This is a genomic window from Agrobacterium sp. a22-2 (genome assembly GCF_012276985.1).
Taxonomy (GTDB): domain Bacteria; phylum Pseudomonadota; class Alphaproteobacteria; order Rhizobiales; family Rhizobiaceae; genus Allorhizobium.
In genome coordinates this window covers 56372-114042 of sequence record NZ_JAAXMM010000018.1, presented here as the reverse complement: position 1 = coordinate 114042, position 57671 = coordinate 56372, and the positions used below count along the sequence as shown (strand labels likewise).

Below are 57671 nucleotides of genomic sequence, written 5' to 3'. Positions count from 1 at the left end.
CTTTTCCGGTTACCTGGACGCGATGGGCTGGCTCAGCGAGATGCGCGACGAAGGCAAGGTGCGCAATGTCGGGACGACCAATTTCGACACGCCGCATGTCGCCGAGATCCTTGGTGCCGGCATCCCGCTGGTCAGCCAGCAGCTCCAGTATTCGGTGCTGGACCAGCGTGCCACCTATAAGCTGGCCACTCTTGCCGCCGAGAACGGCGTCTCGTTCCTTTGCTACGGTTCGGTTGCCGGCGGGTTTCTCAGCGATCGCTGGCTTGGGCAGCCGGAGCCGGACATGCCGCTCGAAAACCGATCTCTGGTGAAATACAAGCTGATCATCGACGACTTCGGCGGCTGGTCGCTGTTTCAGACCTTGCTGCGGACGTTGCGAACCGTGGCGGATCGGCATGGTTGCGATATCGCCACGATCGCCAGCGCCTGGGTTCTCAATCAGCCTCAGGTGGCAGCCGTCATCATCGGCGCGCGCAACCAGGCGCATGCGCTGGCCAATGCGGCGATCATGGATATCGTGCTGAGTGATGATGATCGTCAGCAGATCGAGGCGGTCATTGCCCAAAGCTCCGGTCCGCTGGGCGATGTCTACACGCTGGAGCGCGACCGTACCGGGCGCCATGGCTCGATCATGCACTACAACCTGAACGCCGGAAAGATCTGACCATGACCTTGTTCGAGCGCGCCAGCGCCGAGATTCTCGATTTTCATCGCTTCTTCGTTTCCTGGTACGACGCGGCGACGGCCGACCGTACGGATTTCGGCCGCTGCGAGCAGGTGTTCGGGCAGGGGTTCCACATGATCCCGCCGACCGGCCGGGTGTTCGACAGGACACAAACGATCGAACTGATCCGCTCCAACCGTGCGACGTTCAACGGCAATTTCACGATCGACATCGAGACGGTCCGTTCGGGCTGGGAGAGTGCCGATACGATCGTGATGACTTACATTGAGGCGCAGGTGCGGGCCGGAAAATCCAGCCGCCGCCAGGCCAGCGCGCTTTTCACAACCAGTTCATCGGCGCCGCACGGCGTCGAATGGCGGCATCTGCACGAAACCTGGGTGCAGATGCCGGACGACTGACAGGCCAAAGCAAGCAAGAGATCATCGGTTTTAAGCCAAGGGGAACGAGCATGAAAAAAACGCTACTTCAGATGACGACGGCGCTGGCACTGGTTGCCGCGGCCGATGCGGCCAATGCTGCAGACTGCAAGATCACCGTCGGCATGGTGATGGAATTGACGGGACCGGCCGGCGAATACGGCCAGGCCGGCGCAAAATCCGTCGAGATGGCCTTTCGCGATCTCAACGCCGCCGGGGGTGCGCTCGGCTGCGACCTGGTGACTGATACCCGCGACAGCCAGAGCCAGGGCAATGTCGCGGTCGATGCGGCAACACAGCTGGTGCAGGTGAAGAAGGTGCCGGTGATCATCGGCGGCATCATCTCGTCCGTGTCGATCCCGATCCTGACGTCGGTCACGGCGCCGGCGAAGATCGTCCAGGTTTCGCCGGCCTCGTCCTCGCCGACGCTGACGGCGCTTGGCCGCGACGGAAAGACCAATGGCATGTTCTTCCGCACGATCACGTCGGATGCCCTGCAGGGTGTGGCGGCTGCCAAATATGCCATCGACAAGGGCTTCAAGAAGCTGGCCATCATCCATGTGAACAACGATTTCGGTGTCAACATGGTGCAGGAATTCGCCCGTGCCTATAAGGCGCTCGGCGGCGAAATCGTCTCGCAGACGCCTTACAACGAAAAGCAGTCGAGCTATCAGTCGGAAGTCACCGCCGCCATGGGCGGCGAGCCCGACGGACTTTATCTCATCAGCTATCCGGTCGATGGCGCAACGATTGCCCGCACCTGGATTTCCCAGGGCGGCGTCCAGAAATTCCTGCTGAACGACGGCATGAACAGCCCTGATTTCATCGAGGCGGTCGGTGCCGAGTATCTGAAGGAAGCCTATGGCACGTCGTCTGGCACCAGCCCGACGGCATCGACGGAATATTTCAATGTCAATTACAAGGATTTCTCCGGTATCGATCCGTCGGCACCGGCCGCCGACCGGTCCTATGACGCCGGCGCCATTGTTGGTCTCGCCATTGCCGCTGCCGGCTCGCAGGATCCGGCTGCCATCAAGGATGCGATCTTCAAGGTCGTCGACCCGAAGGGCACGCCGATCTATGCCGGAAAGGACGAGTTCACCAAGGCGCTCGGCCTGATCAAGGACGGCAAGACCATCCGTTACGAAGGCGTCATCGGCCCGGTGCTGTTCGACCAGTATGGCGACATCACCGGCCCATTCCGCCTGTGGAAGATTGTCGATGGCGTCGTTGCCACGGAAGGCGAAATGACCACCGACGACGTGGCGAAGCTCAAGGCCGAAATCAAGTAAGCCGGCATTGACCAAACCGATCGGTTCCGATCGATCGACCCGGGGCGCCGCCTGAAACGGCGCCCCGCTTGCAGGAAAGGGGGGCCGTTTCTGTGAGCGGCTTTCAAAGCCAGTACGGCATCACCAAATCGAATGATCGTGTCACAGAAATTTAGTTGAGCTTTAAAATATCTTGTGATCAAGTGATCCCGAGGAGAGAGCGGTGGGTCGATCTCGTTCGGGCTCAATACCCGTCGTTCGTTCGATCCCTCGGCTTCGATCGGTCTTGCCAGGATCCTTTTGGGAACGGCTCGCGACGCTCTCCGGCTCGATGCTGCAAGAAAGAGAAGGTTAGTCGCGATGTCCATTCAGCCTCATCAGATCGCCAACGAACCGTTGAGTGCCCGTTGGTCGTTCGAGGGCATCAGGCCGCAGATCCGCGATCTCCACACGGAAAATATCGCCGAACTTGCGACACGGGCGCGTGAACTCGGGGACGTCATTCCGCTCTGGTATGGCGAGGGCGATGTGGTGACGCCGGCCTTCATCCGCGACGCGGCCAAGGCAGCTTTCGATGAAGGGCTGACATTCTACATTCCCAACATGCGCGGCCTCGATCCGCTGAACGAAGCGCTATCGACCTATCAGTCGGAGTTGCATGGCCGGCCGATTTCGGTGCGTCGCACGACGGTGACCCCCGGTGGCATGCAGGCGCTCTACCTGGCGCTCGAGATGCTGGTCGATCTCGGCACCAATGTCGTCTATGTCGCGCCGCAATGGCCGAATATCCACAACGCCATTCACCTGATCGGCGGAGAGCCGCGGCCGGTGGCGCTGGACTTCGATACAGACTGGCGGCTGGATCTCGACAAGCTGTTTGAGCGCTGCGATGCCCGGACAAGGGCGATCTTCCTGTCGACGCCGTCCAATCCGACGGGTTGGACGGCGAGCCGCGAGGAGATGCAGGCGCTTTTGGATTTCAGCCGGCGGACCGGCATCTGGATCATTTCGGATGAGGTCTATGGGCGCCTTTACTTCGAGGGAAGGGTAGCGCCATCGATCCTGCAGCTTGCCGAGGACGAGGACCGCGTCATCTCCATCAATAGTTTTTCCAAAGCCTGGGCGATGACCGGCTGGCGCATCGGCTGGTTGAGCCATCCGACCGGCGTGGCCGATCAGGTTGCGGCGATGACCCAGTATATCAACAGCGGAACCGCCGGCATGATCCAGGCAGGGGCCGTGGCGGCGCTGCGGGATGGCGAGCCGCTGGTGGCGGACATCCGGCAGAGGATCAAGTCGGGGCTTGATCTCGCCTACGACCGCCTGTCGGCCATTCCCGGCATCATCCTGCCGGAAAAGCCGCGTGGCGGCATGTATGCCTTCTTTGCGCTGGAGGGCGAAACCGACGCACGGGCCGTCTGCGCGCGCATTCTGGAAACGGCACGGGTTGGTCTGGCGCCCGGTTACCTCTTCGGCGATTCGTCCCGGGCTTTTCTGCGCATGTGCATCTTCCGCGACCGCCAGCAGATCGAGACATCCCTCGATCGCATGGTCGGGGCAATGAAGTAACGGCGTCCAACGGGGCGCTGCCGACCTGCATGCGGGAGGCGCGTGCGGGTCATACACAGAGGGAGAACAACAATGATCATTTTACGCCGCCAGATCCTGGCATTTGCCGCAGCGATCAGCATGACCGGCATGGGCTTTGCGGCCCATGCCGCCGATGCCCTCAACATCGGCTCCTATCCCAGCAATCCGCCCTTCGAATACAAGAATGCCAGCGGAACCTTCGAAGGCTTCGAAGTGGATATCGCCACCGAAGCGGCCAAGCGCATCGGCATGGTGCCGGAGTTTGCCGATTACGGTTTCCAGGCGCTGTTTGCCGGCACCAGTTCGAAGCGTATCGACGTGGCGATCTCGTCGATCACCATCACGGCGGAGCGCCTGCAATCGCAGTCCTTCACGCAGCCCTATTACGATGCCGACATGGGTGTGGCGGCCATGGCGGCCAGCGAGGTCAAGGGCCTGGCCGACCTGAAGGGCAAGATCATCGGCGTTCTCTCCGGTTCGACCGGCGAAAAATGGTCGAAGGACAACCAGGCGACCTACGGATTCGCCGACGTCAAGGGCTATAACAGCCAGCAGGACGTGATGCTTGATCTTGGCGCCGGTCGCGTCGATGCGGTGATCAGCGACGTGCCGGGCATGGAGTATCTGTTCCTGAAGATGAAGGGCTATGCCGTGAAGGAGCGCATCAAGACCGGCGAGCAGTATGGCCTGATGATGACCAAGGACCATCCGTTGCTCGACAAGCTGAACGCCGCGGTGAGCGAGATGAAGAAGGACGGCACGATGGCTGCGATCCACAAGAAGTGGTTTGGAAGCGACGCCCCGGCCGGCTCCGCCACGATCACCGAAATGCCGATCCCGAAGGGCTGATCGGATTGGCGCATAGCGGGCGCGGGCTGGCCACTCTGCCACTCGCGCCTTTTTTGTCTGGCTCGGATCTCTGCACGGGAACTTCAAGATGTCGCTCGTCGAAACCTTCTTCAACTCGGACGTCCTGTGGTCCAGCCTGCCGGCCCTGTTGCGCGGCTTGTGGAATACGCTGATCCTCGGCGTGCTCAGCATCATCGCCGGCGTGTCCTTCGGCCTGGTGATCGGACTTGTCCGGCTTTATGGCCCCAAGCCGCTTCGATACATCACGGTTGGCTATATCGACATATTCCGTGCCGCGCCGGTGCTGGTCGTGCTGATCCTGATCTACTATGCGCTGCCTTTCGTCGGCATCCGCCTGTCGTCCTGGTCATCGGCGGTCATCGCCTTTTCGATGGTGATGGCCGCCTATTCGGCGGAAGTGTTCCGGTCCGGCATCGAGAGCGTGCCGCGGGGCCAGTTCGAGGCCGCCGCGGCCCTTGGCCTGCCCTTCATGGTGACGCTTCGAAAGGTCGTGCTGCCGCAGGCCATGCGTATCGTCATACCGCCGACGACCAGCAATTGCGTGTCGATGTTCAAGGATACATCGCTCGCTTCCGCTGTCGCTCTGCCGGAACTGCTCAAGGAAGCGACCGATGCGCAGGCGCTGCATGCCAATCCGACGCCGCTGATCGGCGCCGCCCTTGTCTACATCATCTGCCTCTGGCCGATGGTGCGCCTGGTCGGCATGCTCGAAAAGCGGTTCAAGGCCGAGAAGACGCGATAGGCGAAGAACGAAACCGCGGGCGCCGGACTCAGCGTTTGGACGGCCCAGCTTTACGCTTCAGGCAAGGGCCGCGGCCTGCCGGTTTCGTCCAGCGCCACCATGACGAAGCTCGCATCGGTGACTTTCTCGCGCCGCTCGGAATATTGCCCGACGAACCCAGCACTCCACGTAAAGCGTCATCGATGTGCGGCCGGTATGGCTGACGGTGGTGTAGATGCACAGGGTATCGCCCACTTTCACCGGCAGCTTGAAGGTGATTTCCTTGACCGCGACGGTGGCGATACGGCCCTTGGCGCGCTCGGCGGAGCGGATGCCGGCGGCAAGGTCCATCTGAGCCATAACCCAGCCGCCGAAAATATCGCCGGCCGGATTGGCATCGCCCGGCATGGCAAGGGTTCTAAGCGTCAACTCACCTTGAGGTTCAGCGGGGTCAGTCATCTCTCTGTTCCTTCGGTGGTTATCTTGAGGCGGCAAACATCGGTCCGCCCTTGCGGGCCGGGAAGCCGTAGCCGTTGACCAGCACGATATCGATGTCGCCGGGGCGGGCCGCAATGCCCTCGGCGAGCAGTGCGTCGCCTTCGCGCGCCATCGCGGCCAGCAGACGTTGGATGATCTCCGCGTCGTCGATGAGGCGCGCTGTCAGCCCTTTTTCGAGGCGATAGGCCTCGATCATGGCGGTCACATCAGGGTCGACGGATCTCTTGCCGTCTGGGTAGACATACCAGCCGCGGCCGCTTTTGGCACCGAACCGGCCGGCTTCGCAGAGGCGGTCGGGGATTTCGAAATAGGGAGCAAGAGGATCGCGGGTGGCGGCTTGGCGCTTGCGCCGCGCCCAGGCGATCTCAAGGCCTGCCATGTCGTAGACGGCAAACAGGCCCATCGGGAAACCGTAGTCTTCCATCGCCCGGTCGATATCCTGCGGCAGGGCGCCTTCCTCGATCAGCCGTTCGGCCTCCGAGCGGTAGGCCGAGAAGATGCGGTTGCCGATGAATCCCTCGCAGACGCCGGTGACGACCGGCAGCTTCCTGATCTTTCGGGCAAAGGCAAGTGCGGTTGCCAGCGCCGTATCGGTGGATTTGGCGCAGCGCACCACTTCGACCAGCCGCATGATATGGGCCGGCGAGAAGAAGTGCAGGCCAACCACGCGGGTCGGAAAGGCGGTCGCGGCCGCGATGGTATCCGGATCGAGATAGCTGGTATTGGTCGCCAGAATGGCATCCGGCCGCAGCACGTCATCCAGCCGGCGGAACAGGTCGATCTTCCCGTCGAGATCGTCGAACACGGCTTCGATTACCAGATCTGCCGGTGCCATGTCGGTGATTGTGGCTGTCACGGTGAGGCGGGACAGCTGTGCGTCGGCATCGGCCTGCGCGAGGCGGCCCGACTTGACCGATTGGGCGAGAAGGCCCGCAATGCGGTCTCGGCCCTTTTCGGCCGCCTCCACGGTCTGGTCGAGGGCTATGACGTCGTAGCCGGCGGCAAGGGTTGCAACCGCGATGCCGCATCCCATCAGTCCGGTTCCGGCAATGCCGATGGTCGCAAGCGTCAAGGGGGTGGCCTCCAGCCCGTCGACCTTGCCGGCCGAGCGTTCGGCAAAGAAGACATGGCGAAGGGCTGCGGCTTCCTCGCTGTCGCGCAGACGAAGGAAGGTGGCGCGCTCCTCCGCCAGACCTTCGGCGAACGGGACTTCCATGGCCAGGCGGACCAGCCGCACGACCTCTGCCGGAGCCCGCTCACCGCGCGCCTTCTTCAGGATCTTTTGAACCTCCGTCTCATAGGTCGCGGTATCGAACGCGGGCAGCGCCAGTTGCGACGTACGACGGGGGGAAATGCTATTGGGACATAGTGCCATGTCGATGGCGTCGCCAATCAGCTCGCTGCCGGAGACATCGTCGACGAGGCCGATGGTCAGCGCTTCGGCGGACGGGACCGGCTTGCCGCTGGCGATCATGCCGAGCGCCGGAATGGCGCAGACCAGGCGCGGCAGCATCTGCGTGCCGCCGGCGCCAGGCACGATGCCGAGCTTGACTTCGGGCAGGCCGAGCGATGCAGTGCGGACAGCAATCCGCCGATGGCAGGCCATCGCCACCTCCAGGCCGCCGCCGAGTGCGGCACCGTTCAGAGCCGCAATGACAGGCTTGTCGGAGGCTTCCAGCGCTGCAATCACCGTCGGCAGGATCGGGTCGACCGGCGGTTTGCCGAATTCGCGGATATCGGCGCCACCAATGAAGGTCCGGCCGGCACCGGTCAGAACCATGGCCGTGGCATCAGGCGTTTGGGCGAGATGGGCCAATGCGGCCATCAATCCGCTGCGAACCTCGGCGGAGATCGCGTTGACCGGCGGATTGTCGATGGTGACGACCAAAACGCGGTTCTGCATCTGTCCGGATACGGTGGACGAAAAATCCGTACGCGGCTCGCTGTCGGCTTGGTGCTCCGCCATGTCTATGCTCCGCTCAGTCCGGGATGACGGCTGTTGCCTGGATTTCGATCTTGGCACGGTCTTCGACCAGCGACACAACCTGGACGGCGGCCATGGCCGGGTAATGTCGGCCGATCACCTCGCGATAGGCTTCGCCCAGACCGCGCAGGTTGGCGAGGTATTCCGCCTTGTCGGTGAAATACCAGTTCATCGACGTGATATGCTGCGGACCGGCGCCGGCTTCGGCGAGAATGGCGACTATGTTCACCAGGGTCTGGCGGACCTGGCCGACGAAATCGTCGGTTTCGAACTGTCCCTGCCCATTCCAGCCGATCTGTCCGCCGACGAAAACGGTGCGGCCGCGTGCCTCGATGCCGTTGGAATAGCCGATCGGCTTCGCCCAACCCTCGGGTTGCAGTATTTTATGCATTCTTGGTCTCCAGATGGGTCATCAGTGCGGCGCGGATATCGTCCGGCCACGGACAGGCCTTGTGGGTTTCGAGCGAGGTGGCGACGAGCCTGTGGCTTGCCTTCCAGAGCACCTCGCCCTTCGAGAGAACCTCATGCTCGAGGTCCATCGAGGAATTGCCGATGCGGATCAGCCGCATGGTGAAATCCAGCCTGTCTCCATGCAGGCCGGGTTTCAGGAAGGTGAGGTCCAGCTTCAGCGTCGGCGTGCCGATGCGCCGCTCGCCGATCATGGTGGTCCAGGGCGAGCCGATGCTTTCGAAGAAGTCCTCGACCGCTCCGACCAGCAGGTTCAGATAGGTCGGGAAATAGGCAATGCCGGAAGGATCGCAATCTCCAAAACTCAGGCGGCGCGTGGTGGTGAACACGGGTGGCGCTCCTCAGTTTGCGAAGGCGGCGATGCCGGTAATCGCCCGACCGAGGATCAGCGCGTGGATGTCGTGGGTGCCCTCATAGGTGTTGACCACTTCCAGATTGACCAGATGGCGGGCGATCGGGAATTCGTCGGAAATGCCGTTGCCGCCCAGCATGTCGCGCGCCTCGCGGGCGATCGCCAGCGCCTTGCCGCAGGAATTGCGCTTCAGGATCGAGGTGAGCTCCACTGGCGGATGGCCGTCTTCCTTCATCCGGCCAAGCCGCAGGCAACCCTGCAGGCCGAGGGAGATGTCGGTCAGCATGTCGGCGAGCTTCTTCTGGACCAATTGGTTGGCGGCCAGCGGCCGGCCGAACTGCTGGCGGTCGAGCACATATTGCCGGGCCGTGGCAAAGCAGGATTCGGCGGCCCCTAAGGCACCCCAGGCAATGCCGAAGCGGGCTGAGTTCAGGCAGGTGAACGGGCCTTTCAGGCCCTTGACGTGCGGCAGCAGGTTTTCCTCCGGGACGAAGACGTCTTCCATGACGATCTCGCCGGTGATCGAGGCCTTGAGACCGACCTTGCCGTGGATGGCGGGGGCCGAAAGACCCTTCCAGCCTTTTTCGAGGATGAAGCCGCGGATCACGCCGTCTTCGGTCTTGGCCCAGACGACGAAGACGTCGGCGATCGGCGAATTGGTGATCCAGGTCTTGGCACCCCTCAGGCTGTAGCCGCCCTTGACGGCCGTGGCGCGGGTGATCATCGAGCCGGGGTCGGAGCCGTGGTTGGGTTCGGTCAGGCCGAAACAGCCGATCCATTCGCCGCTGCTGAGCTTGGGCAGGTATTTCTGCTTCTGCTCTTTGGAGCCAAAGGCTTCGATCGGCACCATGACCAGCGAGGATTGCACGCTCATCATCGAGCGGTAGCCGCTGTCGATGCGCTCGACCTCGCGAGCGATCAGGCCATAGGCGACACAGCCAAGGCCGGCGCCACCGTATTCCGGGGCGATGGTCGCGCCCAGCAGGCCAAGCTCACCCATTTCGCGGAAGATTGCCGGATCGGTGCTCTCGTTGCGGAAGGCGTGTTGAACGCGGGGTGCCAGACAATCCTGCGCGTAATCATGCGCGGTCTTCATCACCATGCGTTCTTCGTCGGTCAATTGCTCTTCCAGGCGAAACGGGTCGGCCCAATCGAAGAATTCTTTCTGTGCGGTCATCTCTGGTCCTGCCCTTATCGTGTCTTCAGGAGTTCGCGGGCGACGATGAGCTTCTGCACTTCGGTCGCACCTTCGTAAATCCGCAGGGCGCGGATCTCGCGGTAGAGTCTTTCGGTGATCTGGCCGCTCTGGACGCCGCGGCCGCCGAACATCTGCACGGCGCGGTCGATCACCTTCTGGGCGTTCTCGGTCGCCGTCATCTTGGCCATGGCCGCTTCGCTGGTGGTCGGCAGCTTCTGCACGTCGCGACGCCAGGCGGCGCGGTAGGTGAGCAGCGCTCCGGCGTCGATATCCGTCGCCATGTCGCCAAGGGCTGCCTGGGTCAGTTGCAGGTCGGCAAGCGTTGCGCCGAACATCGGCCGCTCGCGGCTATAGGCAAGCGCCTCGTCAAAGGCGCGCCGGGCAAAGCCGAGCGATGCGGCCGCGACCGAGGCGCGAAAGATATCGAGCGTGCGCATGGCGATCTTGAAGCCTTCGCCAGGCGCCCCGAGGCGACGGGATGCCGGAATGCGGCAATTCTTGAAACGGATGGTGGCGAGCGGATGCGGCGCGATGACGTCGATGCGCTCGGCAATCGAGAAGCCGGGGTCATCGGCGAAAACCACGAAAGCCGAAATGCCCCGGGTGCCCGGTGCTTCGCCGGTGCGGGCGAAGACGGTGTAGACATCGGCAATGCCGCCGTTGGAGATCCAGGTCTTTTCGCCATCCAGCACATAGCCGTCGCCATCGGCGCGGGCAGCGCAGGCCATGGCGGCGACATCCGAACCGGCCAGTTTCTCAGACAGGGCAAAGGCGGCGATCCACGCGCCGGAGCGCACCTTGGGCAGGACAGCGTCGCGCAGGGCGGCATCTCCCGACAGCGCGATGGCGCCGGTACCAAGGCCCTGCATGGCAAAGGCGAAATCGGCAAGGCCATCGTGCCAAGCCAGCGTTTCGCGCGCCAGGCACACCTTGCGGCTGTCGATCGAGCCTGCTCCCTCGCCGGAGCTGACTGCCGCGTCGAGCAGTCCCACTTGGCCGAGCGCCTGCACCAGCTTGCGACAGGCCTTGTCGACATCGCCATGGTCGATCTCGGCCATGGCCGCGGAAGTGGCAAATTGGTCGAGCTTTGCGGCGAACTCGGCATGGCCGGCATCGAAAAACGGCCAGGCCAGATGGTCGCGCGTCGGACCGCAGAGAGAGGATGGAGTGCTCATCGCCTCAGTTTCCCTCGAAGACCGGCTTGCGCTTGGCGGCGAAGGCCTCGAAGGCGCGGGTAAAATCCTGGGTCGCCATGCAGATCGCCTGGGCCTGCGCCTCGGATTCGATCAGCTCGTCGATGCCCATCGCCCATTCCTGGTTCAGCATGGTCTTGGTCATGCCGTGGGCAAACCACGGACCGTCGGCGATCTGCCGGGCAAGGGACAGGGCCGCATCGTCGAGCGCTGGCTGATCGTGCAGGGCGTTGTAGAAGCCCCAGGTCTGGCCTTCCGCGGCGCTCATGAAACGGCCGGTATAGAGCAGTTCGGCGGCGCGCGCCTGGCCGATGATGCGCGGAAGAATGCCGCAGGCTCCCATGTCGGCGCCGGCAAGGCCGACGCGGGTGAACAGAAATGCAGTCTTCGCCTCAGGCGTCGCCAGGCGCAGATCCGAGGCCATGGCGAGGATGGCACCGGCACCGGCGCAGATGCCGTCAACCGCCGCCACGATCTGCTGCGGGCATTTGCGCATGGCTTTCACCAGATCGCCGGTCATGCGGGTGAAGGCCAGAAGGTCGGGCATGGCCATTTTGGTCAGCGGCTCGATGATCTCGAAGACGTCGCCGCCCGACGAGAAATTGCCACCGGCACCCTTCAGCACGATGGTACGCACATCGCCGGCATAGGCCAGATCGCGGAACAGGTCACGCAACTCGGCATAGCTCTCGAATGTCAGTGGATTCTTACGTTCCGGGCGGTTGAGCGTCAGCGTCGCGACGCGGCCGTCCTCGCTCACCTCCCAGAGAAAATGGCGGGCCTGGTAGTCCCTGAAGGGTTTCAGATGGCTTGCCATCGATATCTGTTGATCGTTCATCCTGCCATGACCTCCCCACCGGCGACCACGATGGCCTGCCCATTGATTGACTGCGCCCCAGGCGACGCCAGCCACAGAACACTGTCTGCAACCTCCTCCGGCTTCACCAGGCGTCCCTGCGGATTGGATTTCACGAACTCGGCCATCGCCTCTTCGGGCGAACGGCCGGTCTTGGCGACGATTTCGGCAATCGATCGCTCGATGATCGGTGTATCGGTAAAGCCGGGGCAGACCGCGTTGACGGTGACGCCCTTGCGCGCCAGTTCCAGAGCGAGCGCCCGCGTCAGACCGATGACGCCGTGCTTTGCCGCACAATAGGCCGAGACATAGGCATAGCCCGTCAGTCCTGCCGTCGAGGCGACATTGATGATGCGGGCGCCATGGCCATGCGCTTTCAGATCCGGTAACACGGCCTGGGTGACGTTGAAGACACCCGTCAGGTCGACATTGAGGATATGGGACCAGAGGTCCAGGCTGGTTTTTTCAAAAGGCGCGCTCGGTGCGTCGCCGGCATTGTTGATCAGGATATCGACCGGCCCGAACAAAGCGCGCGCGGCGGCAAGGCCGGAAGCGATTGCTGCGGGATCGGTAACGTCGAAGCCGCCGGCAATGAAGGTTTCCGTCATGCCCAGTTCCAGGGCCAGTTTTTCCAGCGGCTCGCGGCGGCGGCCGGCAAGCGTGACGCGGGCTCCGGCCTTGACCAGCGCGCGGGCAATGGCAGCGCCGATGCCGCTGCCGGCGCCGGTTACCAGTGCATGTCTGCCGTTGAGGGTTTGGCCGGGCGTCATGTCGGATCCTTACTTTGCCGCGGCGGGTGTCGTTGCCCGGGCGAGGTTTGCTTCATACTGATACTTGCCCGATTGATACTGTTTCGGCCAGGCGATCGAGCTGATGCCGATCTTGGCGGCCTCGTGCAGCGTCCAGGCAGGATCGGCCAGATGCGGGCGCGCCACGGCGCAGAGATCGGCGCGGCCGGCAGAGATGATCGAGTTGGCATGGTCCGCTTCCGAAATGGCACCGACGGCGATGGTCGCCATGCCGACTTCGTTGCGGATCTTGTCGGAGAACGGCGTCTGGAACAGACGACCATAGACCGGCTTTTCTTCCTTCCAGACCTGACCCGACGAGCAGTCTATCAGATCCGCACCGGACGCCTTGAACATTTGCGCGAAGATGGCCGCATCATCCGGTGTGTTGCCGCCTTCAAACCAGTCGGTGCAGGACAGGCGAACGGAGATCGGCTTGTCCTGCGGCCAGACGGCGCGCACAGCCTCGAAGATTTCGAGCGGATAGCGGGCACGATTTTCGTGGGCGCCGCCATATTCGTCGGTGCGGCGGTTGGTGAGCGGCGACAGGAAGCTCGACAGCAGATAGCCGTGGGCGCAATGCAGTTCCAGCCAGTTGGCGCCGGTCTGCGCTGCACGCCTGGTGGCGGCGACGAAATCGGCCTTGACGCGGTCCATGTCGGCGCGATCCATGGCCTTCGGCACCTGGCTGTCCTTCAGATAGGGCAAAGCCGAGGCGGAGTAGAGCGGCCATCCGCCGTCGTCCAGCGGCTTGTCGATGCCGTCCCAGGCGAGCTTGGTCGCGCCCTTGCGACCGGCATGGCCGATCTGGATGCCGACCTTGGCAGGGCTGCTGGCATGCACGAAATCGACGACGCGTTTCCAGGCGGCCGTCTGCTCGTCATTCCACAGGCCGAGGCAGCCGGGGGTGATGCGGGCGTCGGGCGAGACGCAGGTCATTTCGGCAAAGACAAGTCCGGCGCCACCCATGGCGCGCGAGCCCAGATGCACCATATGAAAATCGTTGATCAGGCCGTCCGTTGCCGAATACATGGCCATTGGTGAAACGACGATGCGGTTCGGCAAGGTGACGCCGCGCACCGTGTAGGGCGTGAACATCGGCGGCAGGCAACGCTCGCCGTCCTTGACGTTGAGGCCCGCTTGTCTTGCGAACCAGCGCTCATAGCCCTCCAGCCAGGTCTTGTCGCGCAGGCGCAGGTTCTCATGGCTGATGCGCTGCGAACGCGTCAGCATGGAATACATGAACTGTTCCGGCTCCATGCTGTCGGCGTAACGCTCGCCGACCACTTCGAACCATTCCATGGCGTTGCGGGCGGCATTCTGGATGCGGGCCACATCGACGCGGCGGATCTCCTCATAGGCCGATAGCACGGCCGGGATCTTGTCCTTGTCGTGGCCAAGTTTCTGGAACTGGTTGGTCAGTTCGATCGCATCGTCGATGGCAAGCTTGGTGCCGGAGCCGATAGCGAAATGAGCGGTGTGGGCGGCGTCGCCCATCAGCACGACGTGGGAATTGCCATTGAAATGACTCCACTTGCCGCAGATCAGCCGATTGAAATTGAGCCAGGCCGAGCCGCGCAGATGCCGGGCATTGGTCATCAGGGAGCCGCCGTCCAGCACTTCGGTGAAGAGCTTTTCGCAGAAGTCGATCGAGCCCTGCTGGTCGAGTTCGCCCAGGCGATGGGCCTGATAGGCCTCTTCCGTCGTTTCGATGATGAAGGTCGAGGTGCGCTCGTCGAACTTGTAGATATGGGCCTGGAACCAGCCGTGATCGGTCTTGCGGAAATCGAAGGTGAAGGCGTCGTAGAGCTTGTTGGTGCCGAGCCAGATATAGCGGTTCGGGCGCACGACCATGTCGGGTTCGAAAATCTCGGTATATTTCTGACGGATCTTCGAGTTCAGTCCATCGGAAGCGATGATCAGGTCGGCATCCGGAAAGTCGAGATCACTGTCGACATCGGTCTCGAACTGCAGTTCGACGCCGAGTTCCTCGCAGCGCTCCTGCAGGATGTTGAGCAGGCGCTTGCGGCCGATGCCGACGAAGCCGTGGCCGCTGGTGCGCTGCCGTGTCCCCTTGAACAGGACTTCGATATCGTCCCAATGGTTGAAGGCGTCCTGGATCTTGGCCGCACTCTGCGGATCCCAGATCTTCATGCTGTCCATGGTGGCGTCGGAGAACACCACGCCCCACCCGAACGTGTCATACGGCTTGTTGCGCTCGACCACGGTGATCGTGTGCTCGGGATGGAACTTCTTCATCAGGAGGCCGAAATAAAGACCGGCCGGGCCGCCGCCAATGCACACGATACGCATGTCCGTTCCTTCTCGCTCGATCCTCCGCGAGGATCGTTTCGGCCTGTTATTTTAAGTTTAAAATATAAATGGAAGCGGCGGTGCGTCAAGGGGAATAATGCCGGGAAGGTCGCTTTTCCCTGATCCCGGGGTCTGACGCGGGATCGCATGGCATTCTGCAGGCTATTGATTTGACGAAAGAAAAATTTCGTTCTGCCTGACCGCTCGCGCGTTTGTCCACAATTTGCAGATGGGACGGCCTCGGGGAAAATCCGATATAGTTGAAGCATGAAATAAATTGATCCCGCCGTAACTTTTGCCTAGCATGCCTGCATCGACGTCAGCCGGCCTGGCCTATTCAGCAGAGGACAATGCAGAGATGACCCTCCAGACAGAGACCGTTGGAACCACTGTCCTGCAAGATGCGGCGGCGCAAAGTCCGTATGAACTGCTGAAAATGCAGAGCCTGAGGTTTGCCGAACACGATCTTCTGGTGCTGCCGGATGATGTCCGGCACATGTGGGGCTTGAACCGCAGCAGCTGGACCTACCGGGATGTTCTGGAGGAGGCGGATGCCCTGGCGGATCGATATCGTGGGGCGGGCTATGGGGCCGGCCATCGCGTTGCCGTCCTTCTGGAGAACCGGCCGACGCATTTCATCCACTGGCTGGCCCTGAACAGTCTCGGCATCAGCCTTGTCCCGGTCAATCCGGACTATACCGCGGATGAGCTGTCCTATCTTCTCGACCACAGCGAAAGCCTGCTGGTGGTCACGCTGGCCAGCCGTGTGGCCCAGGTCGCGGCGAGCGCTGAGGCGCTGCAGATTCCGGTCTGGGTTGCTGGGGAAGGGGACATTCCGGCGGCGAAACAGCCCCCGCAGCCGGTTGCCGGTGCCGTGGGCGAGTGTGAATGCGCCCTTATCTACACATCCGGCACAACAGGTCGGCCGAAGGGTTGCCTGCTGTCCAACGATTATTTCCTGGCCTGGGGCCATTGGTATGTTGCGCAAGGCGGCCAGGTTTGCCTGCGCGAGGGCCAGGAGCGGTTGATCACGCCGCTGCCGACCTTTCATGTCAACGCCATGGGCAATTCCTTCATGGGCATGCTGGCCAGCGGCGGTGCGCAGATCATCGTCGATCGCTTCCATCCGCGCAGCTGGTGGGACATGGCCGAGGAGACGAAGGCCACCTGCTTCCACTATCTCGGCGTGATGCCGGCGATCCTGCTGGCCATTCCGCCATCGGACAAGGACCGTCGCCACCAGTTGCGCTTTGGCGTCGGCGGTGGCGTGCATCCCGACCATCATGCGGCTTTCGAGCAGCGGTTTGGCGCACCGCTGCTGGAGGGCTGGGCGATGACCGAATCCGGCGGCGCCTGTATTCTGTGCGCCAGCGACGCGCCGCGGCATGTCGGCGAGCGGTGCCTGGGACGCGCGACGCGTCCGGGTCCGCGCATGGAGGTGCGCATCGTCGATGACGAGGGACGGGATGTCCCGACCGGAACGCCGGGCGAGCTGCTGGTCCGTGCGGGGGCGGGCACGCCGGCCAAGGGTCTGTTCTCCGGCTATTTGAAAAACCCGCAGGCGACGGCCGAGATCTGGCAGGGGGGCTGGCTGCATACCGGCGATATCATGCGCATGGACGAGCAGGGCAGCCTCTACTTTGTCGATCGCAAGAAGAACATCATCCGCCGCTCCGGTGAGAATATTGCGGCCATCGAAGTCGAAGGTGCCATCGCCACCCATCCGGCCGTGGCGCAGATCGCCATCGTGGCGGTGCTCGATCCGTTGCGCGGCGAAGAGGTTCTGGCTGTCGTGGTCGCCAGGGAAGGGTTTGAGCGCGACGAGGCGCTGGCGCTCGATATCCTGCGGCACAGTGCCGGCCAGCTCGCCTATTACAAGGTGCCGGGCTATGTGGTGTTCGTCGACAGCATGCCCACCACCTCGACCCAGAAGATCCGCAAGGCCGATCTTGGTGCGGTCGCCGAAGATCCCGGTTCTGCCGAGCATGGCTTCGATCTGCGCGAGCGCAAGCAGGCGCTGCGCGTCAAGCATTGAAGAGGAAGCGTCAGGCGGCGTCGCCGAGCGCCGGGCCGTTCAGCCAGTCCGGGTTGATTTCGGGTAGGGGAATGGCGTCCAGCAGGGCGCGCGTATAGTCCGATTGCGGATTGGAAAAGACCGTGTCGCACGGGCCATGTTCGACGATCTTGCCGTAGCGCAGCACGTAGACGCGGTCGCAGATGGCGCGGATGACCGAGAGGTCATGGCTGATAAAGGCCATAGACAGGCCCATGTCGCGCGACAGTTCCTTCAGCAGATTGAGTGCCTGGGCCTGGGTCGAGACGTCGAGGCCGGAGACGATCTCGTCGGCCAGCACGAAATCCGGTCTCAGCAAGGCGGCGCGGGCGATGCCGATGCGCTGCCGCTGGCCGCCCGACAGCTCGTGCGGATTGCGATCCAGCACTACGGCGGACAGTTTCACCCGGTCCAGCATCTGGCGGACAAGGGCCTCCGCCGCAGACCTGTCATGCGCCATGCCATGCAGAAACAGCGGTTCGGTCAGGATGCGGCGGATCGAGTGGCGCGGGTTGAGCGAGGCCATGGGATCCTGGAAGATCATCTGCATGCGCCGGCGCAGCGGCCGCATCCTGGCATCCGGCAGATGAGTGATGTCCTGGCCGTCAAAGGTGATCTTGCCCGAGGAGGTCTCGATCAGCCGCAGCAACGCCCGCCCGAGCGTCGTCTTGCCGGATCCGCTTTCGCCGACGATGCCGACGGTTTCGCCGCGGTTGATGGTGATGTCTATGCCGTGCAGCACCTTGACGCCCGGCAATGGGCCGAACAGGCTGGCGCCGCCGCCATAGGTCACCTCAAGCCCGGTCGCGGTCAAAAGCTCAGCCATGGGTCGGGCCTCCTTGCGGGGCAGCGCCGATCTCCTGGCGCAACTGGTCAAAGACGGTTTCCGGCACGGGCTTCAGGCCGGCATCCGGACGGTCGTAGCGCGGGCCGGCGGCGATCAGCGCCTTGGTATAAATGTGGGTCGGCTTCTGCAGGACGTCGGCGGTCGTGCCGGCTTCGATGACCTTGCCGGAATAGAGCAGCGTGACGCTGTCGCAGATCTGGGCGACGACGCCGAGATCGTGGGTGACGAAAATCACCGCCGTGCCGTGGGCCTCCTGCATGCGACGGATCAGACGCAGGATCTGTTTCTGCACGGTAACGTCAAGCGCCGTGGTCGGCTCGTCGGCGACCACCAGCTTGGGTTCCAGCGCAAAGGCTGCGGCGATCAGGATGCGTTGCCGCATGCCGCCGGAGAGTTCGTGCGGATAGGCTTTCAGCACCCGCTGCGGATCGCGGATCTGCACCTCGTCTAGCAGAGTCAGCGCCCGTTGATGGGCCTCGGCCTTGCTCAGTCCACGCTTCAGCCGCAGGCCATCGGTCAGCTGCGCCTCGATGCGGCGGCCGGGATTGAGGGCCGTCTGCGGGTCCTGCGGGATCAGTGATATCTCGTTGCCCATGATGTCGCGTAGTTGCGGGGCGGGCATGGTCAGCAGATCGCGATCGTCGAAATAGATCCAGCCGCCGGTGACCTTGACCGTTTGCGGCAGGATGCTCAGAAGTGCCTTGGCGATCGTCGACTTGCCGGCGCCGCTCTCTCCGACCAGACCGCGGACTTCTCCGCGCTCAAGCGTGATACTGACGTCGCGCAGGATCGGCGCGTTGCCGTCGCGGCTGGAGACGGCGCTCAGCGCCTCGATGGAAACAAGCGGGCGGGTCATCGGCGCATCACCGGATCGAGGGCACGGCGCAGGCCGTTGCCCAACTGGTTGAAGGCGAGCACGGTGGCAAACAGCATGGCAAGCGGCGCGGCCAGCACCCACCAGCTGTGATGGATGGTCTGGCGCCCCTGTGCGATCATGCCGCCCCAGGTCGGCGTGTCGGAGGACAGCGACAGGCCGACAAAGGACAGGATCGCCTCGACGATCACGGCGATGCCCATTTCCAGGCTGATCAGAGCGACCAGGACAGGCGCGACATTGGGGAAGATTTCGTTCTTCAGAATCTGGATTTTCGAGAAGCCGATGGTCTTGGCGGCGGTTACGTAATCCATGCTGGCCTGCGCGATCGTCTCGGAGCGCACGACGCGACAGAACCGGGTCCAGTCGATGATCACGATGGCCGCAATCACCGAATGCAGGCCCGATCCGAACACCGCGACCAGCAGAACCGACAGCAGGACCGGCGGAAAGGCCATCCAGATGTCGACAAGGCGCGAAATCACCTTGTCCGCCCAGCCGCCATACCAGCCGGCGATCAGGCCGAGGACCGTGCCGATGATCGCGGCCAGGCTGGCGGCGACAAAGGCAACGATCAGGGCGATCCGCGTTCCATAGATCATGCGCGACAGCACGTCGCGGCCGAGATCGTCGGTGCCGAAATAAAAGCCCGGCTCGGTGCCCGCGGTCCCGATCGGTGGCAGGGTGGAGAGCATCAGGTCCTGTTCCAGCGGGTCCTTCGGCGCGATCCACGGCGCGAAGATTGCAAGCAGGATGAGGACGATGATGAAGCCTCCGCCCCAGACGACGCGTGGCTCCGCCAGCAGCGCCTTGATGCTTCTCGAACGGTTGCGCGGGGCTGCGCCGGCCGTGCCGTGAGTGATGTCAGCCATGGGCGATCCTCGGGTTGAAGACGGCGGCCAGCATGTCGACCAGGATGTTGATGACAATGAACAGCAGGCCGAACATCAGCACCAGCCCCTGGATCAGCGGCAGGTCGCGGTTGATGACCGCATCGATCGCCATGTTGCCGATGCCCGGATAGGAAAAGATGCGCTCGACGATGACCGTGCCGCCGATCATGAAGGTGAATTGCACGCCGGTCAGCGTCAGGGTCGGCCCGATGGCATTGCGCAGGGCTTCCTGCAGCACGAGCCGCAGGTTCGACATGCCTTTCAGCCGCGCCAGCAGCACATAATCCTGCACCATGGCTTCCAGCAGCGCCTCTTTCAGGGTGCGGACGATGACGGCCGAGAGCGGCAGGCCGAGCGCCAGCATCGGCATGATCATATGAGAGAGGACATCGCCGAACACCGCAAAGCGCAGCGTCACGAGGCTTTCGACAAGATAGAAAGAGGTGGCGAACTCGGTCGAGAGCGAGGGATCTAGCCGGCCGGAGAGCGGGAAGATCGGCAGGAACACGCCAAACAGCAGCACAAGCACCAGGGCCCAGACAAAATCCGGCACGGCCAGGAACAAGCCATTCAGAAAATCAATGACCGGCTCGGCCGGCGTGCGGCGAAGAAGCGTGCCGATCACGGCAATGATGCCGCCTGTGACGACGCCGAGCGACAGGGCGGCAAACGCCAGCTCCAGCGTCGCCGGCAGGCGCTCCATCAACAGGTCCAACACGTCACGGCGCAGCGAGATCGATGTGCCGAAGTCACCAGCCAGGACATTTTTCAGCCACAGGCCGAACTGTACCGACAGGCTGGCATCCAGCCCGTAATGGGCGCGCAGGGCGGCGATGTCGGCAGGGCTGGCGCCGGGCGAGATCATCATGGCGATCGGGTCGCCGGGCACGATGCGTAGTAGAACGAAGACAATCAGCCCGACGCCGAACAAGGTGATCGCGGCCATCAGCAGTCGGTTGAGGATAGAGACGGCAGTCATGAATGATGCGTTCCCGGCCGCGGTTCCGGCGGCAAGCGTAGCGAAGGGAAAGAGGCGTCGCAAGGCATCGCCGGACCCGGAGAAAGCCTCTCATCCGCCCTTCGGGCACCTTCTCCCCGCAAGCGGGGCGAAGGAATCTGCGGCCGGCGTTTGCGCCTCATCGAAAGGTCGTACCGCCTGCGTTCCCTCGCCCCGCTTGCGGGGAGAGGGTCAGGGTGAGGGGCAATCGGGCGGCAGCCGGATGCACAGCCCCCGACAATCAGGCCTTGCGGACCAAGGTCGGCTGCAGGGCGCCGGAGACGTTCGGGGTGACCTTCAGCGCGTCCTTGTAGACGACCGGTTGGGCATATTGCAGCAGCGGGATCACGTAGCCCTCTTCGGCAATATACTTGCTCACGGCCTTCCAGCCGGCAATGCGCTTGGCTTCATCCGTTTCGCCCCAGAGAGGGCCGATCATGGCATCGAGATCGTCGGTGTTCCAGACCGAGTGCGGCGAGGGGCCGAACATCGCGAAGCCCGTCGAAGTGGTCGGATCGCCAATCGCATTGCCCCAGTTGTAGAAGGCGGCGGGCGCCAACTGGTCGGCGGCGCGCAGTTCGTAGTGCTTGGCGATTTCGTAGACTTCGATTTCCGCCTCGATGCCAACCTTGCGCCACATGCCGATGATCGCCTGGATCATCTCGTAATCCTTCGGCTTGAAGCCGCGGGTCGTCTGGATCTTGAATTTCACCGGTTTGTCGGTGGAGAAACCGGAGGCGGCCAGAAGGGCCTTGGCCTTTTCCGCGTCGTAGCCGACGGTGATCGAGGCGTCATAGGCGTCATATTCCGGGGCTTCGAGTGTATCGAGCGGCACGCCGTAACCCCGCAGCAGGCGCGTGACAATCGCCTTCTTGTCGATGGCATGATGGGCGGCCAGTCGAACGTTCTTGTCCAGCATGGCATCAATATTGTTGAGAAAGATCATGCCGATGTCGGAGATCGGCGTGGCGACGCCGGCAAGGCCCGCCTTGTCCTTCAGTCGGTCGAATTCCTCGTAAGGGATTTCCAACGTGACGTCGGAGGAGCCGGATTCGATTTCGGCGACGCGGCTGGTGCCGTCCGGAACGAACTTGAAGATCACGGTCTCGAAAGCCGGCTTGCCGCCGAAATAGGCGGGGTTGGCCTTCAGTCGCAGGAAGGCGTTGCCTTCATAGGCGTCGACCATGTAGGGGCCGGTGCCGATCGGCTTCTTCTCGAAGCCTTCCGCGCCGACCTTTTCATAATAGGCCTTGGGCAGGATATACCCGGTCAGGAAGGCCATCCACTTGAAGAAGGTCGGCTCGAAGCGCAGCACTTCGCCGCTGATCTTGTTGCCGTCGATCTTGTAATTGCCGGCGGTCGACCAGACGAACTGGATCGGGTTGCCGGTTTCGGCCTTCGCGGCTCGCTCCAGCGACCACACCACGTCTTCCGGCGTGAATGGCGAACCGTCGTGCCAGGTAACGCCCTCGCGGACCTCCATCCAGATCTGCTTCTTGTCGTCGCTCCAGCCCCAGGCGGTCAGAAGACCGGGCTGGAAGGCCAGATCGGGGCCCTGGGCCACGAACTGGTCGAACACCGAGCGATAGATCGCCTGGATGGTCGGGTTGACGGCGGAGGGGCCGACCGTCGGATCGAAGGACGGCAGGTTGACGTTGAACGCGATGGTGAGCGTCGAGGCATCCTGCGCTGCGACCGGCAGACGGCCGGCAAGGATGCCCGTGATCAATGTTGCTGCGCCCAGCTTGAGGGTCTGGCGCCTGGAAATTGTCGGCATGTTGTTCACTCCGTTGTTCCCCTGATCTCCGGAGGTTCTCGCGAGCCGCCGGGCCGTTTATTTTCGGAATGCTTTAACCCTAAAATACCTCCGGGATTTCGACAAGAGCAAATTCCGACCTCGACAAAAAATAGCTTGGCTGGTTCCGGCGCTGATGGCGGGAGAGGTTGATCTGATGCCGATCCGTTATTTAATATGCGTTTGCATATAAAATATTCAATGAAGCTTATACGGTTGGAGATGAAAGCCCGCAATTTGCTGGGCTTTGCAAATTTCCGGGAAAAATTGTTGACATGTTGGATCCGACAAAAATATGCTTTTGCATGTTAATCAAGAAAAGCCGGAAATCGGCGAGGGGAATGACAGATGGCGGAGCGCTCATTTGCTCGCGAGGTCGAGGACCTGAAACTCGGCGAGGGCGAAATTTTCAGAGGTGAGGGTATCCTCGCCATCACCAAGGCCCTTTTGCAGGCCGGGGTGTCTTATGTCGGCGGATATCAGGGATCGCCGATCTCCCACCTGATGGACGTCCTGGCCGATGCCAAGGATGTCATGGATGAGCTTGGCGTGCATTTCGAGACCTCGGCTTCGGAGGCCGCGGCGGCGGCCATGCTGTCGGCTTCGGTGATGTATCCGGTGCGCGGCGCCGTCACCTGGAAATCAACGGCCGGCACCAATGTCGCCTCGGATGCTCTGTCCAACCTGTCGTCCGGCGGGGTGACCGGCGGCGCGCTGATCATTCTGGGCGAGGATTTCGGCGAGGGCTCCTCCATCATGCAGGAGCGCAGCCACGCCTTTGCGATGAAGTCGCAGATGTGGCTGCTGGATCCGCGCCCGAACCTGCCGTCGATCGTGCAATCGGTGGAGGACGGTTTCGAACTGTCGGAAGCCTCGAACACACCGGTCATGCTGCAGGTACGCATCCGGGCCTGTCACGTGCATGGCCAGTTCGTGGCCAAGGACAACAAGCGCCCGGCCTTTACCCTTCGCCAGGCCTTGGAAAATCCGATGCGCGACGTCAACCGCATCGTGCTGCCGCCGGCCAATTTTGCCCATGAGAAGGATAAGCTCGAGCGCCGCTGGCCGGCGGCCGTCGAGTTCATCAAGTCGCGCAAACTCAACGAGACCTTTGGTCCGGCCGAGGGCGAGATCGGCATCATCATGCTGGGTGGCATGTACAATTCCGTCATGCGATCGCTGCAGCAGCTCGGCCTTGCCGATGTCTACGGCAATTCCGCGGTGCCGCTCTACATCATGAATGTCGCCTATCCGGTCATCGACGACGAGATCGCCGAGTTCTGCGCGGACAAGAAGGCCGTGCTGATGGTCGAGGAAGGCGCGCCGGAATATATCGAGCAGATGCTCAACACCATCCTTAGGCGCCGTGACATCCAGACCCGGATATCGGGCAAGGATGTGCTGTCGATGGGCGGCGAATATACCGCGCCGGTTCTGGTCAAGGGCATTCGATCCTTCATCGAGACCAATGCCCTGCATATGCTGGGCAACCAGCCGCCGATCCCCGATCCGACCTCTGTTCTCAACGATCCGAAGATCAAGGCTTTGGCCGAGGTGGTGCCGGCGCGGCCGGCCGGCTTCTGCACGGGCTGTCCCGAGCGCCCGATCTTTGCGGCCATGAAACTGGTCGAGAAGGAACTGGGCGAACATCACGTCGCGGCCGATATCGGCTGTCACCTGTTCTCCATCCTGCCGCCGTTCAACATCGGCGGAACGACCATGGGTTACGGCTTGGGCCCGGCGTCCGCCTCGGCCTTCAATGTCGAATCCGACAAGCGGTCGATCTCGGTGATGGGCGATGGCGGCTTCTGGCACAATGGCCTGGCGACCTCGGTCGGCAATGCGGTGTTCAATAAGCAGGATGGCGTCATCCTGGTGGTCGACAATTTCTACTCGGCGGCAACGGGCGGACAGGACATTCTCTCGTCGCGCGCCCTCAACCCGCGTCGCAAGACCAACAATTCGATCGTCAACGCGGTCAAGGGCATCGGCGCGACATGGGTCAGGCAGATCGACCGCACCTATGATGTCGCCAAGATGCGCGACACGCTGAAAGAGGCGCTGACCAGTACGGAGAAGGGACCGAAGATCATCGTCGCCTCCTCGGAGTGCATGCTGAACAAGCAACGCCGGGTAAAGCCGCAATTCGCCAAGGCGGTGAAGGACGGCAAGCGCATGGTCAAGGAGCGCTTCGGCGTCGACGAGGACGTCTGCACCGGCGATCACGCCTGCATTCGGTTGTCAGGCTGTCCTTCGCTGTCGGTCAAGCACACCGATGATCCGCTGAAGGACGATCCGGTCGCCGCGATCGACAATTCCTGCGTCGGCTGTGGCAATTGCGGCGAAGTGTCGGAGGCGGCGGTCTTGTGTCCGTCCTTCTACCGGGCCGACATCATCCACAATCCGACCGGCTGGGACCGTTTTCTGCACAGGGCCCGCAGTGCGGTAATCGGCTGGCTGCAGGCGCGTCGCCAGTCCGGCCGCGTCCTGTTTGCGGATTGAGGAGAGAGACCATGGACACCTTGACCAAATCCGTTTCACCCCGCCTTTCCACCGACAAGCCGCTCTGCCTTGCCATCATGGCGATGGGCGGGCAGGGCGGCGGCGTACTGGCCGACTGGATCGTCGCCCTTGCCGAAGCGCAGGGCTGGATGGCGCAATCGACATCGGTGCCGGGCGTTGCCCAGCGTACTGGCGCGACGATCTACTATATCGAAATGCTGCCGGCACGCGACGGCGTGGCACCGATCCTGTCGCTGATGCCGAGCCCCGGCGATGTCGATGTGGTGATTGCCGCCGAACTGATGGAAGCCGGGCGCTCGATGATGCGCGGCCTGGTGACCCCCGACAGGACCCTGCTGATCGCCTCGACCCATCGTTCCTTCGCTGTCGGCGAAAAGGAAAAGCCGGGCGACGGTATCGGCAATCCGGTCGTTGTGGTCGATGCCTCGGCCTTTGCGGCGCGCAAGACGGTGGCCTTCGACATGGACACACTGGCGATCAAGAACGGCAGCGTCATCTCCTCGGCGCTATTCGGGGCGCTTGCCGCAACCCAGGTTCTGCCATTCCCGAAGGAGGCTTTCGAGGCCACCGTGCGGGCCGGCGGCAAGGGTGTCGAAGCAAGCCTTCGTGCCTTCAATGCCGCTTACGAGCGCGCGCTCAAGGGCGAGAATGACACGCCGAGCGACAAGCCCTCTAAGCGTTTCGAAGCGCTGCCGGCAGCGACAGGTCATGCCGCGCTCGATGCCCTGGTCAAGCGGATCGCCGCCGAGTTTCCGGTTGAGGCGCATGGTTTCCTGCTGGCCGGCGTCAAGAAGCTCACCGATTTCCAGGATCCCGCCTATGCGGCGGAATATCTGGACCGGGTGGCGGCTCTTCATGCTCTCGACCGGGACAATGGCGGGGCGGAGAAGGATTTCGCCTTCACCGTCCAGTCGGCCAAGTATGTCGCGGTGTCGATGGCCTATGACGACGTGATCCGGGTGGCGGATCTGAAAGTCCGCGCCTCCCGCTTCGAGCGGGTGCGCAAGGAGGTCGGAGCCAAGGGCGACCAGATCGTCTACACGACCGAATACATGCATCCGCGCATGGACGAAGTTTGCGGCACCCTGCCAAAGCGTCTCGGCGAATGGATCGAGGCACGGCCGAAGGTCTTCGCGCGGCTCGACAAGATGATCAACAAGGGGCGGCGGGTGCGCACCGGCACCGTGTTCTGGTTCACGGGCCTTTATGTCGTCTCGGCCCTGCGTGGCGGACGGCGGGGTACGCTGCGTCACCACCGTGAGCGCTTGCACCGGGATGCCTGGCTGCAGACGGCGTCCGATATGCTGGCCAAGAATTATGATCTGGCCGTTGAAATCATTGGCTGTCGGCGGCTGGTCAAGGGCTATTCCGATACCCATTCGCGCGGGTTGTCGAAATTCGATCGCGTCATGTCGGCGCTGCCGATGCTGACAGATCGCGACGACGGCGCCGCCTGGCTGAAGCGCCTCAAGCAGGCAGCGCTGTTGGACGAGGGCGGCATCGCGCTCGATGGCGCCCTGAAGACGGTGGCGACCCTTTAGGACGCTGCGGAGCGTCTCCATGCATGATCGGCGCTGTGCCGCATGCCGATACCCAGCCGATTTAGGCTGAAATAGAGGATTTTGACCGGGCCGCGGCGTCTGCCGTGGGCCTCTGTCCCGCATGTCCGCACCTCACCGCATCCCCAAAAACCGCAATCTGAAAAAACCGAAAATATTTTAGGTTTAAACTTGTTTTTTCTCTCAAGCCGCGCTCATATTGCGATGACCGGCAACGACCGGTCCGATGCAGGATCGGGACCGGCGGGCCATCACAACAAGTTCGAGACGCTGACCGGGTCAAAGAATCCGGAGCTTTTCAGAAGAACGGTCAACCACACAGAGGAGTTCAACATGCGTTATCTCAAGGCTCTTGCCTTCGCCGCCCTGCTCGGCGGCTTTGCGACCGCGGTCCATGCCGAAGAAGTCGTGCTGAATGCCGTGCATTTCACTCCAGCGCAGAACGGCTTTGCGCAGAGCTTCCTGAAATTCGTGGCCAAGGTCAACGAAGCGGGCAAGGGTGTGGTGCAGATCAATGTGCGCGGGGGGCCGGAAGTCATTCCAAACCCGCAGCTCGGAACGGCTCAGAAAAGCGGCCTTGTCGATCTGGTCAATGCGCCGGCCGGCCTCTACCTCGAAATGGTGCCGGAAGGCGAAGTGTTCTCTGCCTCGACGGCCAAGCCGTGGGACGTTCGCGCCAATGGCGGCTGGGATCTGATCAACAGCATTTACGAGAAGAAAGGCAATGCCCATCTGCTCGCCCATATCGACGCCGGCACCGGCTTCCACATCTTCACGGTCAACGAGCCGGAGATGACGCCGGACGGGTCGATCGACTTTTCCAAGCTGACGCTGCGGTCCTCGCCGCTCTATCGCCAGTTCTTCGAAGCGCTGGGCACGACCGTCATCGTTCAGAATGCGGGCGACGTCTACACCTCGCTCGAGCGTGGCGTGATCAACGGCAATGCCTATCCCATCATGGGCTATGCATCCTTCGGCTGGGACAAGTTCACCAAATACCGCGTCGATCCCTCCTTCTTCCAGGTCGACGTGCTGGTCTCGATGAACAAGGCCAAATGGGATTCGCTGAGCCCGGAAGCCCAGAAGATCCTCAACGATGCGGCGATCGCCTATGAGCGCGAGAGCTATGACGCCATGGTGGCTGAGACAGATCGCCTGGCAAAAGTCATGATCGATGGCGGACAGAAGGTCGTCGAGATGACCGGCGCCGGTCGCGAAAAGTTTCTTGCAACGGCTGCAAAAGCCAGCTGGGACCGGATGGCAGAACGCGATCCGACCAATGTCGAAGCGCTTCGCAAGCTCTTTCCCTGATCCAACTTTAACGGGCCGGTGACCAAGTCTCCGGCCCGAATGGTTTTTGAAAGCCCCCGCACGCGGCAGAGGCAACAGGATCCGCCCATTCTCGAATTCCTGCAAGCATGCAGGAGTGAACCTGATGCAGGCAGGGGTGGGCCGTTGTCGTGCCGAACCGCCTGCGAATCCTGAAGGTTAGACCCATGAAAGTGTTTTTCGATCTTACCGGCAAACTGAGCGAGGCCCTGGCTGCGCTGACGAAAGTGATGATCGGTTTGATGGTCGTGTTTGTCGTCGCCGACGTTGCCGTCCGCAATTTCGGATTCCGGCCCCTTTCCTGGGCGATCTCCGGCTCCGAATATATCCTGCTCTATTCGGCTTTCCTGCCGATGCCGTGGCTGGTGCATATCAAGGGGCATGTTTTCGTGGAGTTCCTGCGCAACCTCTTTCCACCGGCCGGTCGGATCGTCCTGGAGAAACTGGTCTATCTGACCTGCATCGCCCTGTGTCTCTATCTCGGCGGCATTGCCCTCAGTTCCTTCATCGGGGCAATCCAGAGCGGTGACTACGAAACCCGCACCTTCGACATGCCAAAATGGGGCGTTTTCCTGCCCATCATGATCGGCTTCTTCCTGTCGGCAATCGAATGGCTCCGATACCTGCTGGGTTTCGATACGCTCTACAATCTCGATCCGCTTGAAGTGGAAGGTCTCTGATCCATGGGCTGGTTTTATCCCTTCGCTTTCCTCGTTGGTTCCATCCTGGTGTTCATGGGTCTGGGCCTGCCGGTGGCTTTCGCCTTCTTCATCACCAACATCATCGGCCTATTCCTGTTCTTCGGTGGCGCCACCGGCGTCACGCAGATGGTTGCGAATTTCTCCGACGCGGTCTCGACCTATGCCCTGGCGCCGCTGCCGATGTTCCTGGTTATGGGCAGTCTCTATTTCCGCTCGGGCCTAGGGGAGAAGGTCATTTACGCGCTCGATCTGGCGATCGGCAATCTGCGGGGCCGCCTGTCTTATGTGGTCCTGGCGGCCGGCGCCGTCTTTGCAGCACTTTCAGGTTCCAGCCTTGCCAATGCCGGCATGATGGGGTCGCTGATGGCGCCTGAAATGCTGCGCCGCAACTACAAGCCGCATATGGCCTATGGCCCGATCCTCGGCGCCGGCAGCCTGGCGGTCATCATCCCGCCATCGTCGCTCGGCGTGCTGCTCGGCTCGCTGGCGCAGATCGATGTTGGGGCGCTGCTAATTGCCGGTGTGATTCCGGGTCTGTTGCTCGTCATGATGTTTGGCGTACTGATCTTTGTTCAGACGAAGATCGATCCGGAAGCGGCGCCGCAATATCCCGTGCCGCAGACCAGCGGCATGGAAAAGCTCAAAGCCGTACTGGTCAACATCATCCCGATGGGTTTCCTGGTGTTCATGGTCGTCGGCACGATCATTCTCGGCATCGCCACGCCGACGGAATCGGCGGGTCTCGGCTGCGCGGGCGTAGCCCTCTTGCTGGTCGTCTACCGCAAGTTCAGCTGGCGGGTGCTTTGGAAGTCGCTGGACGATGCCATGAAGGTCACCGGCATGACCTTCCTGATCATCTCGGCCTCCACGACCTTCTCGCAGATCTTCGCCTTCTCCGGCGCCTCTAGCGGTTTCATCCAGTTCATCACCGGTTTCGATATGGGACCGTTCGGCATCCTCTTCATGATGATCGTCGTGATCCTGATCCTCGGCATGTTCATGGACCAGGTATCGATGATGCTGATCACCCTGCCGATCTTCATGCCGATTGCCATGCAATATGGCTTTGACACGGTCTGGTTCGGCCTGATGCTGCTGCTCGCATACGAGGTCGGCTTCACGACACCGCCTTTCGGCATGCTGCTGTTCATCATGCTCGGGGTGGCGCCAAAGGGCACATCGCTCAAGACGGTTGCGCTCTCGGCCGCACCCTATATCGCGCTGACCCTGCTGCTGATCGTCCTGATCGCGATCTTCCCGCAGATCGCCCTGTTCCTTCCCAGCCTGATCTAGAAGATAGGTTCCCCCCATGACATTCGCCTATCTCCTGTTTTTCGACAATCCGCCCGGTGCTGACCTTACCGTCGATGCCGGGCAGAAGGCGGCGATCCGCGAGATCGTCGCCGCGACGCCCGGCTTGACCTCAGGCTTGATCTACACGCCGGAAACGGCCGAGGATCTGTTCAACCACGACGGCACGTCGCCACCCTTCGGCCTGCAATTGCATTTCAGCGACCTGCCGGCGCTGGAGGCGGCTGTCAGCAGGATCGGACATCTGCAGGCGCTTGCCGAGCCAGGCCTGCTGTCCAGTCTCGACGGCGCAAAGGCTACGCAACAGGCCATGTATGTCAGGCATTTTCCCGTCGACGATGTGGTGATCAAAACGCCGGCCGGGGCGCTGCCATGTTCCTATGTCGTGCACTATCCGGGGCCGGCCGAAGATCTCAATCTGTGGCTGACCCACTATATCGCCGGTCATCCGCCGATCATGCGCAGGTTCCCGGGCATCCGATCGATCGAAATCCTGAGCCGCGTCGACTGGTGCGGGGCCTTGCCATTCGAGCGGGTGGACCACATCCAGCGCAACCGGATCCTGTTCGACAGCGCGCAAGCACTGGAGGCGGCGCTGCAGTCGCCGGTGCGCCACGAGATGCGGGCCGACTTTCACACGTTCCCGCCGTTCGAGGGCGGCAACAAGCATTTCCCGATGGCAACCGATACGGTGCTGCCCGTCCTCTGATCGAACGGGCCGCGGTCTTCAGGGAATTTGCAGAACGATGCGGCCGCGGGTCACCGTGCCTGCGGCCATCATCGTCTGGGCCTCTCGGGCCTCTGCCAGTGGCATCAGGTGGGAGATCTGCGGCCGGATGATGCCCTTTGCCACCAGATCCAGCATGGCCGAGACGGCCTCGCCATCGTCGGAGATCATGGCGCGGGATACCCTGACGCCGAACTCTTCGCCGCGGTCGACGATCGGCAGTGCCGTCAGCCAGACCAGGTGACCGCCCGGCTTCAGAACCGTGTAGGAACGATCATGAACCGCGCCGCCGACCAGATCGAAGACGGTGTCCTGGGGCTCGATCGTCGTGAAGTCGTCCCGGTCGTAGGCAATGGCGCGGCTGGCGCCGAGCGACAAAACATAGTCCTGATTGCCGTCGCGGCAGGTGGTGGTGACGTCTGCCCCCAGATGTCGGCAGAACTGCACCAGCAGGCCGCCGACGGCACCGGCGCCGGAATGGACCAGAACCTTCTGCCCCGGCTTGATATCTGCCGTGCGCACCGCCGATATCCAGGCGGACAGGCCGGAGTTGACGACCGCCGCACCGTCCTCCATCGAGATGGCATCGGGCAATTTCACGACGTTTATTGTGTTGCAGGCGATTCTTTCGGCATAGGTTCCGGCGGCCAGCGGCGGCGGCGCCATGACGCAGACCCGGTCGCCAATGGCAAAGTCCGTGCTTTCAGGTCCCAGTGCGATGATCGTGCCCGTGCCGTCACGGCCGGGAATTTTGGGGAATCCCGGCGTGAAATGGGCCTGTAGCAGCCCGGCGCGCAGCTTCCAGTCGAGAGGTGCGACGCTTGCGGCCGACAGACGCACCAGCACCTGTCCGGCTTCGAGAACCGGGTCCGGCAGGTCCCCGTATTGCAGGACCTCGGGACCGCCATAGGCGCGGTAGAAGCAGGCTTTCATCGCGCTCAGCTCTTCAGGTTGACGGGGTATTTCGGCGCCTCGCCCTTCAGGACCGCCACCACATCGGCAAAGACCTTGCTGCGGACCTCGGCATAGGACTGGGTGGAGTAATGGGCGGCATGGGGAGACAGCAGGACATTGTCCAGCTTCAGCAGAGGATTGTCGGTTTCCGGCGGCTCGCTTGCCAGCGTGTCGAGACCGGCTGCCGCGATGTGTCCGCTGATCAGGGCTTCGGCAAGGGCAGCCTCGTCTATCAGCCCGCCGCGCGAGACGTTGATGACGATGGCACCTTTGCGCATCCGTGCAATCACTTCACGCGACAGGATGTTCTGGGTCTCCGGCGTGAAGGGCACGTGCAGCGAGATGATGTCGGCGCTGTCGATCAGCTGGTCGAGGCTGACGGGCACGGCACCTTCCACTGCGATGCGTTCGGCGGTCATGTGCGGATCATAGGCGATGATCTTGTATCCGAAGGCAGCGGCCTTTCTGGCCGTCAGGCGGCCGATCTGGCCGAAGCCGATCAGGCCGAGCGTCTGGTGGCTGGGCCTGGTGATGCCCTCGCCGTCGGCCAGTGCCTTCCAGCGACCGTTGCGCACCGCCGTGTCATAGAGCTTCAGGCGACGCACCAGCGCCAGGATCAGCGCCAGGGCATGGGTGCTGACCTCGTCCAGGTTGGAATCCGGCACATAGGTGACCTGGACGCCGGCCCTTGTCGCCGCATCGACGTCGATCGTGTCGAGGCCGACGCCGAACCGGCCGATGACCTTGAGCTTCGGCAATGCCGCGAGCACCCGCTCAGTGATCGGCTCGCGCAGCACCATCAGCGCATCGGCATCCCGGCATTCGGCAATCAGCGCGTCTTCGGTCAGCAGCGTTTTTTCGACGAAGTCGATATCGAGGCCGTCGAGATAGGCCATCTGCTCGGGCTCGACCGTCAGCATGCCATCCGTCTTGATGATCTTCATGGGTTCTCGTCCTACTTGGCGTTGCGTGCGGCGGCGGCGCCGGCGGCGAGGCTTGCCCCCAGGAACATGGTGTCGCTGGCCAGCAGATAGAAGCTGATGCCGGCGGCCGACCATTTGCCGATATCGTCGGCAGAGGGACGGAAGATGCCGACGGCCTTGCCGGCTGCACGCGCCGCCTTGGTGATTGTCTCGATCGCCGCGTTGAGCTTGTCCTGACCGGCCGGCCCCATGGCATCGATGGAGACGGAGAGATCGCCGGGGCCGATGAAGATCACGTCGACGCCCTCGACCTGGACGATGTCCTCGACATTGGCGAGGCCTTCCGCAGTCTCGACCTGGACGGCGAGCACGAGGCTGTCATTGGCCGATTTGAGGTAATCCGGGATCTTGTAGCCATAGGCCGCGGCGCGGCCGGGGCCGACACCGCGCTCGCCAATCGGCGGATAGCGGGTCGCCATGACGGCGGCCTTCGCCTGGGCGGCGGTCGAGACGCGCGGCACCAGCACACCGGCAGCGCCAGCATCGAGCACGGCAGCCACCGATTCCGGTGCATGCCCCGGTACCCGCACCATGGCCGGAACCTTATGGACGTCCGAAGCGCGGATCAGGTCCTCGATGCGCTCGCGGCTGATCTGGCTGTGTTCCCAGTCGATGCAGATGAAATCAAGCCCGCTGGCGGCCGTCACCTCGATGGCCACGGGGTGCGGGATGGCTGCAAAGGTGCCGATGACCCGGTCGTAACCGATGCATTTTTGACGAAATCCGCTCATTCTGATCCTCGATCTCTTCTCTGGAAAATGGCTTTAGGCGGCGCGCGGTGACCTGCGGCGCAGATGGAAATTTTATTTTAAACATAAACTATATCCGGTCGGCAAGGCGAAACTGGCCATGGGGCAGATCACTGCACGGATCCTCGTGGTCAGGTCCTGTCGATTTCGCCGAGCAGACGGATGAGATGGGGAAGGGCCGGCAGGCCACTGTCCCGGCGATAGACGAAAGCAAGCTGAAGGGTGACCTGCAATTGCGGCAGAGCGTGCAGGATCACGCCATCGGGACAGCGCCAGCGCTGGCAGGAATTGACGAAGGCGATGCCTGCTCCGGCATTGACCAGCGCCAGCATGTCCGCTTCGCTGTCCATTTCCTGCAGGATGGTCGGCGTGAAGCCGGCCCTGTTCAGGGCTTCGGACAGTTGATCATGATAGACGGGGCTTGCCTGACGGCGAAAGCCGATGAAGGGCTGGTTGGCCAGCCTGTCTAGGGTGATGCTGGGCTCCGCTGCCAGGGAATGACCGGCGGGCACCGCCAGCATCAGGCCATGCGCGGCCATCGGAAGCGACACAAGGGCCGGATCGTCTGGCGGATTATACAGAAACCCGGCATCCAGCGTGCCGTCGTTAAGCGCGATGAGCTGGCTGGTGCTGGGCATGGCGGAGAGCTCCAGCCGGACCGCGGGATAACGCCTGCGAAACGTCCTAAGCGTTTCCGGGATCATGCCGCTCCAGGCGGCGACCTCGATGAAGCCCAAGCGCAGAACGCCCTGGCTGCCGGCCGCGACCGCCTTGGTCGCCGTCACGGCCTGGCTAAGGTCGTGCAGGATCGTCGTGCAATGGCCGAGAAAGGTTGCGCCAGCTGCCGTCAAGCGAACGCCACGCGGCAGACGCTCGAACAGATCCAGTCCCAGTTCGGCTTCCAACAGTTTGACCTGCCGGCTCAATGCCGGTTGCGCGATGCGCAGGCGCGTCGAGGCGCGGCCGAAATGCTCTTCTTCGGCGATCACCTTGAAATACTGGATTTGTCTCAACTCCATGCCGATTGATAACAATTGGCTATCAGTTTCGCAACGCGATTGAATTGGATGAGGCGATCGATTTTAGGTATTTGAAGTTTATAGTAATTGTGATCTGATGATCGGGAGCACCGAGGACCGCATGTCGATAGTCACGCCCTACCTGGCCTTTGCACAGAAGGCTCGCAGCCGACCGGACCTGCCGTTCCTGATTGCGCCGGCCAGTGCGGGCCTGCCTTATGCGCCGGATGGGTTCCATCTGACCTACGGTTCTGTGTTGGAGGCGGTGGAAACCCTGAAAGCAGCCTTTCGACAGGCGGGCTATGGGCAGGGCTGCCGCGTGGCGCTCTTGCTGCAGAACCGCCCGGAGTTTTTTGTCCATTGGCTGGCGCTGAACGGCCTCGGGGTATCGATCGTGCCGATCAATTCCGATATGCGGCCGGAGGAGCTTCGCTTCCAGCTGGAAGTGTCCAAGGCGCGGCTGCTAATCGCCTTGCCCGAGTTTGCGGCGCTCGCGGACACTGCCGGGTGCAGCGATGTTGCCATCTGCTTTCCCGGCCAGCCCATCGCTCCCGCCCCGGACGCGGCGACGGAATTCGAAGGCATTGCGGATACGGAATGCGCGCTGCTCTTCACGTCTGGAAGCACCGGTCTGCCCAAGGCCTGCATCCTGACCAATACCTATTTCATGACGCTGGCCGATTGGTATGTGAACCAGGGCGGCATTGCCGACATGGGAGAGGATTGCGAGATCGCGCTGACGCCGCTGCCGATGTTTCATATGAATGCGCTCGGCTGCACCACGGTCGGCATGATCGTCAAGGGCGGCGCTGTCGTGCCGCTCGACCGGTTCCATGCCAGTCGCTGGTGGCAGACGGTGACTGACAGCGGCGCGACGATCGTGCATTGCCTCGGCGTCATCCCGGCCATTCTCCTGCAATTGCCGGTGAGCGATGCCGAGCGGGCGCACAAGGCCCGCTTCACCTTGGGACCGGGCGTCGATGCGCGCCACAAGGTGGCGTTCGAAGAGCGCTTCAATCTGCCGATCGTCGAGGCCTGGGCGATGACCGAGACCGGTGGGGCGGCCGTGACGTCCACGGCGCGCGACGCCTATCAGCCGGGCCTGCGCTGCATCGGCCGACCGCGTGAGGGTATGCAATACAGGATCGTCGACGATGCCGGCCTTGATGTCGCCGGCCGGGTGCCCGGCGAGCTTCTGGTGCGCTCGGCAGGGGACGATCCGCGGCGCGGCTTTTTCTCGGGCTATCTCGGCGATGCCGCCGCCACGCAGGAGGCCTGGACCGATGGTTGGTTCCACACCGGCGATGTCGTCTACGAGGACGAGGGCGGGCTGCTGTATTTCTTCGATCGCAAGAAGAGCATCGTGCGGCGCAGCGGCGAGAATATCGCGGTTCTCGAAGTGGAGGCTGCTCTTCTTGCCGATCCCATGATCGAGACGGCAGCTGTTGCGCCGGTGCCCGATGATATCCGCGGCGAAGAGGTGTTTGCCTTCGTGGTGCTGAAGCCGTCGGCAATCGCCGGGCGGGACCGGGCGCTTGCCATTCTACACACGGCCGCTGCCCGGCTGTCCTACCACAAGCTGCCGGGGTTCATGGTGTTTGTCGAACGGCTGCCGGTCAGTTCAACGCAGAAGCTGCAGCGTGGTGTCTTGAAAAGCCAGGCTGGCAACCTTGTGGCGAGTGGCGATGCGCTTGACCTGCGCTCTGACAAGGCCAAGGCGCGGCACGTTGCGCATTCTTGAGATAACAAATCTGAAATCGACGATGGGAGACGACCTGACATGACACCGGACAAGATTCTCTACGAAACATCGGTCACCGCCTTTGGCGGACGCGACGGACGGGTGGAAGGCGCCGATGGCGGTTTCACGATGGCCTTGAGCGTGCCGAAGGGGCTCGGCGGTCCGGGCGGTGATGGCACCAATCCCGAGCAGCTGTTTGCCGCCGGTTATGCCGCCTGCTTTCTCGGCGCGGTCAAGCTGGTCGCCAGAACGTCGAAGATCGCGCTGGAAGGCGAGCCGACGGTCAGCGCCAAGGTCGGCATTGGCCCCGTGCCGGTCGGTTATGCCCTGGCGGTCGAACTGGTCGTATCCTTGCCGGGGATCGAACGCGGCTTGGCGGAGGAGATCGTCGCCGGCGCCCATGAGCGTTGCCCTTATTCCAACGCGACGCGCGGCAATGTCGATGTAAAGCTGACGGTTGCCTGAGGAGGCAGTTCAGTGACAAGGATGCGGGTGTGAGCTTGGAATCGACAAAGCGGCGACAATCCTATGATGGCATCGTGATGGCGGTGCCGGTCACCGTTCCCTATGCGCGCTATTCGATCGAGAGCACGCAGTGGTGGATCGGCCGGGCACTTGCCGCCCTGGCGGAGGGCGCCGGCATCAGCCACACGTCCTTCGATGGCCTGTCGGTGGCAAGTTTTTCCACCACGCCCGATACGGCGATCGGCCTGACCCAGCATTTCGGTCTGTCGCCGCGCTTCCTCGACTATGTGCCGCTGGGCGGTGTGTCTGCCGTCGTGTCGCTGCGCCGTGCGGCGCGTGCGGTGCAGTCGGGCGATGCCGAGATCGTCGCCTGCATCGGCGCCGATACCAACTCGGTCGATTCGTTTCGCCAGTCGCTTGCCAATTTTTCACGCTTCTCGCAGGATGCGGTCTATCCCTATGGCAGCGGTGGGCCGAATGCCAGCTTCGCGCTGATCGCGCGCCATTACATGCAGAAATACGGCGCCCGTCGCGAGGATTTCGGCCGGATCGCCGTGGCGCAGCGCGACAATGCGCTGAAGAACCCGAATGCCCTGATGAAGAAGCCGCTGACGCTGGAGCAGTATATGGCAGCGCGGCCGATTGCCGAGCCCATTCATCTGTTCGATTGCGTCATGCCCTGCGCCGGGGCGGAGGCCTTTCTCGTCATGCACGAGGACAATGCCCGCGCCCTCGATCTGCCCTTTGCGCGCATTCTCTCCACCATCGAACGGCATCATGTGTTTGCGCAGGATACGGTGCAGGATCGTGGCGGCTGGGTTGTCGATATCGATGAACTCTATACCATGGCCGGCATCCGTCCGGCGGCAATCGACGTGGTGCAGACCTATGACGACTATCCGGTGATCTCGATGATGCAGTTCGAGGATCTGGGTTTCTGTGCAAAGGGCGAGGGCCCGGACTTCGTGCGGCAGCACGACCTGACCATCGGCGGCTCGTTTCCCCACAACACCTCCGGCGGGCAATTGTCGGTCGGCCAGGCAGGGGCGGCCGGCGGCCATCTTGGCATGATCGAGGCCATGCGACAGGTGATGGGATTGGCCGGACCGACGCAGGTAACGGGTGCCCGGCTGGCGCTGGCGTCCGGCTTCGGCATGATCAATTATGATCGCGGTCTGGCATCCGGCGCCGTGATCCTGGCGGGAGAGGGCGCATGAGCGAGCCTTTGTCCAAGCACAAACGCAAGAACCCGCTTCTTCGCACGCGGCAGGTGGTTCTGCCGCCGGCGGCCCGCAGCCGCAGGTCGCATGACCTGACGCGGGCGGCGGCAGAAGGCCGTTTTGCGCTGCAATGCTGCGAGGTCTGCGGACACTATGCCTATCCGGCGCGCGAGGCCTGCCCGCATTGCCTGTCGGCGGCCCTGCCCCTGAAGGATGCCCCGGATACCGGTGTGCTGGTGTCCGAGACCACTGTCCTCGTCCCATCGGATACGTATTTCCGCGAACGGGCGCCGTGGCGGATCGGGCTGGTGAAGCTCGATTGCGGGCCGGTGGTCCTGTCGCATCTGCATACGGACTGCCTTGAGCATGCAGCGGTGCGTGTGTCGCTGCAATTGGACAAGGCTGGACAGGCCGTCTTCTTTTCCTCACCGCTGCAAGGAGCCCCATCCATGACGGACGATCGACAGGGACGGGAATTGGCCGCCGATCCGAAACATCGCCGGGTGCTGATCGTCGATGGGCGCAGCCCGTTCGCGCTGCCGCTCGCCAAAGGCCTCAAGGCGGCAGGTGCTGCGGAGATTTTCATCGGTCTGTCGGAGCCGTGGAAACCCTTTGCCGAACGCGGTGCTTTCGAGGCACTCGGCGGCGTCACATGCGTGCCGCTCGACGTGACGGATGAGACATCGGCGCGGGACCTGGCGGCCGACTACGGCGCCAAGGTCGAGATCCTGATCAACAATACCGACTTTATCCGTCCCGGCAGCATTCTGGACGCGGCCGCACTGAACCCGGCACGTGATGCGATGGAGCGGCTGGTGTTCGGAACGCTGCGGCTGTCCCAGGCTTTCGCGCCGATCCTGCGGGCCCGCGGGGCCGATGGCGAGGCAGGGGCGGCGGCCTGGGTCAATATCCTCTCGATCTTCGGTGAAGCCGCGGCGCCCGGGCTCGGTGCCTATTCGGCAGCACAGGCAGCCGCCCTGTCGTTGTCCCATTCCCTTCGAAGTGAACTGGGCGCCGGCGGGGTGCGCTTGCTGAACGTGCTGAGTGGACCTACCGAGACCGAATGGTTCCAGGCCCTGCCCGCGCCGAAGGTCGCGCCAAAAGCGGTCGCCGATGCGGTGATCGACGGGCTGAAAAGGGGTTTGGAAGAGGTCTATGTCGGCGATGTCGCCAAGGATCTGCATGCGCGACTGCTTGCCAATCCGAAGGCCGTCGAGCGCGAACGGGCCGGCCAGGCGTAAGGGCCGCCGGCATCTTTAAAGAGGGGTCCCCAGTCATGTCCGCACTTGCCCATTTCGCCGCAGCGCTCTCGTCCGGCGCCATCCGCATCATCGACCTCACACAGACGCTGTCACCGGATTTCCCCGTCATCATTATACCGCCGGAACTGGGGCAATCGGCACCGGTCCGCATCGAGCGCATATCCCATTATGACGGCGCCGGCCCGGCCTGGTACTGGAACAATCTGAGCTTCGGCGAGCATACGGGCACGCATTTCGACGCACCGATCCACTGGTATACGGGCCGGGATCTGCCGCGCAACACCGTCGATACGCTGCCTGAGGCAGATCTGATCGCGCCCGCTTGCGTGATCGATTGTTCTGCGGAGGCGGCGATCGATGCCGATTACCTGCTGACGCGCGAGACGGTACTCGCCTGGGAGGCGATCAACGGCCGCATTCAGGCACGCTCCTGGGTCTTGATGCGCACGGACTGGTCGAAGAAGAGCGGCGCGGCCTATGCCGGTCTGCGGGACGATGGTGCCCATACGCCCGGCCCTGATGCCGATGTCATGGAATGGCTGGTGAGCGAGCGCGACATCCTGGGGTTCGGCACGGAGACGATCGGCACGGATGCCGGCCAAGGCGGGCATTTTCATCCACCTTATCCGGCCCATCATTTTCTCCATGGCGCCGGCCGCTATGGCCTGCAATGCTTGCGGGAGCTCGACCGCCTGCCGCCGACCGGCGCTGTCATCGTTGCCGCCCCGCTCAAGGTCCTGCATGGATCGGGCAGTCCGCTGCGGGTTCTGGCGCTCGTGCAAACCGCATAAACCCACGCTCCTTTCGTTATATCAGCTTGAAAGAACCGACATGCGCATCTTCTGGCAGAGCTTTATCGATTCCACGGCAAGTGCGGCCTACATGGCCAAGCTGACGGCCTATCTCAACGAGATTGCCGAGCCGGGCACGGTGGTCGAGGTGCATGGCATCAGCCCGCCGGACCGGGCCTTCTGCCGGCTATCGGAATTCCGCTGCGCTATCCTGGCGATCGACAATGGGCTGGAAGCGCAGGCGATGGGCTTCGATGCCGTGGTCATGGGCCATTTCCAGGACCCTGGTCTTTACGAGCTGAAATCGGCTGTCGGCATTCCGGTGATCGGCACCGGCGAGGCGACCCTGCACTATGCCGCACAGATGGGCCGTCGGATCGGACTGGTCACGCTCGACGACGTGTTCAAGGGGCTGCATCACGAACAGGCCGATCTCTATGGCCTTGGCGGTCGGGTGTCGCACATTGCCGGTCTCAATGCCGATCCCTCGGATTTCAGCGCCTGCTTTGCCGGCGATCTGGATGCCAGGACCCGCATGTTCGATGCCTTTCGCGCCTGCGCCGAGCCGATGGTGGCGGCGGGTGCCGACGTGATCGTTCCGGCCGGCGTGCTTCCGGGTCTTCTGGTCGGCGGCGAGTTCGGCCTTCGCATTGGTCATGCGCCGGTGGTCAATTGCGCCGCCGTGGCTCTCAAGGCGGCGGAAATGCAGGTACGCCTGCACAAGCTGAACGGCATCGAGCCGAGCGGCGGCCCGCATTGCGCCCGGGCGCCGCAACAGGCCATTGACGATTTTCGGCACTTGGTCGCCCATGGGCGCGTTTCGCCACTACATGCTCGATAATCGTATACTGTTATCTTATTGCAAGTCTAACATATCCGAAAAATTACGCATTTCGCGCTGTTTCATGAAATTATAAGCTTGAAATAACGGATTTTCCGTATACGATTTTATGCGGAGGTTCACCATGAATGTTCGCAATCTCAGCCTTGTCGAATCCGTCTATGCCGATCTGCGGCTGAAACTGCAGCTTAGCGAAATCGGCCCTGACGACCGGCTGGTCGATACCGAAATTGCCGAGATCTACGGCACGTCGCGCATGCCGGCGCGTGAAGCGCTGTTGCGGCTAGTGGCGGAGGGTTATCTCGTCGGGTCGACGCGCGGCTTCATGGTGCCGGTCCTGTCGCGCGACGATATCGTCGGGCTTTTCGAGCTGCGTCGCCAGTTGGAGCCGCGGGCCGCGGCCGCGGCGGCGCGCGATCTGACGCCGCAGGCCGAGGCAGACCTGCTGGCGGCCATGAATGCCATTCGCCAGGGCAACGAGCGCGACGACATCGCCCTGATGATCCGCGGCAATGTCGCCTTCCGCAGCGCATGGATCGCTGCTGTTCGCAATCCGCACATGGCGGCGACGATTTCCCGTTTCATCGATTATTTCCAGGGGCTGCGCATTGAGACCTTCGCCGATACCGAGACGCGCGGCGATTATATTGCGACGCTCGGCGGCCTGTTTGAAGCGTTCCGGGCCCGCGATCCGCTGCTGGCACAGGACCGGATGATGGCCTTCATGTTTGCAGCCGAAGCCGCATATCTCGCGGCGCGGGACAGGCAGATCGAGCAAGGCCAGGCGGCAAAGTCGCGGCGATCGAAAAAGAACACCAGACAAGAATGAGGGAACCAATGACTGTGATGCATCCGTTGAAGGGCGACAACAAACTCATGCTCGGCGTCTTCTCCGCCAATGCCGATGGGGGGCTGGCGATTACCGATGTTCCCGAGCGCTGGCGCGCCAGCTGGGACGACAATCTCAACGCGGTCCAGATCGCCGACCGGGCCGGACTTGATTTCTTCCTGCCGATTGCCCGTTGGTCGGGCTTCGGCGGCAAGAACCGGGTGCGCGAATGGTCGTTCGAGACCTTCACCTGGGCGGCAGCGCTGGCGGCGGTGACGCAGCGCATCGGCCTTTTCATGACCGTGCATGTGCCGATCGTGCATCCGCTTTATGCCGCCAAGGCCCTGGCGACGGTCGATCATATCAGCCATGGTCGGGCCGGCCTCAACATCGTCTGCGGCTGGAACCCGAAGGAATTCGCGATGTTCGGTATTCCGCTCGCGGAAAAGGGCTATGACCAGGCGCACGAATGGCTGGATGTCATCCAGCAGGCCTATTCGTCCGAGGCGCCTTTCGATTTCGACGGGCGCTATTACAAGCTCAAGGGTGTCGTCAGCCGCCCGGCCAGCCTGCAGTCGCCACGCCCGGTGACCATGAATGCGGCCTTTGGCGGGCCGGGCCGGGATTTTGCAGCGGTCAACTGCGATTACCTGTTCACGACCTTTACCGAGTTGTCGGAGGCCGGGCAGCATGTCGCCGATATCCGAGACCGATCGCAAAAGGCGGGCCGCGATGTCGGTGCCTATACGGTCTGCCATGTGGTCTGCCGCGATACGCAGCAGGAGGCGGAGGACTATTACGAGCGCTATGCCGTGACTATGGCCGACAACGACGCCGTCGATGCGCATATGGCCGGCAAGAAGGAGTTTTCGCAGTCCCATGACGCGGATGCCTATAACCGTTATCGCAAGCGTTTTGCCGGTGGCGCCGGCAGTTTTCCGCTGGTCGGAACGCCGGAGAAAATCGTCGAGCAGATGGTGGCGATTTCTGAGGCCGGCTATTCCGGCATTGCGCTGACCTTTGCAAACTACACCTACGAATTGCCATTCTTCTGCGATCGGGTGCTGCCGCCTCTGAAGCGCGCTGGGCTTCGGGTCTAGCACATGGACCAGATGTCGAAATCGATGATCGATCCCGTCACCCAGTTCGATTTCCGCAACGGCATGGCGTCGCTTGCCGCGGCCGTCCATGTGGTCACGACCGTGGGACCGGACGGCCGGTCGGGCTTCACCGCCTCGGCCGTCTGCAGCGTGACGGATACGCCGCCGACCCTGCTGGTCTGTGTGAACCAGAAGACGTCAAGCCTGGCTGCCATTCTCGACAGCCGGCACCTCTGCATCAACACGCTTACGCCGCATCACGAAGCGCTGTCGCGGCAATTCGGCGCCAAGATCCCGATGGAGGAGCGGTTCGCTGGCGGATCGTGGTCGCCGGGGATGCATGATGCGCCGGTGCTGGTGGATGCCCTGGTATCCTTCGAATGCAGCTTGCAGTCGGTGCAGGAGATCGGCACCCATACGGTGCTGTTCTGCAATGTGCTGAAGGTCAATCCGGGTGAGGCCAGCGAAGCCCTCGTCTATTTCGGGCGCGCTTATCGCACCATCTCCGTTGGCGGCTAGCCAACCGCCCGGCCGTCAGATGTCGTTCTTGCGGATATTGCGCAGGATCTTCTGCAGCGTGGCGAGGAAGGATCGATATTCGTCCTCGTCTATGCCGCTGAACATCTGCAGCAGGGAATCATACAGGACCGGCCACATCTGGTCGAAGGCGGTACGGCCTTCCTCGGTGATGCTGACATCGCGCACCCGCATGTCCTCCAGGCGCGGCTGGCGGCGGATATAGCCCTGCTCCTCGAGCGAATCCAGCGTGCGGCTCATGGTGGATTGTTCGATGACGGCAAAGACCGACAATTCGTTGATGGTCGCCGATGGCGTGATGCTGAGGACGGCCAGGGCCCGCATCTTGGCGGTGGTGATGTCGACACGCTTCAGCTCTTCCGCCATGTTGGCGTTCCAGCGGGCCATGACGCGGTTCATCAGATAGGGCGCGAAATTGTTGAGGCCGATTTCGCCGAGCGTCGGCATGTGATCGTATTCCTCGTGGTTTTCACGCAATACCGTTCCCGAGAAACGTTCGTCCATCGGCGGATCCACTCCAAGATTATTTCAATGTCGATGCGAGCAGGAAGCCGGATCCTCCGCCAAGGCCGGGCCCCGGATGGGTGGAGGCGCCGATATGGTAGAGGCCTGCAACATGAGTCCTGTGGTTAACCGCCGATTTGAACGGACGCCAGAGGAAAAACTGATCGAGCCCACAGAAGCCGCCATAGGGATCGCCGCCGACCAGGTTCATGTTCATCGCTTCGAGATCGGCCGGCGAATAGGCTTTGCGTGACAGGACATTGGTCTTGAAGCCATCGATATGGCGCTCGAGGATTGCCTCGATGCGGTCGGCATAGGCTTCCCGCAGGGCCTCGGTCCAGCGCCCGTCGGCAGGCGTTTGCAGTTCGCACGCGGCATCGCCCTTGATATGCCTCGGCGTTTCGGGAAGCTGCAGCCAGAGAATGGCCTTGCCCGCCGGAGCGCGGCTGGGATCCAAGGCGGTCGGCTGGCCGACGCAGATGGTCGGCACGGCCGGCAGCATGCCGCGTTCAGCCTCGTTGGAGGCGCGCGAGACGCCGTCGAGCCCCGGCGTCAGGTGAAGCAGGGCCACCTGGCCGAGTTCGCCTCCGGATTTCCATTGCGGCGGAGCATCCAGCGCATAATGGATCTGCATATTGCCCTTGCCGTAGCGGAAGCGGCGCAGGTCGTCGGTGATGCCGTCCGGCTGCTTTACCGGCCATTGCCGCAGCAGGCGGCCATAGAGCTGGTTCGGCGTCACGGAGGCGATGATGCCCGATCGGGCCCGGATCTCGGTGCCGTCGGCCAGCGCGACGCCGCCCGCCCCATTGCCAGGGCCGGGCAGCAGGCGGTCGACATCGGCACTTGTGCGGATCTGCCCGCCCTGATCGGCGATCAGCCGTTCGAAGGCCGTCAGCAGCGTTTGCACGCCGCCCTTGGCAACCGGGCAGCCGGCCAGTTCAACGGCAAAGGCAATGACCTTGGTCATCTCCGCCGAATAGCTGCTCTCCGGTCCAAGGCCACAATGCAGGGCCCATGGTGCCCAGAGGGCGTGGATGTCTTCTGACGCGTAGGTGGTCTCAAGATAGGCGCGCGCTGGCACCAGGGCTTCGCCGAACCATGCGGCCAGCCCCCGCAACCCGCGTTTCCAGGCTTCGCGGGCAACCGTCTTCAGCGTCGTGGTCGACCAGAGGTTGCCGCCGAGCAGCGCGAAGACGAAGCCGGCATCGGCGCCAAATGCGTTCATCTCGCGGTCGAAGGTCTGGCCGTCGCCCTTGGCCAGCATTTCGAAGGTGGCGATGTTGCGCTGGCGGTCCTTGGAATAAATGACATGGGAGCCGTCGGGACGCAAAACACCGGTCGGCAGGTCCGCATGGGCGAATTCCAGACCGCGCGCTTCGAGATCCTTGCCGAGCACGCCATAGGCCGGCGAGGTGAGAAACAGCACCATGGTCGTCGCCATGATGTCATGGATAAAGCCCGGTTCGGTAATCTCGGCCGTCGCCAGGCAGCCGCCGATGCGGGCATTGCGCTCCAGCACCAGCACTCTCTTGCCCTTCTTGCCGAGCATGGCGGCGGCAACCAGCCCGTTGATGCCGCTGCCGACGATGATGTAGTCGAAGTCACTCATGGCGGCACCGGATCGTCTTATTGGAAAGAGGAGCCCGGACAGCGAAATGTCCGGGCGTCTGGCTCGGCTCAGGCAATCAGGGCCAGCGCGCGCACCGGCGAGCCGGTTCCCTTGACGAATTTCAGCGGGGCGGCGATCAAAACGGCGCCCTTGGGCGGCAGCTGGTCGAGATTGCTGAGGCTGGCGAGGCCATATTTGTTGTTCTTGTGCATCAGGTTATGGGCCGGGAAGGGCGGGTTCATGCCGCCGGCCGAACCGGCATCCGTGCCAATGGTTTCCTGGCCCCAGCCGATGATGCCCTTGGACAGCAGATATTCGATGGCTTCGGCAGTCGGTCCCGGCGAATGCGGGCCGTTCTCGTCGGCATTCAGGAAGGTCTCGGTCGAGCCGTTGCGCTTGTACCAGTCGGTGCGCATCAGCACCCAGGTGCCGGCCTCGATCTCGCCGTGCTCGGCTTCCCATTCCTTGATGCTGTCGACCGTCAGCAGGTAGTCCGGATCGGCCGCGGCTTCCTTGGAACGGTCGATGACATTGACCGGAGCGACGAAGTTCTGCGGCGGAATGGTGTCCGTTGTATTGTTCGGATTGTCCTTGCCGGTGATCCAGTGACAGGGAGCATCGAAATGCGTGCCGGTATGCTCGCCAAGCTCGATCCAGTTCCAGGCCCAGAACGGACCATCCTGATCATATTGCGAGATCTTGTGGACCGTGACGCTCGGGGTGTTCTTGCCGAACTGCGGCGGCAGGTAAAGAACAGGGGTATCCGGGCCGAGCGGCGCGGTCAGGTCGACGACCTTGACGGAACCGGTCAACAGACCGGAAGCAAGCGTGGAAAGAATGGCATTTGCGGTCATGGTGGAGTTCCCCTTTTTCGGCCCGCATTCTGGTCGCGCATGGCATCGGCACTGGGCAGCCAAGCCGTGTTGACGCGGGCGGATGAGGTGAGCCTATGAGAGAAAATATGAGATTGCAAGTATTTGGGTCCTGCTGGGACGGGCCGAAATTGGCGTTGAATTGTCTCGATTCTGCAAGGCCTTAGTCGGAAAACAGCGCCAACACACATGGCAGAAAGCGAAAAATATTTCATGCTTCAATGAAATTGCGAAAAGGTGCTTGAGATCGATCGGCGGAAATGTATGCATATAAGGATAAATTGGGAACGAGAATGAGATTGGGGAGCGGGGCGCATGCGTACATATGATGCAGTGATCATCGGTGCCGGCCATAATGGCCTTGCGGCCGCCGTTCATCTCGCTGCCAAGGGCTGGTCGGTCGCCGTGGTGGAGGCGAAGGATGCGCCGGGCGGGGCGGTCAAGACGGCAGAACTGACGCTGCCGGGCTTTCGCCACGACCTGGCCGCCATGAACCTGTCGATGTTCGCCGGCTCCGCCTTTTTCGCCACCTACAAGCAGGACCTGATCGAGGCCGGTCTCGGCCTGGTGCCGGCGCCCCACTGTTTTTCCAGCGTCTTTCCCGACGGCACGTCTCTGGGCGTCAGCACCGATCTAGAGAAGACGGTGGCCGAGATCCACGCGCTGTCGCCGGCCGATGCCGATGCCTGGCGCGCCATGCTGCAGCGGTTTGGCGTCGATGCGCCGCATATCTTCGGGCTGCTCGGCTCGCCCATGCCGTCCGTCGCTGCCCTGAAGGTGTTGTGGAAGGCCTGGCGCGCCAACGGCACCGAATGGCTTTACCGCACCATCCGCCTGCTGATGGCCACACCGCGCGGGTTCCTCGATGCACATTTCGAAAACGACAGGCTGAAGGCGATGATGGCGGCCTGGGGGCTGCATCTGGATTTCGCCCCCGATGTCGCCGGCGGCGCCCTGTTTCCCTATCTGGAATCCATGGCCAACCAGGCGTTCGGCATGGTGATCGGCCAGGGTGGTGCCGACACGATCATCAAGGCGATGACGACCGCTCTGGAGCAGAAGGGCGGTACGCTGATGCTTGGCGCGCCGGTGGCAAGTGTCGAGATGGAGGGCGGCCGTGCGACGGGCGTGCTGCTGGCCGATGGCTGCCGCATCACGGCGAAAAAGGCGGTCATCGCCAACATCAATCCGACTCTTCTGTTCGGCAAACTCGTGCCGACCGCACCTGAGCGGGCCGATTTCGAGCGCAAGGCCGCCGCCTTCCGGCCGGGACCTGGGGCCATGATGATCCATCTGGCGATGGACAGCCTGCCGGACTGGACGGCCGGATCGGCGCTCAAGGATTTTGCCTATGTGCATATCGCGCCCGACATGCAGATGATGAGCCGTGTTTACGCCGAAGCCATGGGTGGCCTGCTGCCGGCCGAACCGGCCCTGGTCGTCGGCCAGCCGACGGCGATCGATCCGTCGCGGGCACCAGAGGGCAAGCATGTGCTTTGGGTGCAGGTGCGGGTGCTGCCGGGCGAAATCCGCGGAGATGCGCTGGGTACGATTTCCGCCACCGACTGGGATGCGGCGAAAGAGGCCTATGCCGATCGCGTGCTGGCGATCATCGAGCGATATGCCCCGGGTCTCGCCACCAAGATTCTCGCGCGGCGCGTGTATTCCCCGCTCGACCTCGAGCGGGAGAATGCGAATCTGATCGGTGGCGACAGCCTGTCGGGCTCGCACCATCTCGATCAGAACTTCCTGTTCCGGCCCATTGCCGGCTATTCACGCTATAAAACACCGGTCGGCTCGCTCTACATGTGCGGCGCATCGACCTGGCCGGGGGCTGGAACGGGGGCCGGCTCCGGATTCCTGTTGGCAAAGATGCTCGCGGGCTGATTGCAGTGCCCAAGACCTTTGACATTTCAACTATTGCCCCATAGATGGACTCTGGACCGATCAAAACCAAGCTTGGGCGCTATTGGCATGCATGCAGGGAACGAAGCCGTCGATCTGGAATTCATCGTTCAGGACGTGAAGGAGGGCGAGAAGCTCGAGCTGCGGCTTTGGCTTCGCATGCTGTCGACCACCAAACTCGTCTCGCAGGAAATCCGCCGCCGGTTGCGGTCCGAATTCGGTGCCACCCTGCCGCAGTTCGATATCCTGGCACAGCTTTATCGCGAGCGCGACGGACTGCGGCTCGGCGAGCTTTCCAAACGTACCATGGTGACCAATGGCAATGTCACGGGCCTGGTCGAGCGGCTGGAAGCCGACGGCTTGATCGTGCGCGAAACGCCGGATGGCGACCGCCGGGTGACCGTTGCCAAACTGACGCCGCGCGGCCAGGAGCATTTCTCCGCCATGGCCGCCGCGCATGAATCCTGGCTGCGCGACCTGATGACCGATGTCGATGCCAAGGCGATCCGATTGTTGCTGTCCAATGTCAGCGACATCAAGAAATCGGTCACCCGGCACCTGACCGAAGGGGCCACTGAGCCTAACTGATCGCCTGCCTGACCCAGGCAAGGCTCTCTTCAAGGGCGGCTTTTGGCGCTGAAAGAGCGTGGACGCTTTCTGCAAAGGGTTCGAAAGAGTACGGGCCGTCAAAGCCGGCAGACAGCAGCTTCCGGATCTGGGCGATATTTTCGAGCCGGTCCTTTCCGTCGATCAGAATGCGGTGTGCGTCGAGCATGTCCTCGACACGGACGTCTGGATCGGCCACGCCGGAGATGTGAACCAGCCCGGTCCATTCAGGAAAGAACGCGGTTTCCCCGGCCAGATGATGGTGGAAGGTGTCGTGGACGAGCTTGTAGGTCGTCTCGCCATCGGCGGCCTTGATCGCCTCGATCGCTTTTGCCTTCAGGCGAAGCGAGGAGACCGGAAAACCAAGTGGCTCGACGAGGCCGGTCAGGCCGCGGTCTTCGAGGATCGGCTTCATCTGTCTGAGCGCCTCGACTAAATCGTTGTCAGCCACTGCACGGCCATCGTTCAGCGGGCACATGACCAGGGCGCGGGCGCCGCAGCGGGCGGCATAATCGGCCATCGACCTTGCCCGCTCGGGCAGATCACCCGACCAGACATTGAACGGATACAGCGCATTGATCGAGATGATGGTGAGGCCGCTGTCTTCGGCCGCAGCCTTGACCGCTTCCGGTTCCATTGTGCCGACGATGTCGGGAATATCGTTGCGGATTTCCACCTCGCTCATGCCGAGTTGTCCGGCGAGGTCGAAGAACGATGCCAGCGTCAGGCGCGGTGCGACGATGTGGTTGAGGGCAAAACGCATGGGAGTACCTGTCAATAAAGAATGGGACGTGGCGGAAGGGCGATCGGCACGATGGCGCCGGTTTCCTGGGCTGCGACGCAGGCATCCGAGGTGATTGCCGCGACATAGCCGTCCCAGGACGAGGGGCCGGAGGCGGTGCCTTTGGCTGCGGCGAGGATGAAGTCCTGCAGTTCGACATCGTAGGAGGCGATGAAGCGATCCTTCCAGTCGGTGAGGATGGCGTTCTGCAGGCTGGCGTCCTTGCGCATGACCACCGACAATGGTTCCGGCAGGTTGGCAAGGCCTTCCTCGCCGACGACCTGGCACTGGATATCGTAACCGTAGCGGCAGTTGACGAAGACTTCGACATCGATGCGCACGCCCTTCTTCGTTTCCAGCAGCACGATCTGCGGATCGCGCAGCTTGGCGTGGCTATGGCTGCTTACGCGGGGGAAAACCACCTGCGCGGAGACATAGTCGTCGTCGAGAAGCCAGCGCAGCACGTCGATTTCGTGGATCAGCGTGTCGTGGATCGCCATCGGCGTCACATACTGTTCGGGAACGGCCGGATTGCGGTGGGCCGCATGAACCATCAACGGTGCTCCGATCTGGGAGTCCACGATCTTTTTCAGCGCAAGATAGCCGGCATCGTAGCGGCGCATGAAGCCGACCTGGACGAGCCGGCGTCCGAAGGCAACCTCGGCATCGACGATCCGCCGTGCCCCTTCCGCCGTGGTTGCCAGCGGCTTCTCGCAGAAACACGGCTTTCCGGCTGCAATGGCGGCCAGCACATATTGCTCGTGGGTGGCGCCCCAGGACGTGACCAGCACGGCGTCGACGTCAGGACTGGCGATCAGCTCCTCGCCGGTTGTGAAGATCTGTGCATCGGGCGCGATATCATTTTTTACAGCCTCGCAAGAGGCGATATTGACGTCCGATAGCGCGACGATACGACCGCCCTGCAAAACTTTGTTGATTCGCCGCGCATGGTCGCGACCAATGGCGCCGGTGCCGATAACTCCAATTCTTAACGTCACGTCTAAACCCTCACTTCCAGTGTCTGTCGATGTATTTCTGCATTTCGGTCCGCATGAACCGGCTCGACTCGTCGGCCCTGTCCTCCCAGGCGAACACGCAGGAGGTCATGATGCCGTCGAAGCCGATCTCGGCGAGCGTGCCGAAGAAGTCGTCCCAGGGCACTTCGCCTTGGCCAATGTTGAGATGCTGGTGCACGCGGGCGGCTGAGCCCGGCGGGTTGACGATGTAGCGAAGGCCGGACGAGGCCTTGTGATTGAAGGTATCGCCGACATGCACATGGGCCAGAACGTCCTTCGCCTCGCGCAGCATGGCCTTGGTGTCGTCGCCGAAATAGAAGGTGTGCGGCGCGCAGTAGAGGAACTTGACGTTCTTCGAATTGACGGTGCGGATGATGTCGAGCGCCGGCTGCAGCGTCTCACACCAGTCTTCCGGGTGCGGCTCGACATTGAGCTGGATGCCCTCGCGCTCGAAGATCGGCACAAGCTCTTCCATCGAGCGCCACCAGGCATCCTCACAGGCCTCGATCATCGAGCCAGTGTGGCAGCAGTAGCAGGAGCCCTTGTCGGGATGGGGGCCGCGGCCGAACTCGGAATTCATCGTATCCACCTCCAACTCGACGGCGATCTCGATGGCGCGTTTCCAATGCTTGACCGCGGCCTGGCGCTCGGTCTCGTCATTGGAAGCCCAGCGATACATCGGCAGCAGCGAGGCGATCTTCACGTTCTCGGCGGCGAGCGCCTGCTTGAACGATCGAATACGATCGGGAAAGACCCGCGGCGCCTTGAACCATTCGAGGAAATCGCCGCGCGGGCTGAGCTCGATCCAATCATAGCCAAGCTCGCGCACCTTGCGCGGCAATTCCTCGAGACTGGTGAATCGGTGCATGTGGGGGTCGAGGGCAATGCGCATGGCGGTCTCCGTCTAATCTGCATTCGGTGGTCTTGCGGGGGAGCAGGCCGACAGAAGCGCGCAACGGATCGCCTGCCGCATCGTGCGATGCGGACCGCAAACAGCCATTGATCGTGTCGAACGACGCGTGCTCCTCCGCAGCGCCTTGGCCGGCAGATTTCACGGAAAACCGTTAAGGGTCAATCGAAGACCGTCGCAAAGAATTTCATTGCTGATGGAAATGCATCTTATGAATGATGGAAATCCATCATTTCAGAAACTCTCGGGCGTGTAGATCTGAATAGGAAGAAAGCGCTGTCCCGGTGTTTCCGCCATTCCATTATCGATCGTATGGATCATCAGCGACAACAGATCGTCGCACAGCTGCGGCAAGGGCGTGGCCATCACCGCGGATACCACGCGATCCTGAAGGGCCTGCTGGGATTCCGGCGTCAACTCGTTGACGATCAGGACAAGATCCCCGGGTGCGCGCTGCTCCCTGACCGCGGCGATGGCGCCTTCCATGCCGCCGCCGGCGACATAAAGACCAGCGAGGTCAGGGTGGCGTTCCAGCAGCTCCGAGGTCGCCTCATAGGTTAGTTGCCGTGTCTCGAGGTTGGCCTGGGAGTTGAGCAATTCGAATTCGGGCGCATATTCCCGGAAATAGCTGCGAACGCCCGTTTCCCGCAATTCGTGGCCATGGAATCGATGTCCGCCGATGAAGACCCCGATCTTGCCGGGGCGTTTGGCAATATTTGCCATCAGCCATCCGACTGTTCGACCGACCCGCAGGTTATTGGTGCCGATATAGCTTTCGCGGATGCCCGGAGCGAAATCCGACAACAGCGAGAATGTCGGGATACCACGGCCCTTTAGCGCCGCCACGGCGTTGCTGACGCTCGGATGATCCAGTCCGGTGGCCGCGACCGCCTGGACCCTGCCGGACATGCCGTTGAAAAGCTCGGCCAGGTCCTGCGGCACGGTGCTTTTGGCAAACCGGACGGTCACCCGGATCCGGCGGTTGGTCTGGGCGGCGGCCTTTTCTTCGATCATGCTGGCGAAGCCCTGATAGAAGTGGTGTCGCTCCTTCTGCAGGATGAAACCAAGATGATATTCGGGCACATCGGCCAGCACGCGATGGCGAATGGCATTGGCACCGTAGAAATTGATACGGGTCGCTGCTTCCTGCACGGCCTGCATGGTTTCTTGCCTGACTTTGGCGCGTCCGCTCAGGATGCGATCCACCGTGGCGACGCTGACATTGGCCGCCTTGGCAAGGTCCTGGATCGTCGGTCGTCGCATTGGTGCTCGCAAGGGCTGAGGGGAAACCTCTCATGGCATAGCAGATTGCCGCAGCGCCTGCATACTGTTGCTGGCGACTTCGCAAACCGGCCGTCGTGACAAGATCCGACCCGTTTTACCGAATGCGCAGCCTTTCGGTTGCAGGCATGTCCGGCATTCCGGCTTGGTCCAATTCTACGCCGAACAAGGTGTTGGCATCCTTCACGGTATAGCGGCCCAGGCGCACGTCTTCAGCCACGGCCTGTGGATCGCGGGTCAGCGGATCGCCATAACCACCGCCTCCGGGTGTCCGCACGCGCACCCGATCGCCAGGCTTCAGGGGGATATCCTGCGCCTTCGACAGATGTTCCGGTGTCATCGGAATGCCGTCGCGCCAGACGGTCACGGTGTTGGGCTGACCATCCTTGCCACCCAGAGCGCCGGGCGGGCCGAAGCGGCCGTGGTCCATGACGAAGCTCGCGGTGGCATCGCCGCGCCGCAGTTCGATTTCGTAGTCGAGGCCGAAGCCGCCGCGATGGTGGCCGGCACCGCCGGACCCTTCGCGCAGCGCATAACGATGGTAGAGAACCGGGAACTGCTGCTCCATGATCTCGACCGGCGGCGCCTTGGAAATGCCGATCGTCGAGCAGCCATTGGCCAGTCCGTCGTGATCGGCGTTGCCGCCATAGCCGCCACCGGAGATCTGGTACATGACATAGCCGCGATTGCGTTCCGGATCGTGGCCGCCGAGTGCAAAATTGCCGGAACTGCCGGCCGGCGACGCAGTGACGCGATCCGGCAGGGCTTCGACCAGGGCGGCAAACACCGCTTCGGCGATGCGTTGGCTCACTTCAGCAGCGCAGCCCGAGACGGGTCGGGGATATCGCGCATCGAGGAAAGTGCCCTCCGGCCGCTTGACCTTCAGGGGCTCAAAAGCGCCGGCGCTGATCGGCACATCGGGGAAGATGTGGCGCATGGCGAGATAGACGGACGACAGTGTCGTTGCCAGCACGGAGTTCATCGGGCCGATGCAGGGCCTGGACGAGCCGGTGAAGTCGAAGTCGAGTTCGCCGTTCGTGGCCGTGATGGCGAGGCGGATCTCCAGCGGCTCGTTGACCACGCCGTCGCTGTCGACATAGGCGGTCGAGTGATAGGTCCCATCCGGGATGAGCCTGATATTGGCCCGCATCTGCTCGGCGGCGCGCACCCGCAGTTCGGCGATCGCCTCCGTCACGGTGTCGTCGCCGTAGCGGTCGAGAATGCGGGCTAGGCGCTGTTCGCCGACCAGCAGGGCCGCGGCCTGCGCCTTCACGTCGCCGATGCGCTGCTCCGAGACGCGGATGTTGGAGCAGATAATGGCGTAGATTTCGGTGTCGAGCCTGCCCTGCTTGAAGAGGCGAACCGGCGGCAGGCGCAGGCCTTCCTGCTCGACCGAGGTGGCCGAGGCCGAAAAGCCGCCCGGAACGGCGCCGCCGGTATCGGGCCAATGGCCGGTATTGGACAGCCAGCAGAAGATCTTGCCATCGCGATAGACGGGCATGGCGAAGCGCACATCCATCAGATGGGTGCCGCCGAGATAGGGGTCGTTGACGATGTAGATATCGCCCGGTTTCGGTTCGGCGGCCTTGCCGGCGGCGATCATCTCGATCAGCGTGCGGGTGGAATATTGCATCGTGCCGACAAAAACCGGCAGGCCGGTCAGCCCCTGCGCGATCAGCGAACCATCGACGGCGGAATAGATGCCGTCGGAGCGGTCATTGGCCTCGGCAATCACCGGCGAGAAGGCGGCGCGCGAAAAGGTCAGGTCCATCTCGTCGCAGACCTGCTGCAGGCCGGACTGGATGACGGAGAGTGTGATCGGATCGATGCTCACAGGCGGCCTCCGATGGTGATGATGATATTGCCGTCGCGATCTTGGGCGGCACTGTCGCCGGGTTCGATAAGGATGGTGGTGTCCATCTGCTCGACGATGGCCGGGCCCTGGATTACCGCGTCCAGCGGCAGGAAATCGCGCCAGTAGATTGGCGTGTCATGCCAGGCGTCGAACCAGACGGAGCGGTTGCCGGTCTGGGCTTCGGTTAGCGTCTGCTTACGTCCAGTCGGATCGATCAGCAGCGACAGATCGATCTCTGCGCGACGGCCTATGACCGAGGTGTTGACATTGACCAGGCTGGCGCGAATCTCCGGCAGTTCGACATGGAAGCGCTGGAAATAGGCCTCTTCGAAGCGTGTCTGAAGTTCGTCGAGGGTTGGCATCGGTCCGGGCAGGGGAACACGCAGCAGGTGAGTCTGGCCGATGAACTGCATGTCGACCGAACAGATCTCGCGGATCTCGCGGATAGCGACGGCTTCCTTGTCGATCAGCCGGCGGCCTTCCTCCGACTGGCGGGCAAAGAGGGCATGCACCGCATCGATATCGACCACGGAGAGCGGGCGATTGACCGTATTGACGAAATCGTGGCGCAGATCCGCGACGACGCAGCCGAGCGCATTGGTGATGCCGGGGCGAGATGGCGCCAGCACCTTGGGAATGCCCAGTTCGCGGGCGATCGCCGTTGCATGCAGTGGACCGGCGCCGCCGAAGGCAAAGAGCGCGAAGTCGCGCGGGTCTTCACCGAGGCTGACGGAGACCATGCGCACGGCATCGGCCATGCGGGCATTGGCGACATGGATGACAGCGGCTGCCGCAGCCGTTGCATCGAGGCCGAGCGGCGCGCCGAGATCTCGTTCGAAAATGCCTTTGACGTGGTCAAGCGACATGCCGCCCGGAACGGAATTCAACCGGCCCGGATCGAGGCGGCCGAGCAGCAGGTTGGCATCCGAGATGGTCGGCCGGGTTCCGCCGCGGCCGTAGCAGATCGGGCCGGGCGAGGCGCCGGCGCTCTCGGGGCCAACCTGCAGAAGCCCGGCTGCGGTGATCCGTGCAATCGAGCCGCCGCCTGCGCCCACCGTGCGCACATCGACCATCGGCACATGGATCGGCATGGCATATTCCACCTCGATCTCGTTGGAGACGGCGGGTTCGGCATTGCGGATCAGCGCCACGTCGGTGGAGGTGCCGCCCATGTCATAGGTGATGAGATCCGGCATGCCGGCGCGCCGGCCGGTATAGGCGGCCGCCATGACGCCGGAGGCCGGGCCGGACATTACCGTCTTGGCGGCTTCATTCGCCACATGGCGGGCCGAGACCATGCCGCCATTGCCGTTCATGACGAGAACGTCGTGGCGATAACCGCGGCTGGCCAGTTGATCGGCAAGCCGCTCGACATAGCGGCGCAGCAGCGGCTGGATGGAGGCATTGACGGCAGCGGTCACGCCACGCTCGAATTCGCGGCTTTCCGACAAAAGGGCATGGCCAAGCGTGATATTGCCGTTCGGCCAAACCTCACGGGCAATCTCGCCGGCCCGCAGCTCATGGGCGGGATTGGCATAGGCGTGCAGGAAGTGGATGACCAGGGACTCGCAGTCCTTGTCGATCAGGACCTGTAGCGCGCCGCGCAAAGCGTCCTCGTCGAGCGTTACCAGCACTTTGCCGCTCGCATCCATGCGCTCGGGGATTTCGAGCCTCAGGTCGCGGGGAATGATCGGCTTGAATTCGCCTTTCATGCCATAGGGCTGCGGCCGGGTGCGGCGGCCAAGCTCCAGCACATCGCGAAAGCCCATGGTGGTGATCAGGCCCGTCTTGCAGAGATGGCGTTCCAGAACGGCATTGGTCGTCGTGGTGGTGCCATGCACGATCAGGTCGAGGGCTGCGATATCGGCTTGCGCCGCGTCGAGTGCATTCAGAACGCCGGTCGCCTGATTGTCGAGCGTTGTCGGAACCTTGGCAAGGCGCACCGTCCCATGGGTCGCGTCGAACAGCACCAGATCGGTAAAGGTGCCGCCGACGTCGATACCGGCAACCTGCGACTGGATTCCGGGCGTATTCTCGTTTTGCTCAGACACTGCGGTTCCCGTTTTTATTGTTTGTGTACGAACGATTATGAGCGCAAGTTTTGGCCTGTCAACGGGTTTGCTGTCAGCGCAGCCCGTCCTTGCCTTCGATCTCGGAGGCTTTAAGCCCGCCGACCCGAGCCAGCGGCCGGCCGCTATCGGTGACGACCACGGCGACCATGATCTCGTTGGCACGCGGCGCATCGTTGAGCGTCACTTCCATGCCGTCGAAATGGGAGCGCACGAAGGCTGCATCCTTATGGCCGAGCGGGATGTCGAGCACCTGTCCGGGCCCACCGCGCTTTTTCGAGGAGGGCACCAGTGCTGCGCCATGATGCACAGCGTCGCGCAGTGGCTTGCCCATGCAGGGGTGGAGCAAGGCGGCGGCATGTTCCAACTCGCCATTCTCGCCGACCATGGCGGCCTTGCCATAGCTTTCCGCGGCCTCAGGCGCGATGCCCAGGGCGGCCACGCAGCGGCGGCCGAGCAGATCGCCCAGTTCTGCGTCGATCTCCATCAGCAGCGTCAGGTCTTCGACATAGGTGCCGGCGAAGGGATTGCGGATGACGGCGACGGCGGCGGCCTTGCGGGTCGGCGGCGAGACGGGGCGTCCCATCTCGCTGTGGACTTCTTCGACGAAGGTGGCGAGCTTGCGGATCTTCGCCTTCACCGCAGGCCGTCCTCGCCCTTGATATCGTCCGCCTTCAACCCGCCGACGCGGGCATGAACGCGGGCACCGGTGGTCATGACCAGGGCCAGGACGATCTCGTTGGCGCGCGGCGCATCCGGAATGCCGACTTCCATGGCATCGAAATGGCTGCGCACATAGGAGGCGTTGATATGGGTGACGGGCACGTCGAGCCGCGTGCCGGGACCGCCGACCTTCTTGGTGGAGGGTACAATCGCCTTGGCATCGCCGAGCGCCTCGCGCATGGCATAGCCGCCCGGCACATGCCAGAGCGCGCCATGTTCCAGCTCGCCGGCCTGGCC

General features: G+C 62.6%; 52 protein-coding genes and 1 pseudogene (2 of these 53 running past the window's edge). 24 read left to right on the top strand and 29 right to left on the bottom strand.

All coding sequences use genetic code 11. The features are described from left to right. The 6 genes from HFC70_RS23455 to HFC70_RS23430 form a co-directional block, all read left to right on the top strand. A protein-coding gene (locus tag HFC70_RS23455) for an aldo/keto reductase (RefSeq protein ID WP_168475726.1) crosses the window boundary here: on the top strand, positions 1-664 show its 3' portion. Its footprint begins 392 nt before the window's first position; the window shows 664 of its 1056 coding nt (coding positions 393-1056); the start codon falls outside the window, past its left edge; its stop codon occupies positions 662-664. A gap of 2 nt (positions 665-666) precedes the next feature. Beyond that, a complete protein-coding gene (locus tag HFC70_RS23450) occupies positions 667-1083 on the top strand; it encodes a hypothetical protein (protein WP_168475725.1) in 417 nt (138 codons plus the stop codon). 50 nt (positions 1084-1133) lie between these two features. Further along, positions 1134-2393 (top strand): ABC transporter substrate-binding protein, encoded by a 1260-nt coding sequence (locus HFC70_RS23445; protein WP_168475724.1) that lies wholly within the window; start codon positions 1134-1136, stop codon positions 2391-2393. Between the two features lie 339 nt (positions 2394-2732). After that, positions 2733-3941: a pyridoxal phosphate-dependent aminotransferase gene (locus HFC70_RS23440; protein WP_168475723.1), complete on the top strand. Its 1209-nt coding sequence runs from the start codon at positions 2733-2735 to the stop codon at positions 3939-3941. Positions 3942-4013: 72 nt separating this feature from the next. After that, complete coding sequence (locus HFC70_RS23435; RefSeq protein ID WP_168475722.1) at positions 4014-4811, top strand: ABC transporter substrate-binding protein; 798 nt, start codon at positions 4014-4016, stop codon at positions 4809-4811. Between the two features lie 88 nt (positions 4812-4899). Then, positions 4900-5574, top strand: coding sequence for an amino acid ABC transporter permease (locus HFC70_RS23430; protein WP_168475721.1), 675 nt, complete (start codon positions 4900-4902; stop codon positions 5572-5574). A 50-nt stretch (positions 5575-5624) separates the two neighbouring features. Here the strand turns inward: HFC70_RS23430 and HFC70_RS23425 are convergent. From HFC70_RS23425 to HFC70_RS23385, 9 genes and pseudogenes are all read right to left on the bottom strand, one after another. Continuing rightward, positions 5625-6012, bottom strand: a pseudogene (locus HFC70_RS23425) (acyl-CoA thioesterase). Between the two features lie 19 nt (positions 6013-6031). After that, positions 6032-8017: a 3-hydroxyacyl-CoA dehydrogenase NAD-binding domain-containing protein gene (locus tag HFC70_RS23420; protein ID WP_168475720.1), complete on the bottom strand. Its 1986-nt coding sequence runs from the start codon at positions 8015-8017 to the stop codon at positions 6032-6034. A gap of 13 nt (positions 8018-8030) precedes the next feature. Further along, complete coding sequence (locus tag HFC70_RS23415; RefSeq protein WP_168475719.1) at positions 8031-8426, bottom strand: RidA family protein; 396 nt, start codon at positions 8424-8426, stop codon at positions 8031-8033. Further along, entirely contained in the window at positions 8419-8832 is a 414-nt protein-coding gene (locus HFC70_RS23410; protein ID WP_168475718.1) for a thioesterase family protein, read from the bottom strand. The genes HFC70_RS23415 and HFC70_RS23410 overlap by 8 nt, the downstream gene beginning before the upstream one ends. Positions 8833-8844: 12 nt before the next feature. Then, entirely contained in the window at positions 8845-10032 is a 1188-nt protein-coding gene (locus HFC70_RS23405; RefSeq protein WP_168475717.1) for an acyl-CoA dehydrogenase, read from the bottom strand. Positions 10033-10046: 14 nt separating this feature from the next. Further along, positions 10047-11228 carry an acyl-CoA dehydrogenase family protein gene (locus HFC70_RS23400; RefSeq protein WP_168475716.1) on the bottom strand — a complete coding sequence of 394 codons (1182 nt, stop codon included), beginning with the start codon at positions 11226-11228 and terminating at the stop codon, positions 10047-10049. 4 nt (positions 11229-11232) lie between these two features. Then, a complete protein-coding gene (locus tag HFC70_RS23395) occupies positions 11233-12084 on the bottom strand; it encodes an enoyl-CoA hydratase family protein (RefSeq protein ID WP_168475715.1) in 852 nt (283 codons plus the stop codon). After that, entirely contained in the window at positions 12081-12872 is a 792-nt protein-coding gene (locus HFC70_RS23390) for an SDR family NAD(P)-dependent oxidoreductase (protein WP_168475714.1), read from the bottom strand. Before HFC70_RS23390 ends, HFC70_RS23395 begins: the two co-directional genes overlap by 4 nt. Before the next feature lie 9 nt (positions 12873-12881). After that, positions 12882-15203, bottom strand: a complete 2322-nt coding sequence (locus tag HFC70_RS23385) for a bifunctional salicylyl-CoA 5-hydroxylase/oxidoreductase (protein WP_168475713.1) — start codon at positions 15201-15203, stop codon at positions 12882-12884. A gap of 358 nt (positions 15204-15561) precedes the next feature. Between HFC70_RS23385 and HFC70_RS23380 the strand changes: the two genes are divergently transcribed. Then, positions 15562-17238 (top strand): AMP-binding protein, encoded by a 1677-nt coding sequence (locus tag HFC70_RS23380; protein WP_168475712.1) that lies wholly within the window; start codon positions 15562-15564, stop codon positions 17236-17238. Between the two features lie 10 nt (positions 17239-17248). Here the strand turns inward: HFC70_RS23380 and HFC70_RS23375 are convergent, their stop codons facing one another. The 5 genes from HFC70_RS23375 to HFC70_RS23355 all read right to left on the bottom strand — a co-directional run bounded on the left by HFC70_RS23375 (position 17249) and on the right by HFC70_RS23355 (position 22644). Continuing rightward, positions 17249-18082 (bottom strand): ATP-binding cassette domain-containing protein, encoded by an 834-nt coding sequence (locus HFC70_RS23375; RefSeq protein WP_168475711.1) that lies wholly within the window; start codon positions 18080-18082, stop codon positions 17249-17251. After that, positions 18075-18959 carry an ABC transporter ATP-binding protein gene (locus HFC70_RS23370; RefSeq protein ID WP_168475710.1) on the bottom strand — a complete coding sequence of 295 codons (885 nt, stop codon included), beginning with the start codon at positions 18957-18959 and terminating at the stop codon, positions 18075-18077. Before HFC70_RS23370 ends, HFC70_RS23375 begins: the two co-directional genes overlap by 8 nt. Then, on the bottom strand, positions 18956-19849 hold the full coding sequence (locus HFC70_RS23365) for an ABC transporter permease (protein ID WP_168475709.1): 894 nt from the start codon (positions 19847-19849) through the stop codon (positions 18956-18958). The genes HFC70_RS23370 and HFC70_RS23365 overlap by 4 nt, the downstream gene beginning before the upstream one ends. Further along, on the bottom strand, positions 19842-20849 hold the full coding sequence (locus HFC70_RS23360; RefSeq protein ID WP_168475708.1) for an ABC transporter permease: 1008 nt from the start codon (positions 20847-20849) through the stop codon (positions 19842-19844). Before HFC70_RS23360 ends, HFC70_RS23365 begins: the two co-directional genes overlap by 8 nt. Before the next feature lie 259 nt (positions 20850-21108). Further along, positions 21109-22644, bottom strand: a complete 1536-nt coding sequence (locus HFC70_RS23355; RefSeq protein ID WP_168475707.1) for an ABC transporter substrate-binding protein — start codon at positions 22642-22644, stop codon at positions 21109-21111. A 366-nt stretch (positions 22645-23010) separates the two neighbouring features. On the opposite strand from HFC70_RS23355, the gene HFC70_RS23350 reads away from it, so the two are divergent. The 6 genes from HFC70_RS23350 to HFC70_RS23325 all read left to right on the top strand — a co-directional run bounded on the left by HFC70_RS23350 (position 23011) and on the right by HFC70_RS23325 (position 30794). After that, a complete protein-coding gene (locus HFC70_RS23350; protein ID WP_168475706.1) occupies positions 23011-25164 on the top strand; it encodes an indolepyruvate ferredoxin oxidoreductase subunit alpha in 2154 nt (717 codons plus the stop codon). Positions 25165-25175: 11 nt separating this feature from the next. Beyond that, complete coding sequence (locus HFC70_RS23345) at positions 25176-26726, top strand: indolepyruvate oxidoreductase subunit beta family protein (protein WP_168475705.1); 1551 nt, start codon at positions 25176-25178, stop codon at positions 26724-26726. A 351-nt stretch (positions 26727-27077) separates the two neighbouring features. Beyond that, complete coding sequence (gene dctP, locus HFC70_RS23340) at positions 27078-28055, top strand: TRAP transporter substrate-binding protein DctP (protein WP_168475704.1); 978 nt, start codon at positions 27078-27080, stop codon at positions 28053-28055. Positions 28056-28240: 185 nt separating this feature from the next. Beyond that, on the top strand, positions 28241-28753 hold the full coding sequence (locus HFC70_RS23335; RefSeq protein ID WP_168475703.1) for a TRAP transporter small permease: 513 nt from the start codon (positions 28241-28243) through the stop codon (positions 28751-28753). Positions 28754-28756: 3 nt separating this feature from the next. After that, the gene (locus HFC70_RS23330; RefSeq protein WP_168475702.1) at positions 28757-30067 is read left to right on the top strand and encodes a TRAP transporter large permease subunit; all 1311 of its coding nucleotides are present in this window, start codon (positions 28757-28759) and stop codon (positions 30065-30067) included. Positions 30068-30083: 16 nt separating this feature from the next. After that, positions 30084-30794 carry a hypothetical protein gene (locus tag HFC70_RS23325; RefSeq protein WP_168475701.1) on the top strand — a complete coding sequence of 237 codons (711 nt, stop codon included), beginning with the start codon at positions 30084-30086 and terminating at the stop codon, positions 30792-30794. 18 nt (positions 30795-30812) lie between these two features. Here HFC70_RS23325 and HFC70_RS23320 read toward each other — a convergent pair whose 3' ends face one another. From HFC70_RS23320 to HFC70_RS23305, 4 genes are all read right to left on the bottom strand, one after another. Beyond that, positions 30813-31745: an NADP-dependent oxidoreductase gene (locus HFC70_RS23320; protein WP_168475700.1), complete on the bottom strand. Its 933-nt coding sequence runs from the start codon at positions 31743-31745 to the stop codon at positions 30813-30815. 5 nt (positions 31746-31750) lie between these two features. Then, on the bottom strand, positions 31751-32710 hold the full coding sequence (locus tag HFC70_RS23315; protein WP_168475699.1) for a C-terminal binding protein: 960 nt from the start codon (positions 32708-32710) through the stop codon (positions 31751-31753). Positions 32711-32721: 11 nt separating this feature from the next. Further along, positions 32722-33480: an HpcH/HpaI aldolase/citrate lyase family protein gene (locus HFC70_RS23310; RefSeq protein WP_168475698.1), complete on the bottom strand. Its 759-nt coding sequence runs from the start codon at positions 33478-33480 to the stop codon at positions 32722-32724. 149 nt (positions 33481-33629) lie between these two features. Then, positions 33630-34517 carry a LysR family transcriptional regulator gene (locus HFC70_RS23305; protein ID WP_168475697.1) on the bottom strand — a complete coding sequence of 296 codons (888 nt, stop codon included), beginning with the start codon at positions 34515-34517 and terminating at the stop codon, positions 33630-33632. 121 nt (positions 34518-34638) lie between these two features. Between HFC70_RS23305 and HFC70_RS23300 the strand changes: the two genes are divergently transcribed. The 9 genes from HFC70_RS23300 (at position 34639) to HFC70_RS23260 (ending at position 43285) form a co-directional block, all read left to right on the top strand. Next, positions 34639-36258 carry an AMP-binding protein gene (locus HFC70_RS23300; protein WP_168475696.1) on the top strand — a complete coding sequence of 540 codons (1620 nt, stop codon included), beginning with the start codon at positions 34639-34641 and terminating at the stop codon, positions 36256-36258. Positions 36259-36297: 39 nt separating this feature from the next. Next, entirely contained in the window at positions 36298-36723 is a 426-nt protein-coding gene (locus tag HFC70_RS23295; RefSeq protein WP_168475695.1) for an organic hydroperoxide resistance protein, read from the top strand. Positions 36724-36800: 77 nt separating this feature from the next. Next, positions 36801-37940 carry a thiolase family protein gene (locus HFC70_RS23290; RefSeq protein WP_168475741.1) on the top strand — a complete coding sequence of 380 codons (1140 nt, stop codon included), beginning with the start codon at positions 36801-36803 and terminating at the stop codon, positions 37938-37940. Then, positions 37937-39184 carry an SDR family NAD(P)-dependent oxidoreductase gene (locus HFC70_RS23285; RefSeq protein ID WP_168475694.1) on the top strand — a complete coding sequence of 416 codons (1248 nt, stop codon included), beginning with the start codon at positions 37937-37939 and terminating at the stop codon, positions 39182-39184. The genes HFC70_RS23290 and HFC70_RS23285 overlap by 4 nt, the downstream gene beginning before the upstream one ends. 35 nt (positions 39185-39219) lie before the next feature. Further along, the gene (locus tag HFC70_RS23280; RefSeq protein WP_168475693.1) at positions 39220-39996 is read left to right on the top strand and encodes a cyclase family protein; all 777 of its coding nucleotides are present in this window, start codon (positions 39220-39222) and stop codon (positions 39994-39996) included. A gap of 40 nt (positions 39997-40036) precedes the next feature. Beyond that, positions 40037-40837 carry an aspartate/glutamate racemase family protein gene (locus HFC70_RS23275; protein ID WP_168475692.1) on the top strand — a complete coding sequence of 267 codons (801 nt, stop codon included), beginning with the start codon at positions 40037-40039 and terminating at the stop codon, positions 40835-40837. Positions 40838-40961: 124 nt separating this feature from the next. Further along, the gene (locus HFC70_RS23270; protein WP_168475691.1) at positions 40962-41666 is read left to right on the top strand and encodes a GntR family transcriptional regulator; all 705 of its coding nucleotides are present in this window, start codon (positions 40962-40964) and stop codon (positions 41664-41666) included. 8 nt (positions 41667-41674) lie between these two features. After that, on the top strand, positions 41675-42766 hold the full coding sequence (locus HFC70_RS23265; RefSeq protein WP_168475690.1) for an LLM class flavin-dependent oxidoreductase: 1092 nt from the start codon (positions 41675-41677) through the stop codon (positions 42764-42766). Between the two features lie 3 nt (positions 42767-42769). Then, the gene (locus HFC70_RS23260; RefSeq protein ID WP_168475689.1) at positions 42770-43285 is read left to right on the top strand and encodes a flavin reductase; all 516 of its coding nucleotides are present in this window, start codon (positions 42770-42772) and stop codon (positions 43283-43285) included. Positions 43286-43300: 15 nt separating this feature from the next. Here the strand turns inward: HFC70_RS23260 and HFC70_RS23255 are convergent, their stop codons facing one another. The 3 genes from HFC70_RS23255 to HFC70_RS23245 all read right to left on the bottom strand — a co-directional run bounded on the left by HFC70_RS23255 (position 43301) and on the right by HFC70_RS23245 (position 46270). After that, complete coding sequence (locus tag HFC70_RS23255) at positions 43301-43807, bottom strand: MarR family winged helix-turn-helix transcriptional regulator (protein WP_168475688.1); 507 nt, start codon at positions 43805-43807, stop codon at positions 43301-43303. A 19-nt stretch (positions 43808-43826) separates the two neighbouring features. Then, positions 43827-45416, bottom strand: a complete 1590-nt coding sequence (locus tag HFC70_RS23250; RefSeq protein ID WP_168475687.1) for an NAD(P)/FAD-dependent oxidoreductase — start codon at positions 45414-45416, stop codon at positions 43827-43829. Positions 45417-45484: 68 nt separating this feature from the next. Continuing rightward, a complete protein-coding gene (locus HFC70_RS23245; protein ID WP_168475686.1) occupies positions 45485-46270 on the bottom strand; it encodes a cyclase family protein in 786 nt (261 codons plus the stop codon). 333 nt (positions 46271-46603) lie between these two features. On the opposite strand from HFC70_RS23245, the gene HFC70_RS23240 reads away from it, so the two are divergent. Together HFC70_RS23240 and HFC70_RS23235 are read left to right on the top strand one after the other, a co-directional pair. Beyond that, positions 46604-48175: an NAD(P)/FAD-dependent oxidoreductase gene (locus HFC70_RS23240; protein ID WP_168475685.1), complete on the top strand. Its 1572-nt coding sequence runs from the start codon at positions 46604-46606 to the stop codon at positions 48173-48175. An 87-nt stretch (positions 48176-48262) separates the two neighbouring features. After that, on the top strand, positions 48263-48781 hold the full coding sequence (locus HFC70_RS23235; RefSeq protein ID WP_168475684.1) for a MarR family winged helix-turn-helix transcriptional regulator: 519 nt from the start codon (positions 48263-48265) through the stop codon (positions 48779-48781). On the opposite strand, the gene HFC70_RS23230 is transcribed toward HFC70_RS23235, so the two are convergent. The 8 genes from HFC70_RS23230 to HFC70_RS23195 form a co-directional block, all read right to left on the bottom strand. After that, positions 48774-49562, bottom strand: a complete 789-nt coding sequence (locus HFC70_RS23230) for a TIM barrel protein (protein ID WP_168475683.1) — start codon at positions 49560-49562, stop codon at positions 48774-48776. The two genes, HFC70_RS23235 and HFC70_RS23230, sit on opposite strands and share 8 nt — an antisense overlap. A gap of 11 nt (positions 49563-49573) precedes the next feature. After that, positions 49574-50578 carry a Gfo/Idh/MocA family protein gene (locus HFC70_RS23225; RefSeq protein WP_168475682.1) on the bottom strand — a complete coding sequence of 335 codons (1005 nt, stop codon included), beginning with the start codon at positions 50576-50578 and terminating at the stop codon, positions 49574-49576. Positions 50579-50588: 10 nt separating this feature from the next. Further along, entirely contained in the window at positions 50589-51488 is a 900-nt protein-coding gene (locus HFC70_RS23220; protein WP_168475681.1) for a sugar phosphate isomerase/epimerase family protein, read from the bottom strand. Positions 51489-51740: 252 nt separating this feature from the next. Next, positions 51741-52769, bottom strand: coding sequence for a LacI family DNA-binding transcriptional regulator (locus HFC70_RS23215; RefSeq protein WP_168475680.1), 1029 nt, complete (start codon positions 52767-52769; stop codon positions 51741-51743). 115 nt (positions 52770-52884) lie between these two features. After that, positions 52885-54621 (bottom strand): hydantoinase B/oxoprolinase family protein, encoded by a 1737-nt coding sequence (locus tag HFC70_RS23210; protein WP_168475679.1) that lies wholly within the window; start codon positions 54619-54621, stop codon positions 52885-52887. Then, positions 54618-56693 carry a hydantoinase/oxoprolinase family protein gene (locus HFC70_RS23205; protein ID WP_168475678.1) on the bottom strand — a complete coding sequence of 692 codons (2076 nt, stop codon included), beginning with the start codon at positions 56691-56693 and terminating at the stop codon, positions 54618-54620. The genes HFC70_RS23210 and HFC70_RS23205 overlap by 4 nt, the downstream gene beginning before the upstream one ends. A 73-nt stretch (positions 56694-56766) precedes the next feature. After that, positions 56767-57351, bottom strand: a complete 585-nt coding sequence (locus tag HFC70_RS23200; protein WP_168475677.1) for an amino acid synthesis family protein — start codon at positions 57349-57351, stop codon at positions 56767-56769. After that, positions 57348-57671, bottom strand: partial view of an amino acid synthesis family protein gene (locus HFC70_RS23195; protein WP_168475676.1) — the 3' portion only. 261 nt of this gene lie beyond the right edge of the window; only the last 324 of its 585 coding nucleotides appear in the window; its start codon lies beyond the right edge, outside the window; the stop codon is at positions 57348-57350. Before HFC70_RS23195 ends, HFC70_RS23200 begins: the two co-directional genes overlap by 4 nt.

Bases quoted from the DNA above. Each gene is read 5' to 3' on its own strand.
- HFC70_RS23450 (WP_168475725.1), top strand. From the start codon at position 667: ATGACCTTGTTCGAGCGCGCCAGCGCCGAGATTCTCGATTTTCATCGC.
- HFC70_RS23445 (WP_168475724.1), top strand. From the start codon at position 1,134: ATGAAAAAAACGCTACTTCAGATGACGACGGCGCTGGCACTGGTTGCC.
- HFC70_RS23440 (WP_168475723.1), top strand. From the start codon at position 2,733: ATGTCCATTCAGCCTCATCAGATCGCCAACGAACCGTTGAGTGCCCGT.
- HFC70_RS23435 (WP_168475722.1), top strand. From the start codon at position 4,014: ATGATCATTTTACGCCGCCAGATCCTGGCATTTGCCGCAGCGATCAGC.
- HFC70_RS23430 (WP_168475721.1), top strand. From the start codon at position 4,900: ATGTCGCTCGTCGAAACCTTCTTCAACTCGGACGTCCTGTGGTCCAGC.
- HFC70_RS23420 (WP_168475720.1), bottom strand. From the start codon at position 8,017: ATGGCGGAGCACCAAGCCGACAGCGAGCCGCGTACGGATTTTTCGTCC.
- HFC70_RS23415 (WP_168475719.1), bottom strand. From the start codon at position 8,426: ATGCATAAAATACTGCAACCCGAGGGTTGGGCGAAGCCGATCGGCTAT.
- HFC70_RS23405 (WP_168475717.1), bottom strand. From the start codon at position 10,032: ATGACCGCACAGAAAGAATTCTTCGATTGGGCCGACCCGTTTCGCCTG.
- HFC70_RS23400 (WP_168475716.1), bottom strand. From the start codon at position 11,228: ATGAGCACTCCATCCTCTCTCTGCGGTCCGACGCGCGACCATCTGGCC.
- HFC70_RS23395 (WP_168475715.1), bottom strand. From the start codon at position 12,084: ATGAACGATCAACAGATATCGATGGCAAGCCATCTGAAACCCTTCAGG.
- HFC70_RS23390 (WP_168475714.1), bottom strand. From the start codon at position 12,872: ATGACGCCCGGCCAAACCCTCAACGGCAGACATGCACTGGTAACCGGC.
- HFC70_RS23385 (WP_168475713.1), bottom strand. From the start codon at position 15,203: ATGCGTATCGTGTGCATTGGCGGCGGCCCGGCCGGTCTTTATTTCGGC.
- HFC70_RS23380 (WP_168475712.1), top strand. From the start codon at position 15,562: ATGACCCTCCAGACAGAGACCGTTGGAACCACTGTCCTGCAAGATGCG.
- HFC70_RS23375 (WP_168475711.1), bottom strand. From the start codon at position 18,082: ATGGCTGAGCTTTTGACCGCGACCGGGCTTGAGGTGACCTATGGCGGC.
- HFC70_RS23370 (WP_168475710.1), bottom strand. From the start codon at position 18,959: ATGACCCGCCCGCTTGTTTCCATCGAGGCGCTGAGCGCCGTCTCCAGC.
- HFC70_RS23365 (WP_168475709.1), bottom strand. From the start codon at position 19,849: ATGGCTGACATCACTCACGGCACGGCCGGCGCAGCCCCGCGCAACCGT.
- HFC70_RS23360 (WP_168475708.1), bottom strand. From the start codon at position 20,849: ATGACTGCCGTCTCTATCCTCAACCGACTGCTGATGGCCGCGATCACC.
- HFC70_RS23355 (WP_168475707.1), bottom strand. From the start codon at position 22,644: ATGCCGACAATTTCCAGGCGCCAGACCCTCAAGCTGGGCGCAGCAACA.
- HFC70_RS23350 (WP_168475706.1), top strand. From the start codon at position 23,011: ATGGCGGAGCGCTCATTTGCTCGCGAGGTCGAGGACCTGAAACTCGGC.
- HFC70_RS23345 (WP_168475705.1), top strand. From the start codon at position 25,176: ATGGACACCTTGACCAAATCCGTTTCACCCCGCCTTTCCACCGACAAG.
- dctP (WP_168475704.1), top strand. From the start codon at position 27,078: ATGCGTTATCTCAAGGCTCTTGCCTTCGCCGCCCTGCTCGGCGGCTTT.
- HFC70_RS23335 (WP_168475703.1), top strand. From the start codon at position 28,241: ATGAAAGTGTTTTTCGATCTTACCGGCAAACTGAGCGAGGCCCTGGCT.
- HFC70_RS23330 (WP_168475702.1), top strand. From the start codon at position 28,757: ATGGGCTGGTTTTATCCCTTCGCTTTCCTCGTTGGTTCCATCCTGGTG.
- HFC70_RS23325 (WP_168475701.1), top strand. From the start codon at position 30,084: ATGACATTCGCCTATCTCCTGTTTTTCGACAATCCGCCCGGTGCTGAC.
- HFC70_RS23320 (WP_168475700.1), bottom strand. From the start codon at position 31,745: ATGAAAGCCTGCTTCTACCGCGCCTATGGCGGTCCCGAGGTCCTGCAA.
- HFC70_RS23315 (WP_168475699.1), bottom strand. From the start codon at position 32,710: ATGAAGATCATCAAGACGGATGGCATGCTGACGGTCGAGCCCGAGCAG.
- HFC70_RS23310 (WP_168475698.1), bottom strand. From the start codon at position 33,480: ATGAGCGGATTTCGTCAAAAATGCATCGGTTACGACCGGGTCATCGGC.
- HFC70_RS23305 (WP_168475697.1), bottom strand. From the start codon at position 34,517: ATGGAGTTGAGACAAATCCAGTATTTCAAGGTGATCGCCGAAGAAGAG.
- HFC70_RS23300 (WP_168475696.1), top strand. From the start codon at position 34,639: ATGTCGATAGTCACGCCCTACCTGGCCTTTGCACAGAAGGCTCGCAGC.
- HFC70_RS23295 (WP_168475695.1), top strand. From the start codon at position 36,298: ATGACACCGGACAAGATTCTCTACGAAACATCGGTCACCGCCTTTGGC.
- HFC70_RS23290 (WP_168475741.1), top strand. From the start codon at position 36,801: ATGGCGGTGCCGGTCACCGTTCCCTATGCGCGCTATTCGATCGAGAGC.
- HFC70_RS23285 (WP_168475694.1), top strand. From the start codon at position 37,937: ATGAGCGAGCCTTTGTCCAAGCACAAACGCAAGAACCCGCTTCTTCGC.
- HFC70_RS23280 (WP_168475693.1), top strand. From the start codon at position 39,220: ATGTCCGCACTTGCCCATTTCGCCGCAGCGCTCTCGTCCGGCGCCATC.
- HFC70_RS23275 (WP_168475692.1), top strand. From the start codon at position 40,037: ATGCGCATCTTCTGGCAGAGCTTTATCGATTCCACGGCAAGTGCGGCC.
- HFC70_RS23270 (WP_168475691.1), top strand. From the start codon at position 40,962: ATGAATGTTCGCAATCTCAGCCTTGTCGAATCCGTCTATGCCGATCTG.
- HFC70_RS23265 (WP_168475690.1), top strand. From the start codon at position 41,675: ATGACTGTGATGCATCCGTTGAAGGGCGACAACAAACTCATGCTCGGC.
- HFC70_RS23260 (WP_168475689.1), top strand. From the start codon at position 42,770: ATGGACCAGATGTCGAAATCGATGATCGATCCCGTCACCCAGTTCGAT.
- HFC70_RS23255 (WP_168475688.1), bottom strand. From the start codon at position 43,807: ATGGACGAACGTTTCTCGGGAACGGTATTGCGTGAAAACCACGAGGAA.
- HFC70_RS23250 (WP_168475687.1), bottom strand. From the start codon at position 45,416: ATGAGTGACTTCGACTACATCATCGTCGGCAGCGGCATCAACGGGCTG.
- HFC70_RS23245 (WP_168475686.1), bottom strand. From the start codon at position 46,270: ATGACCGCAAATGCCATTCTTTCCACGCTTGCTTCCGGTCTGTTGACC.
- HFC70_RS23240 (WP_168475685.1), top strand. From the start codon at position 46,604: ATGCGTACATATGATGCAGTGATCATCGGTGCCGGCCATAATGGCCTT.
- HFC70_RS23235 (WP_168475684.1), top strand. From the start codon at position 48,263: ATGCATGCAGGGAACGAAGCCGTCGATCTGGAATTCATCGTTCAGGAC.
- HFC70_RS23230 (WP_168475683.1), bottom strand. From the start codon at position 49,562: ATGCGTTTTGCCCTCAACCACATCGTCGCACCGCGCCTGACGCTGGCA.
- HFC70_RS23220 (WP_168475681.1), bottom strand. From the start codon at position 51,488: ATGCGCATTGCCCTCGACCCCCACATGCACCGATTCACCAGTCTCGAG.
- HFC70_RS23215 (WP_168475680.1), bottom strand. From the start codon at position 52,769: ATGCGACGACCGACGATCCAGGACCTTGCCAAGGCGGCCAATGTCAGC.